At 62.0% G+C, this 57416-nt stretch carries 51 protein-coding genes and 1 tRNA gene (2 of these 52 cut by a window edge); 18 read left to right on the top strand and 34 right to left on the bottom strand.

Annotated features, from left to right (window positions below; genetic code table 11):
- On the top strand, positions 1 to 785 hold the 3' portion of the coding sequence (locus tag AC07OJ_RS00505) for a zinc-binding dehydrogenase (RefSeq protein WP_495094252.1). The gene continues 202 nt to the left of window position 1, outside the view; only the last 785 of its 987 coding nucleotides appear in the window; its start codon lies beyond the left edge, outside the window; it ends in the stop codon at positions 783 to 785.
- Here the strand turns inward: AC07OJ_RS00505 and AC07OJ_RS00500 are convergent.
- The 8 genes from AC07OJ_RS00500 to AC07OJ_RS00465 form a co-directional block, all read right to left on the bottom strand.
- The gene (locus tag AC07OJ_RS00500) at positions 782 to 1456 is read right to left on the bottom strand and encodes a GntR family transcriptional regulator (protein ID WP_226940005.1); all 675 of its coding nucleotides are present in this window, start codon (positions 1454 to 1456) and stop codon (positions 782 to 784) included. The two genes, AC07OJ_RS00505 and AC07OJ_RS00500, sit on opposite strands and share 4 nt — an antisense overlap.
- A gap of 126 nt (positions 1457 to 1582) precedes the next feature.
- Complete coding sequence (locus AC07OJ_RS00495; RefSeq protein ID WP_120448139.1) at positions 1583 to 2638, bottom strand: ABC transporter permease; 1056 nt, start codon at positions 2636 to 2638, stop codon at positions 1583 to 1585.
- Complete coding sequence (locus tag AC07OJ_RS00490) at positions 2631 to 4142, bottom strand: sugar ABC transporter ATP-binding protein (protein ID WP_495093657.1); 1512 nt, start codon at positions 4140 to 4142, stop codon at positions 2631 to 2633. Before AC07OJ_RS00490 ends, AC07OJ_RS00495 begins: the two co-directional genes overlap by 8 nt.
- 67 nt (positions 4143 to 4209) lie before the next feature.
- The gene (locus tag AC07OJ_RS00485; protein ID WP_107339022.1) at positions 4210 to 5445 is read right to left on the bottom strand and encodes a sugar ABC transporter substrate-binding protein; all 1236 of its coding nucleotides are present in this window, start codon (positions 5443 to 5445) and stop codon (positions 4210 to 4212) included.
- Positions 5446 to 5514: 69 nt separating this feature from the next.
- A complete protein-coding gene (locus AC07OJ_RS00480) occupies positions 5515 to 7020 on the bottom strand; it encodes an aldehyde dehydrogenase (RefSeq protein WP_213552296.1) in 1506 nt (501 codons plus the stop codon).
- A 30-nt stretch (positions 7021 to 7050) separates the two neighbouring features.
- Positions 7051 to 8328, bottom strand: a complete 1278-nt coding sequence (locus AC07OJ_RS00475; protein WP_495093656.1) for a carbohydrate porin — start codon at positions 8326 to 8328, stop codon at positions 7051 to 7053.
- Between the two features lie 124 nt (positions 8329 to 8452).
- The gene (locus AC07OJ_RS00470) at positions 8453 to 9625 is read right to left on the bottom strand and encodes an iron-containing alcohol dehydrogenase (protein ID WP_495093655.1); all 1173 of its coding nucleotides are present in this window, start codon (positions 9623 to 9625) and stop codon (positions 8453 to 8455) included.
- A gap of 43 nt (positions 9626 to 9668) precedes the next feature.
- Positions 9669 to 10814: a glycerol dehydrogenase gene (locus AC07OJ_RS00465; RefSeq protein ID WP_065906092.1), complete on the bottom strand. Its 1146-nt coding sequence runs from the start codon at positions 10812 to 10814 to the stop codon at positions 9669 to 9671.
- 222 nt (positions 10815 to 11036) lie between these two features.
- On the opposite strand from AC07OJ_RS00465, the gene AC07OJ_RS00460 reads away from it, so the two are divergent.
- The 7 genes from AC07OJ_RS00460 (at position 11037) to AC07OJ_RS00430 (ending at position 18736) form a co-directional block, all read left to right on the top strand.
- Positions 11037 to 12635 carry a GMC family oxidoreductase gene (locus AC07OJ_RS00460; RefSeq protein WP_495093654.1) on the top strand — a complete coding sequence of 533 codons (1599 nt, stop codon included), beginning with the start codon at positions 11037 to 11039 and terminating at the stop codon, positions 12633 to 12635.
- Positions 12636 to 12652: 17 nt separating this feature from the next.
- Entirely contained in the window at positions 12653 to 13453 is an 801-nt protein-coding gene (locus AC07OJ_RS00455) for a shikimate dehydrogenase family protein (RefSeq protein WP_120448132.1), read from the top strand.
- 30 nt (positions 13454 to 13483) lie between these two features.
- Positions 13484 to 14176: an SDR family NAD(P)-dependent oxidoreductase gene (locus AC07OJ_RS00450; RefSeq protein ID WP_201143963.1), complete on the top strand. Its 693-nt coding sequence runs from the start codon at positions 13484 to 13486 to the stop codon at positions 14174 to 14176.
- A 130-nt stretch (positions 14177 to 14306) separates the two neighbouring features.
- Positions 14307 to 15398: a glycerol dehydrogenase gene (locus AC07OJ_RS00445; protein ID WP_495093653.1), complete on the top strand. Its 1092-nt coding sequence runs from the start codon at positions 14307 to 14309 to the stop codon at positions 15396 to 15398.
- 97 nt (positions 15399 to 15495) lie between these two features.
- Entirely contained in the window at positions 15496 to 16383 is an 888-nt protein-coding gene (locus AC07OJ_RS00440; RefSeq protein ID WP_065905619.1) for a transketolase, read from the top strand.
- Positions 16384 to 16385: 2 nt separating this feature from the next.
- Positions 16386 to 17366 carry a transketolase family protein gene (locus AC07OJ_RS00435; RefSeq protein ID WP_495093652.1) on the top strand — a complete coding sequence of 327 codons (981 nt, stop codon included), beginning with the start codon at positions 16386 to 16388 and terminating at the stop codon, positions 17364 to 17366.
- Positions 17367 to 17428: 62 nt separating this feature from the next.
- A complete protein-coding gene (locus AC07OJ_RS00430; RefSeq protein ID WP_065905617.1) occupies positions 17429 to 18736 on the top strand; it encodes an MFS transporter in 1308 nt (435 codons plus the stop codon).
- Positions 18737 to 18775: 39 nt separating this feature from the next.
- Here AC07OJ_RS00430 and AC07OJ_RS00425 read toward each other — a convergent pair whose 3' ends face one another.
- The 4 genes from AC07OJ_RS00425 to AC07OJ_RS00410 all read right to left on the bottom strand — a co-directional run bounded on the left by AC07OJ_RS00425 (position 18776) and on the right by AC07OJ_RS00410 (position 25829).
- Positions 18776 to 20158 (bottom strand): efflux transporter outer membrane subunit, encoded by a 1383-nt coding sequence (locus tag AC07OJ_RS00425; RefSeq protein WP_495093651.1) that lies wholly within the window; start codon positions 20156 to 20158, stop codon positions 18776 to 18778.
- Positions 20151 to 23306, bottom strand: coding sequence for an efflux RND transporter permease subunit (locus tag AC07OJ_RS00420; RefSeq protein ID WP_201143958.1), 3156 nt, complete (start codon positions 23304 to 23306; stop codon positions 20151 to 20153). Before AC07OJ_RS00420 ends, AC07OJ_RS00425 begins: the two co-directional genes overlap by 8 nt.
- The gene (locus AC07OJ_RS00415; RefSeq protein ID WP_065905614.1) at positions 23303 to 24448 is read right to left on the bottom strand and encodes an efflux RND transporter periplasmic adaptor subunit; all 1146 of its coding nucleotides are present in this window, start codon (positions 24446 to 24448) and stop codon (positions 23303 to 23305) included. The genes AC07OJ_RS00420 and AC07OJ_RS00415 overlap by 4 nt, the downstream gene beginning before the upstream one ends.
- Before the next feature lie 256 nt (positions 24449 to 24704).
- Positions 24705 to 25829, bottom strand: coding sequence for a zinc-dependent alcohol dehydrogenase family protein (locus AC07OJ_RS00410; RefSeq protein ID WP_495093650.1), 1125 nt, complete (start codon positions 25827 to 25829; stop codon positions 24705 to 24707).
- A gap of 247 nt (positions 25830 to 26076) precedes the next feature.
- Between AC07OJ_RS00410 and AC07OJ_RS00405 the strand changes: the two genes are divergently transcribed.
- The 3 genes from AC07OJ_RS00405 to AC07OJ_RS00395 are packed head-to-tail and all read left to right on the top strand — an operon-like array spanning position 26077 to position 27991.
- A complete protein-coding gene (locus AC07OJ_RS00405) occupies positions 26077 to 26520 on the top strand; it encodes a cupin domain-containing protein (protein WP_226940006.1) in 444 nt (147 codons plus the stop codon).
- A complete protein-coding gene (locus AC07OJ_RS00400; RefSeq protein WP_495093649.1) occupies positions 26517 to 27575 on the top strand; it encodes an L-dopachrome tautomerase-related protein in 1059 nt (352 codons plus the stop codon). The genes AC07OJ_RS00405 and AC07OJ_RS00400 overlap by 4 nt, the downstream gene beginning before the upstream one ends.
- Positions 27572 to 27991 (top strand): SRPBCC family protein, encoded by a 420-nt coding sequence (locus AC07OJ_RS00395; RefSeq protein WP_213552285.1) that lies wholly within the window; start codon positions 27572 to 27574, stop codon positions 27989 to 27991. The genes AC07OJ_RS00400 and AC07OJ_RS00395 overlap by 4 nt, the downstream gene beginning before the upstream one ends.
- On the opposite strand, the gene AC07OJ_RS00390 is transcribed toward AC07OJ_RS00395, so the two are convergent.
- Positions 27988 to 28890, bottom strand: a complete 903-nt coding sequence (locus AC07OJ_RS00390) for a LysR family transcriptional regulator (protein WP_495093648.1) — start codon at positions 28888 to 28890, stop codon at positions 27988 to 27990. The two genes, AC07OJ_RS00395 and AC07OJ_RS00390, sit on opposite strands and share 4 nt — an antisense overlap.
- Positions 28891 to 28965: 75 nt before the next feature.
- Positions 28966 to 29889, bottom strand: a complete 924-nt coding sequence (locus AC07OJ_RS00385) for a LysR family transcriptional regulator (protein WP_495093647.1) — start codon at positions 29887 to 29889, stop codon at positions 28966 to 28968.
- Positions 29890 to 29999: 110 nt separating this feature from the next.
- Here AC07OJ_RS00385 and AC07OJ_RS00380 point away from each other — a divergent pair, with 110 nt between their 5' ends.
- Both AC07OJ_RS00380 and AC07OJ_RS00375 read left to right on the top strand, forming a co-directional pair.
- Complete coding sequence (locus AC07OJ_RS00380; RefSeq protein WP_495093646.1) at positions 30000 to 30848, top strand: type 1 glutamine amidotransferase domain-containing protein; 849 nt, start codon at positions 30000 to 30002, stop codon at positions 30846 to 30848.
- Between the two features lie 129 nt (positions 30849 to 30977).
- Positions 30978 to 31910, top strand: coding sequence for a TIGR03571 family LLM class oxidoreductase (locus AC07OJ_RS00375; protein ID WP_495093645.1), 933 nt, complete (start codon positions 30978 to 30980; stop codon positions 31908 to 31910).
- A 33-nt stretch (positions 31911 to 31943) separates the two neighbouring features.
- Here AC07OJ_RS00375 and AC07OJ_RS00370 read toward each other — a convergent pair whose 3' ends face one another.
- A complete protein-coding gene (locus AC07OJ_RS00370) occupies positions 31944 to 32726 on the bottom strand; it encodes an SDR family NAD(P)-dependent oxidoreductase (RefSeq protein WP_262134953.1) in 783 nt (260 codons plus the stop codon).
- A 105-nt stretch (positions 32727 to 32831) separates the two neighbouring features.
- Positions 32832 to 33761, bottom strand: a complete 930-nt coding sequence (locus tag AC07OJ_RS00365) for a LysR family transcriptional regulator (protein WP_065905605.1) — start codon at positions 33759 to 33761, stop codon at positions 32832 to 32834.
- Between the two features lie 143 nt (positions 33762 to 33904).
- Between AC07OJ_RS00365 and AC07OJ_RS00360 the strand changes: the two genes are divergently transcribed.
- On the top strand, positions 33905 to 34810 hold the full coding sequence (locus tag AC07OJ_RS00360) for an NAD-dependent epimerase/dehydratase family protein (RefSeq protein WP_065905604.1): 906 nt from the start codon (positions 33905 to 33907) through the stop codon (positions 34808 to 34810).
- Between the two features lie 176 nt (positions 34811 to 34986).
- Here AC07OJ_RS00360 and AC07OJ_RS00355 read toward each other — a convergent pair whose 3' ends face one another.
- From AC07OJ_RS00355 to AC07OJ_RS00320, 8 genes are all read right to left on the bottom strand, one after another.
- Complete coding sequence (locus tag AC07OJ_RS00355; protein WP_065905603.1) at positions 34987 to 35967, bottom strand: transketolase family protein; 981 nt, start codon at positions 35965 to 35967, stop codon at positions 34987 to 34989.
- Positions 35968 to 35970: 3 nt separating this feature from the next.
- Positions 35971 to 36846: a transketolase gene (locus AC07OJ_RS00350; protein WP_495093644.1), complete on the bottom strand. Its 876-nt coding sequence runs from the start codon at positions 36844 to 36846 to the stop codon at positions 35971 to 35973.
- A complete protein-coding gene (locus tag AC07OJ_RS00345; RefSeq protein WP_065905601.1) occupies positions 36839 to 37957 on the bottom strand; it encodes an LLM class flavin-dependent oxidoreductase in 1119 nt (372 codons plus the stop codon). Before AC07OJ_RS00345 ends, AC07OJ_RS00350 begins: the two co-directional genes overlap by 8 nt.
- 166 nt (positions 37958 to 38123) lie before the next feature.
- Complete coding sequence (locus AC07OJ_RS00340) at positions 38124 to 38921, bottom strand: SDR family NAD(P)-dependent oxidoreductase (RefSeq protein WP_495093643.1); 798 nt, start codon at positions 38919 to 38921, stop codon at positions 38124 to 38126.
- A gap of 29 nt (positions 38922 to 38950) precedes the next feature.
- Positions 38951 to 40450: a sugar ABC transporter ATP-binding protein gene (locus AC07OJ_RS00335; RefSeq protein ID WP_495093642.1), complete on the bottom strand. Its 1500-nt coding sequence runs from the start codon at positions 40448 to 40450 to the stop codon at positions 38951 to 38953.
- Positions 40451 to 40472: 22 nt separating this feature from the next.
- Positions 40473 to 41420 carry a sugar ABC transporter substrate-binding protein gene (locus AC07OJ_RS00330; RefSeq protein WP_201143949.1) on the bottom strand — a complete coding sequence of 316 codons (948 nt, stop codon included), beginning with the start codon at positions 41418 to 41420 and terminating at the stop codon, positions 40473 to 40475.
- Positions 41421 to 41450: 30 nt separating this feature from the next.
- Positions 41451 to 42437 (bottom strand): ABC transporter permease, encoded by a 987-nt coding sequence (locus AC07OJ_RS00325; protein WP_065905598.1) that lies wholly within the window; start codon positions 42435 to 42437, stop codon positions 41451 to 41453.
- A gap of 57 nt (positions 42438 to 42494) precedes the next feature.
- Positions 42495 to 43010, bottom strand: a complete 516-nt coding sequence (locus AC07OJ_RS00320; RefSeq protein ID WP_201143948.1) for a flavin reductase family protein — start codon at positions 43008 to 43010, stop codon at positions 42495 to 42497.
- Positions 43011 to 43296: 286 nt separating this feature from the next.
- Between AC07OJ_RS00320 and AC07OJ_RS00315 the strand changes: the two genes are divergently transcribed.
- Entirely contained in the window at positions 43297 to 44259 is a 963-nt protein-coding gene (locus AC07OJ_RS00315) for a LysR family transcriptional regulator (RefSeq protein WP_177343950.1), read from the top strand.
- Here the strand turns inward: AC07OJ_RS00315 and AC07OJ_RS00310 are convergent.
- Both AC07OJ_RS00310 and AC07OJ_RS00305 read right to left on the bottom strand, forming a co-directional pair.
- The gene (locus AC07OJ_RS00310) at positions 44216 to 45727 is read right to left on the bottom strand and encodes a xylulokinase (protein WP_495093641.1); all 1512 of its coding nucleotides are present in this window, start codon (positions 45725 to 45727) and stop codon (positions 44216 to 44218) included. The genes AC07OJ_RS00315 and AC07OJ_RS00310 overlap by 44 nt on opposite strands.
- Positions 45728 to 45836: 109 nt before the next feature.
- Positions 45837 to 47786, bottom strand: coding sequence for a hybrid sensor histidine kinase/response regulator (locus tag AC07OJ_RS00305; RefSeq protein WP_495093640.1), 1950 nt, complete (start codon positions 47784 to 47786; stop codon positions 45837 to 45839).
- Positions 47787 to 48005: 219 nt separating this feature from the next.
- Here AC07OJ_RS00305 and AC07OJ_RS00300 point away from each other — a divergent pair, with 219 nt between their 5' ends.
- Positions 48006 to 49775: a sensor domain-containing phosphodiesterase gene (locus AC07OJ_RS00300; protein ID WP_201143945.1), complete on the top strand. Its 1770-nt coding sequence runs from the start codon at positions 48006 to 48008 to the stop codon at positions 49773 to 49775.
- Positions 49776 to 49897: 122 nt separating this feature from the next.
- On the opposite strand, the gene AC07OJ_RS00295 is transcribed toward AC07OJ_RS00300, so the two are convergent.
- The 5 genes from AC07OJ_RS00295 to AC07OJ_RS00275 all read right to left on the bottom strand — a co-directional run bounded on the left by AC07OJ_RS00295 (position 49898) and on the right by AC07OJ_RS00275 (position 53613).
- Positions 49898 to 49973, bottom strand: a tRNA-Gly gene (locus AC07OJ_RS00295).
- A gap of 63 nt (positions 49974 to 50036) precedes the next feature.
- Positions 50037 to 50597 carry a CDP-diacylglycerol--glycerol-3-phosphate 3-phosphatidyltransferase gene (gene pgsA, locus AC07OJ_RS00290; RefSeq protein WP_016968866.1) on the bottom strand — a complete coding sequence of 187 codons (561 nt, stop codon included), beginning with the start codon at positions 50595 to 50597 and terminating at the stop codon, positions 50037 to 50039.
- Between the two features lie 32 nt (positions 50598 to 50629).
- Positions 50630 to 52453: an excinuclease ABC subunit UvrC gene (gene uvrC, locus AC07OJ_RS00285; protein ID WP_495093639.1), complete on the bottom strand. Its 1824-nt coding sequence runs from the start codon at positions 52451 to 52453 to the stop codon at positions 50630 to 50632.
- A gap of 1 nt (position 52454) precedes the next feature.
- Positions 52455 to 53096: a response regulator transcription factor GacA gene (gene gacA, locus AC07OJ_RS00280; RefSeq protein WP_003190387.1), complete on the bottom strand. Its 642-nt coding sequence runs from the start codon at positions 53094 to 53096 to the stop codon at positions 52455 to 52457.
- 151 nt (positions 53097 to 53247) lie between these two features.
- Positions 53248 to 53613 carry a helix-turn-helix domain-containing protein gene (locus AC07OJ_RS00275; protein ID WP_065905592.1) on the bottom strand — a complete coding sequence of 122 codons (366 nt, stop codon included), beginning with the start codon at positions 53611 to 53613 and terminating at the stop codon, positions 53248 to 53250.
- Between the two features lie 83 nt (positions 53614 to 53696).
- Here AC07OJ_RS00275 and AC07OJ_RS00270 point away from each other — a divergent pair, with 83 nt between their 5' ends.
- Positions 53697 to 53936 (top strand): DNA-binding protein, encoded by a 240-nt coding sequence (locus AC07OJ_RS00270; RefSeq protein ID WP_120448115.1) that lies wholly within the window; start codon positions 53697 to 53699, stop codon positions 53934 to 53936.
- Between the two features lie 51 nt (positions 53937 to 53987).
- On the opposite strand, the gene AC07OJ_RS00265 is transcribed toward AC07OJ_RS00270, so the two are convergent.
- Together AC07OJ_RS00265 and AC07OJ_RS00260 are read right to left on the bottom strand one after the other, a co-directional pair.
- On the bottom strand, positions 53988 to 54437 hold the full coding sequence (locus tag AC07OJ_RS00265) for a GNAT family N-acetyltransferase (protein ID WP_106804467.1): 450 nt from the start codon (positions 54435 to 54437) through the stop codon (positions 53988 to 53990).
- The gene (locus tag AC07OJ_RS00260; RefSeq protein ID WP_495093638.1) at positions 54438 to 55187 is read right to left on the bottom strand and encodes a carbon-nitrogen hydrolase family protein; all 750 of its coding nucleotides are present in this window, start codon (positions 55185 to 55187) and stop codon (positions 54438 to 54440) included.
- A gap of 620 nt (positions 55188 to 55807) precedes the next feature.
- On the opposite strand from AC07OJ_RS00260, the gene AC07OJ_RS00255 reads away from it, so the two are divergent.
- On the top strand, positions 55808 to 56890 hold the full coding sequence (locus tag AC07OJ_RS00255) for a 3-deoxy-7-phosphoheptulonate synthase (RefSeq protein ID WP_495005559.1): 1083 nt from the start codon (positions 55808 to 55810) through the stop codon (positions 56888 to 56890).
- 118 nt (positions 56891 to 57008) lie between these two features.
- Here the strand turns inward: AC07OJ_RS00255 and AC07OJ_RS00250 are convergent, their stop codons facing one another.
- Positions 57009 to 57416 carry the 3' portion of an NAD(P)H-dependent oxidoreductase gene (locus tag AC07OJ_RS00250; RefSeq protein ID WP_065905587.1) on the bottom strand. 294 nt of this gene lie beyond the right edge of the window, so the window shows 408 of its 702 coding nt (coding positions 295–702); its start codon lies beyond the right edge, outside the window — the gene reads right to left on this strand; its stop codon occupies positions 57009 to 57011.

The following is a 57416-nucleotide window of genomic DNA, read 5'->3' as shown; positions in this document are numbered from 1 at the left end:
GCATGGGCGTGGTGGTTGCGAGCGGTGCCGGAGTGCCGATCAAACCCGGTACGCGCGTGGCCTACCATCAGTCGCTGGATCGCGACGGCAGTTTTGCCGAGTTCTGCATACTCGATGCGGCGACGGTGATGACCGTGCCGGCGGCCCTCGATGATGCCTGGGCGGCCTCACTGCCCTGCCCCGGCTTGACGGCCTGGCAGGCGCTGGAAAAGATTCCGGGCAGTGCTGGCGATGTGTTGGTGGTCGGCGCGGGCGGTGCGGTGGGCCTGCTGTTGGCGCAGTTGGCGGTACAGCGTGGGTTGCGTGTGTGGGCCACGGCGAGCACGGCTCATCATGCCCACCTGAAGGCATTGGGCGTGGTCGGTGTATTCGATTACCGCGACGCCGGCTGGCAGCAGGCACTTCAGTCAGCCCTGGGCGAACGGCGCCTTGACGCCGTGTTCGACACCGTGAGCGGTGCGCATGCAGCCACACTCGCGCCCCTGCTCGGCTACAACGGGCACCTGGTGTGCATCCAGGACCGCCAGGAAAGCGCGCCATTGCCGGCTTTCAGCACTGCGATTTCACTGCACGAGGTGGCGCTCAACAGCTTTCACGCCTACGCCAGCCTGAGTGATCGGCAGACCTTGCGCCAACACGGCGAACGGCTCCTCGACGCGGTCCTGAACGGCAAACTGCGGGTACCTGGACAGCAGGTCTTCGACTTCCATGAGCTGCCGCAAGCGCTTCGTGCCCTCAAGCAAGGTTCCAGCAGTGGCAAATGGGTAGCGCGCCTCGCCGACTAAACCTCGGCCAGGCTTTCCTTCTTCTCCAACCACTCGATCATCAACTCTCCCCAGGCGATATCCGCCTGCAGCGCGGCCTTGGCCTTGCCCGAGTCGCGCGTGCGCAGGCCTTCTAGCACTTCAAAGTGCTTATGCTGGGCGCTCGCCAGTTCCAACTTCGGCACTTCCGCGTGGAAGCGGCTGAGCAGCGGCCCCATGATGACCCACATGTTCTCCAGGGTCTTGGACACCACGGGCATGCGCGCCGCGCTGATCAGGCCGAAGTGGAACTCGCGGTTGAGCAATGCCGCCTGCCGATGGTCGACCGAAACCGCCTTCTGAAACGCATCCTGGATACCTTCAAGCTTGATCAGTTCCGGCACGGTAATGCGCTGCGCGGCGGCACCGGCGGCCTCACCCTCAAGCAGATGACGGATCAACTGGATTTCCCTGAGCTGGCTGACCGACAACTCCGGCACGTAGATGGACGTCGCGGCCTTCATGTCCAGCGCATGGTCGCTGACCAGCCGGAAAATCGCCTCGCGCACCGGCGTGATCGAGACCCCGAACTCTTCGGCCAGGGTGCTGATGCGCAGGCGATCGCCGGGCTGGTATTGGCCGTCCATCAACGCCGTGCGAATAATGGAATACACCCGCTCACTCAAGTTGCCTTTATCAATGGGCTTATGCACGGTCACTGTTACTCGATCTCCATGGTCGATGACGTGCGCCCGGCAGGCCTCGACGCCTGCGGCAGGGGCGCAGATCACGCATCATACATCATCATTTTACCCCTGCCACTCCGGCAGGCGCGTCCTTCAAATCCGTGCGTCGCGCCGTCCTACGCCCTGCAACAGCACGGCAATCACGATAATCGCCCCCTTGATAATCTGCTGTGGGTAGGCCGGCACACTCAGCAGATTCATGATATTGCCGATCAGCCCCAGCACCAGCACGCCGACCACGGTGTAGAAAATCGTGCCTTTGCCGCCGCTCAGCAGCGCGCCGCCGATGACGCACGCCGCAATTGCATCGAGCTCCAGCGCCATGCCCGCGCTGGGCGCCGCAACACCCGAGCGCGACGCAATCACCACCCCGGCCAATGCCGCCAGCCCACCACAGATGCCATAGGCCGCCAACTTGTAGCGTTCCACCGCAATCCCGGCCAGGCGCACCGCGGTTTCGTTGCTGCCGCTGGCAATCGTCAGTCGTCCGTAGGTGTTGTAACGCAGGATCAGCGCAAAAACGACCGTCACCAGGATCGCCAGCCACACGGGCCAGGGAATGCCCAGCACGCCATCGGCCAGGCGCCCGAAATCGCGCAACCACTGGGCACTGGTCAGCTTGTCATCCAGCCGTTGCGGCTGTCCGTTCGACAAAATAAAGGCCAGGCCGCGCCCTACCGTCATCATCGCCAGCGTGGCGATAAAGGGTGCCATGCGGAAGTAGGCGATAAACGTGCCTGTCACCAAGCCCATCAAGACGCCGGATGCGACCGCGACCGTCACCGCCAGCAGCAGCCCAAGTCCCCCTTCGACCGGCATCACGTTCAGGGTCATGGCCACCACGATCCCGCCCACGGCAGCCACCGACGCCACGGACAAATCGATCCCCGCCGTCAGAATCACGATCAACATGCCGATGCTCACCAGCAACAGCGGCGTCAATTGGCGCAACAGGTTGCCGAGGTTCTGATAGGTGAAAAAATCCGCGGACAAGACGCTGGCGACAATCGCCAGCAGTACCAGCATCACCAGCGCGTTGTGCTCAAGAAACAGGCGTTGCAGTGAGCGCCGGTGCGCACGCCCGGCATCGGCGTGGCTGTCGTGTTGCAGCGGTTCGGCCGCAGCCAGTTTGTAATCAGGGTTATTCATGGTGCTCGACTCCCATCGCCAGGCAAATCATCTGTTGTTCTTTGATGCGCTCGCCCACCAGCTCACCGGCGATCGCACCTTCGCGCATGACCACGACGCGGTCACACATACCGATCACTTCGATCATTTCCGAAGACACCATGATGATTGCCACCCCTTGCTCGGCAAGGGCATTGATCACCCGGTAGATTTCGGTTTTCGCACCCACATCCACGCCGCGTGTCGGCTCGTCGAGAATCAACACGCGGCAGCCCGCATCGACCCACTTCATCAGCGCGACTTTCTGCTGGTTGCCACCCGACAGGTCACCGACCCGTTGCTCGATGGAACGCGTCTTCACCGACAGTTGCTTGCGCAGGGCCTCGATGCCCTGGGTCTCCCTGCCGCTGGCGATCCAGCCCATGCGTCCGGTGTAGGGGCTGGCGGGGCGCAGCGCGCCATTGACGCGGATCGACATTTCCAGCAGCACGCCCTGCTGCTTGCGGTCCTCGGGCAGCAGGCCAATGCCATTGGCGATGGCTTCGCGCGGCGTGCGATTGTGCAGTTCGCGCCCATTCAAGCGCAGGGTCCCGGAGGTCTTGCGGTCGGCGCCGAAGATCGCGCGCATCGTCTCCGTGCGCCCTGCCCCCACCAGGCCACAGAAGCCCAGTACTTCACCGGCACGCACGTTGAAGCTCACGTTGCGCACCAGCCGCCCGGCACACAGCTGATCCACCTCCAGCAGCACCTCGCCGATCCGCGCGTTGCGCGGCGGGAACAGGTCGCTGAGTTCACGGCCGATCATCATCTCGATCAGCCCGCGTTCGGTGACATCCGCCAGGGCCAGGGTGCCGACGGTCTTGCCATCCTTGAGCACTGTCGCGCGGTCACAGATGCGGAAAATCTCATCCATGCGGTGCGACACGTACACAATGCACACGCCCTTGCGGCGCAGCTCGTCGAGGATCTTGAAGAGCTTTTCCGCTTCATGCGAGGTCAGCACGGCGGTGGGCTCATCGAACACCAGCACCGAGGAATTACGCGACAACGCCTTGCAGATTTCCACGGCCTGCTGGTACGCCACCGGCAAGCTGCCGACCGCTTGGCGCACGTCGATATCGCTGAAACCCAGCTCATCCAGAATCGTCCGGGCCTTTTTGCGCATCGCAGCCCACTGCACAACACCACGGCTCTTGCCCAGGTCGTCGATGCAGATGTTTTCCGCCACCGACAGGTGCGGGGCCAGGGCAAACTCCTGGTAGATGATCGAGATACCCAGCTTGAGTGCATCGCCCGGCTTGCGGATATCCACCGGTTCACCATTCAGGCTGACCGTGCCGGTATCCCGTACGTAGGCCCCGGCAAGGATTTTCATCAGGGTCGACTTGCCCGCGCCGTTCTCGCCCATCAACGCATGGATTTCCCCGGCATGCGCCGAAAACCCAGCGTTGCTCAGTGCACTGATGCCACCGAATTTCTTCGAGATATCGCGCATCTCTACGGCTGGTGTGTGCATCGCATTCATGTTCTTCACCCTCTATTGACTGTCGCCGGACAGCCCGCCCCCGTTGGCGCGGGCTGTTTGGCGGGCGTTACTTGAGGGCCGCCTTGATCTGCTCGATGGAGCGGAACGGCGGCACGTTGTCGGTGGAGGGCGGCAGGCTGTCAGCCTTGATATAGGTGTCGACGTTGTCCGGGGTAATCAGCGTGACCGGGAAATACGACGCCAGCGGCAGGTTGTTGGCATCCAGGCCTTTGTCGAGGATCTGGTGAATCAGCTCAATCGCGGCCACGCCGGTTTCAGATCCGCTGTTGGTGGCACTCACCAGCAACTTGCCCTGCTTGATCAAGTCCAGCGCCACACGGAAGTTGCCCGCGCCGGAGGCGACCGTCACCTGGGCCTTCTTGCCGGCGTTTTCCAGGGCGTTGATTGCACCGATGGCAATGAAGTCGTTTTCCGCCAGCACCAGGTTCAGCTTGTCACCCTGCGACGCCAGGATGTCTTCGGTGGCCGCAAGCCCGCCCTCTTCGGTCCAGTCACCCCGGCCCCAGGCCAACACGTTGAAGCCACCTTCCGGCCAACTGAAACTGCCTTTGGCTTTGATCTGCTGGAACAACTTGAAGCCCTTGAGCATCGCGTCCTCCTTGGACAGGCCCAGCTTTCGCTCCTCGGAACGCGCGTAGACAATCCCGGAGATCATGCCGTTGAGCCGGCTTTCGGAGGTGGAGTTGCCCATCACGCCGATGACCATGGCGGCGTTGATCACCTTGGCCGGGTCGGTCTTGGCGATCACATAGCGGCCCGCCTCGAAACCACTGCCGTAGGGGTTGCCGGTGCTGGTGGTGATCACCGGAGCCCGGGCATCTGGCGCAGTGCCCACGGTAATCACCGGAATCCCGGCTGCCACGGCGCGTTCCACATCCGACACCGAGCCGAGCACGTCGGTGGGATCGATCACGATCAGGTCGACGCCCAGGGTAATGAAGTTGTCGACCTGGGCGCTTTGTTTGGCGACGTCACTGTCCGCCACTTGCAGCTCGATATCGTAGTTGTACTTTTTCGCGATGGTTTTCGCGTCGTCGAGCATCGACACGAACCAGGGATTGCCCAGGGTGATCTCGGTCCAGCCGATACGCAGGCGCTCGCCTTTCTTTTTCAACGGCAATGCCTTGTTGATCGCCGTGCGATCCGGCATGTCGGGGTCAATCACGCCCGACAGCGCGGTATTGGGCATCAAGCTGTAGATTTCATGCTTGCCGGCGGCCCAGGCCTGGCTGCCGATAAGGGCCGCCAGGGCGAAGGTGGTGATCAAACGCTTCTTCATCATTATTGTTCTCCAGTGCGCTGATGGGATCGGTGATGCCGGCGCCGTCCTCGACAGCGCCGTGGTGTGGGCTCAGGCCTGTAAATCGATCCAGGCCGACTTGAGTTCGGAGTACTTGTCCAAGGCATGCAGCGAACGGTCGCGACCGTTGCCCGACTGCTTGTAGCCGCCAAACGGCATGGTGATGTCGCCGCCGTCGAAGCAGTTGACCCACACACTGCCGGCGCGCAGGGCGCGGATCATCGAGTGGGCGCGACTGAGGTTGCTGGTCCACAGGCTGGCAGCCAGGCCATAGGGCGAGTCATTGGCGATGCGCACCGCGTGCAGGTGATCCGTGGCGGTGATCACCGACAGGACCGGCCCGAAGATCTCTTCGCGGGCAATGGTCATGTCGTTGGTGACGTTGTCGAAGATCGTCGGCGGGATGAAGAACCCGTCGGCCAGGGCGCCACCGGCACGTTCACCGCCGAGGATGATCTGCGCGCCCTCCTCTGCACCGGTGCGGATGTAGCCGAGCACGCGGTCCATTTGCGCCTTGTCGACCATGGCGCCCAGTTGCGTGGCCGGATCGAGAGGGTCACCAACGCTGATACCGCGCGCGACCTTCAGGACCTCAGCGACGAATTCGGAACGGATACCCGCCTCGACGATCAGCCGCGAAGGCGCTACGCAGACTTCACCCTGGTTGAAAAACATCGATTTCGCGGCGGTGGCCGCCGCTTTTTCCAGGTCGTGGCAGTCATTGAGGATGATGTTCGGTGTCTTGCCGCCGCACTCCAACCAGACCCGCTTCATGTTCGATTGCCCCGCGTACTGCAGGAACAATTTGCCGACTTCGCCGGAGCCGGTGAACACCAGCGTGTCCACATCCATATGCAGGCCCAGCGCGCGGCCAGCGGTAGGGCCGAAACCCGGCAGCACGTTGAACACGCCTGGCGGAATGCCCGCTTCGGCCGCAAGCGCGGCGATGCGCAGCGCGGTCAAGGGCGATTGCTCGGCCGGCTTGAGGATCACCGAATTACCCATCGCCAGGGCCGGGGCTACCTTCCACATGGCCATCAGCATCGGGAAGTTCCAGGGCGTGACCGCCGCCACCACACCGATGGCTTCGCGGGTGATCATGCCCAGCGCACCCGGCCCGGAGGGCGCGATTTCGTCGTAGACCTTGTCACAGCATTCGGCGTACCACTGCAGGCATTCGAGTACCGCGTGCACGTCAAAACCACTGCTTTCCGCGACCGGCTTGCCCATGTCCAGGGTTTCGAGCAGGGCCAGTTCAGTCATGTGCTGCTCGAATAGCGCGGCGAAGCGCAGCATGACTTTCTTGCGCTCCTTGGGCGGACGCTGCGACCACACGCCACTGTCGAACGCCTGGCGCGCCACCTGGACGGCAACGTCGACGTCTTCGGCCTGGCAGGACGCGACGTGATTGAGCACCTGGCCGTTGCGCGGAGAGATATTGGCGAAGGTCTCGCCGCTCAGTGCATCGACAAAGCGGCCATTGATGAAGGCCTGGCCTGGCAGGTCCAGGGCGGCGACACGCTGCTGGACCGCAGCGATATCCACGAGTGTATTCATGCTGTTGTATCTCCTGTCTGGTTCAAGGGGTTAGAAGCTGACTTCGGTTTTCAGGCCGAACACCACCACGCTCTTGTCCCCGCTCAATCCGCCGGGGTTGACCACGTATTGCACGTTGGGCCGCAGTGTCAGGGCCGGGGTCACGCTGACGCCGTAGTACAGCTCCATCGGGTATTCGGTGTGCGGTGCCGCCACGGTGTAGCCACTGGTCTGGCGGATGCGCCTGGCGGATTTTTCATTCACTTCCAGGCGGCCCAGCGCCAGGCCGATTTCATCCTGCGGACGTGCGGCAAACGGACCGCTAATAAAGGCACCGGCATGCCAGACGTTTTCCACGTAGGACACGTCGCGGTCCGACTGAATGAAGTTGGCAAACAGATTGAGGCCGCGGGCACTGTTGTCCGGGTCCTGGTACACGCGTTGGTCGACCATGGCGTAGAAGCCGCGGGCTGAATCGTGCTGGTCGGGGGCGTTGCCGGTCAGGCCGATCGGCTGGCCATCGAGATCGCGGTACACGTCGTTGAAATCCCCGGTGTTGCGCCAGACGCCCACGCGGTAGGTGCCAGGCAGGCCGTTGAGCCTCGGCGTCCAGGCCAGTTCGCCCACGGCGAGGTAGCCGGTAGTGCCCGAGGGACTGCCGAAATTCAGGCCCTGGCCGTTCTCGGTAAAGCGCGGGTTGACCTGATACAGCGAGGCGTTGACGGTCAGCTCATCGGTCAACTTGCCCGCCACCGCCGCGCCCCACTGGCTGACCGGCCAGGTAAACCAGTTGGGGGTGATGTAGCCCGGTACCGTGCCGCAGAACGTCAGGTTCTGGAACTTGCAGGAAAACGGGAACACATCGCCGCTCATGGGCAAGCGGCCGAGCTTGACCACCAGTCGGTCGTCGAGCAGTTGCTGCTGGTAATAGAACTGCACCAGCCGCGTGACGCTGCCGTAGCCGTAGATTTCCTGGGCGGCCAGCAAGGTGTGAGTGCCCGCCTCGGCCGTCAGGCTTTCGCCGTTGCGGTTGCTGAAGATCATGCGAAAACTCGCGCCCTGCCAACCGAGCAGCTTTTGCAGGTCGAAGTTGCTGTCGATCATCAACTGATCGCTGTAGGTGCCTTTGTGCGTGTCGCCGCCCTGGGTGTTGTAGGCCAGCTCGTTGACGTACGTCAGCTGGAAGTCCACTCCCTGCTCATGCAGGCGCGTGCGTTCACCGTTCCAGTCGCCAAGCAGAAAGTTGTCCGGCGAATAACTGGCGGCAAACACGCCAGGGCCTACACACGCACTTAGAAGTCCTGCGGCAACGATGGTTTTATTGGTCATTGTCAGTGTTCCCGAAACTGTTTTTATTGTTGGTTTTAGTGTTTTTCGAGCATGCAGAATCCCGCCAACCCAACTGACGGGTCGGTGAAGCAACAGCGTTAACGCGGTGTGACTGAAACGTCGGTTAGAAGCACATCCTCACGATGGCGGCGACCTCCTCCTGGTTGTTGATCGGCTTAGGGTGGCAGGCCAGGTCCTGGTTGAAACTGGTCCAGACGGTGTGGGCAAATTCATCGACTTGCTCAGGGCGCAAACCGTAGCTGCAAAACGTGTCGGTGACCCCCAGGGTGGTGAAGAGCTGTTCGAGGATTACGGGCAGGCGCTCGGCGCGCTCGTTGACCGACAAGCCCAGGGTTTCCGGGCACAGGATCCCGGCCACGGTGGCAAACTTTTCGGCGGCGACCGGCAAGGTCCAGCGGATGACATGCGGGGTGCTCGCCGCCACCGTGCCGCCATGGGGCGCGTCGGTCATTGCGCCCAAGGGCTGGCCCAAGGCATGGGACACGGTCACCCCGGCACCGGCGATAGCCATGCCGCCAAGGGTCGAGGCAAATGCCATGTTGGCGCGTGCCTCCAGGTCAGTGCCGTGCTCCACGCAGCGCTGGGCATTCGCCGCAAACAGGCGGATGGCTTGCAAGGCCACCATTTCCACCCAGGGTGTGCAATGGATGCTGATATAGGCTTCGAGCGCATGGCAGAAAGTATCGACCGCCGTCAGTGCGGTGAGTTTGGGCGGTTTCGACACCAGGATCTGCGGGTCGATCAACGCGACGTCAGGGTAGATGAACGGGTTGACGATGGCGCACTTGAGGCCCAGCTCGGGGTTGTTGATCACCGCAAAAGGCGTGGCTTCGGTGCCAGTACCGGAGGTGGTCGGCACCACCAGCAGCGGCAGGCCACGGCGTTGCGGGCGGCGTACCTCTTCGCCGAGGCGCTCGGTGTAATCCCAGCAATTGCCACCGTGCACGGCGACGAACGCCACGGCCTTGGCCGAATCGATCGCACTGCCGCCACCCATGGCCACGACCACGTCGCAGCCTGCGCGAAGCACTTGATCGACCGCGCGATCAATCGTGGTGTGACGGGGGTTGGGCACGATGTCGTAGAACTCGAGATATTCGATATCGCGCTCGATAAAGCTGGCAGTAACCTGCGCGACCCACTCGCTGCCTTCGAGAAACGGGTCGACCATCAGGAACACCTTGGTGCCGAACGGCGCGACTTTGTCGCCCATGCGCCGGATCGCGCCGACCTCGAAGTCCAGGGTGAGAGGCAGACTTGCCTGAAATGCGTTCATCAGTTCACCTTTGTTCTTATTGGAATGTGTGACCGGCCCGGCCTTATCGCAGCGCGCCGCCATATTTGTACAACTCGCCCAGATCGCTGGCGGCAATCAGCGCAGCTCTCATCTCATCGACAGTCACGGCGAAGGGCTCGACGTTGCTGGTCTGGTTCGGGTCGGCCGCGGTGCGGGCCACAGCATCGAGTTCCTGCGCGGTGATATCGGCCAGGCCGAGATCGCCGAAGGTCACCGGCAAACCAATGCTCAGGCAAAAGCGCAACACGGCATCCAGTTCACCGCTGGTTTTGCCTTCCAGTACCAGCATCACCAGCGTGCCGAACGCCACGTACTCACCGTGGTACATCGTGGCGCGGAGGCCCAACTCACTGAAACCGCAATACACCGCGTGGGCGGTGGCGACGCCATTGCTTTCAAAGCCGATGCCGCTCATCAAGGCGTTGGCTTCCACCACGCGGTTGAATGCCTTGGTCACGCAGCGCTGCTCGGCGGCGCGCTTGGCTTGCACGCCGTCTTCAAGCAGGACGCGGTAGCACAGCTCGGCAATCGCCATCGAGGTCAGCGTGGCCTTGGCCCCGCCGCCGCCCTCCTTCATGCCGCCGCCGGCATTGCCGAGAAAGTTGTCGCGGTAGCCTTCAACACAGGTGCGGGCTTCGAAATACGTCGACAGCGCATCGCCCATGCCGGCTACCAGCAGGCGCACCGGGGCCTGGGCGATGATCCAGGTGTCGACCACCACCACATCCGGGCTGCGCTGGAAAAACAGCACGTCGTCAAACGCGCCGGCTTCGGTGTACAGCACCGACAGCGAACTGGTAGGCGCGTCGTTGGAAACCACCGTCGGCACGATGCACAACGGCACCCGCGCCTGATTGGCGAGCGCCTTGGCAGCATCGAGCACTTTGCCACCGCCGATACCGATCACACCGTCGCACTCAAGCCCCTGCATCAACACCGCCAAGCGCTGGATTTCCTGGCGGGTCACTTCGCCGGAAAAAATCCCGTAGTGAAGCGCGGTGCGGGTGCTGGCGAAGCTGCTTTCCAGGGTTGGCTTCAGGCTGTCCAGGCGGCCCTGGGTGGTGATCACCATCAGGCGGCGACCGAACCAGGCGACGTGCAGTGCCAGGCGGTCGAGTTCTTTGTAGCCCTGGATATAACGACCAGGTGCGGCAAATATCTGGGTCATCTCAGTGTTCATCCTGGCCCCATCAAGGAGGCTTTTTGTTATTGCTTTGAGGACGTGGTCGAGGAGCAATACCGTCGACGGATCGATGATATATCATATTTAATTTTTTACTGCCAACCGCTTTTTCGAATGAAAAACCGCCGTGAAAGACAGGGATTGACGCTTGGGGGGATCGAAGATATATGATGCATGAAAACAAGAACAACGTTATTCGGAGACGACATGCACGATTACATTGTCATTGGCGGCGGGTCTGCGGGTTGTGCGCTGACGGGTCGTTTGATCGAGGCCGGGGCCTCGGTCCTGCTGATTGAAGCGGGCCCCCGGGACACCCATCCGCTGATTCATATTCCTGCCGGTTTTACCCGATTGCTCTCCAGCCCCCTGCTGTCTCGCCATGAGACACAGGCGCAGACGTCCATGGACGGACGCAAACGCATTCTTCCCCAAGGCCGCGTACTGGGCGGCGGCAGTTCGGTGAATGCGTTGATCTACATTCGCGGCCAGCACGAGGACTACGACGACTGGGCTGCCACTGGCTGCAATGGCTGGTCGTTTCGCGAAGTGCTGCCCTACTTCAAGCGCGCTGAAGACAATGAGCGCTTCGATAACGGCTTTCATGCCACAGGCGGTCCGCTGGGGGTTTCGGACCTCAAGCAGGTGTGTGAATTGTCACGCGGCTTCGTGCGTGCCGCGCAGCAGGCGGGCATCCCGTTTACCGCCGACTTCAACGGTGAACGCCAGAATGGCGTCGGCTTCAACCAGATCACCGCACGTAACAATCGCCGTTGCAGTGCCGCCGTGGCGTACCTGCGCACCGCCGAAAAATCCGAGCGCCTGACAGTCATCACCGACGCCACCGTGCAGCGTGTGGTGCTCGAAGGCAATCAAGCGGTCGGTGTCGAGTACCGTCACAAGGGCCAGATTGTGCAGGCTCGCTGCAGCAAGGAAGTGGTGCTCAGCGCGGGCGCGATCCAGTCGCCCAAGCTGCTGATGCTGTCCGGTATCGGCCCGGCCGCCGAGCTTGAGCGTCATGGTATTGCCGTGCAGCACACGTTGCCCGGCGTCGGCCAGAACCTGCAGGACCATGCCGAAGTCGGCAGCATCGCCTATTGCCACGGCAAATACGGCTACTACGGCCAGGACAACGCATTCAACACCGTGAAAAACGGCCTGCAATACTTGATGTTCGGCAGTGGGCCGGTGAGTTCGAACGTGACTGAAGCCTGTGCCTTCATCAACACCGACCACCCGCAGGAACGGCCGAACGCGCAGATGCATTTCGTGCCCATCGTGTTTTTCGACCTCGACCAGGAGGCGATCAAGAAACCCGGCGCGACCATCAATACCTGCGTCTTGCGACCGATGAGCCGAGGCGAAATCCGCCTCGCCGACAAGCACGCCGACACCCCACCACAGATCGACCCCCGCTACTTTGCACACCCGGAGGACCGCCGTGTCGCCATCAAAGGGCTGAACCTGTCGCGGGAAATCCTCGCGCAACCGGCGATGCGCGCCTACACCGACGAAGAGGTATTCCCCGGCTTGAGTGTGCGCAGCGATGAGGACCTGCTGAGCTACATCAACCAGCGCGCGAAAACCGTCTACCACCCGGTCGGCACCTGCAAGATGGGCACTGACGCCATGGCCGTGGTCGACCCGGAATTGCGCGTACACGGCCTGCGCAACCTGCGGGTAGTGGACGCCTCGATCATGCCCAACCTGATCTCCGGCAATACCAATGCACCGTCCATCATGATCGGCGAAAAAGCCGCCGACCTGATCCTCGGGCGCAGCGCATTGCCTGCGGCCCACGTCTAGAACACAGGAATCCAGCCATGCCTATCAGCGGTAAAACGCGCGTCGTCGTGCACTTGACCTACCCCGCCAAACACCTGCGGACACCCGAATTCTTCAACCCGTTGCTGGAACGCCTTGGCTACGACGGCGTACTGGTGCCATGGGAAGTCTCGCCGGCGAACCTGGCCACGGCCTGGCAAGGTTTGCGCGGCATTGAAAACCTCGCGGGGGTGATCGTCACCGTGCCGCACAAGCTGGAGGTGGCAACCTTGTGCGATGAACTCAAAGGCACTGCCCTGCTGCTGAAAGTGTGCAACGTCGCCAAGCGCCTGGCGGACGGACGCTTCACCGGGCGTATGTTCGATGGCGACGGCTTCGTCGCCGGCCTGAAAAAACAGGGCCATGACCTGGGCCGCAAACGCGTGCTGCTGTTGGGCGCCGGCGGCGCGGCCACCGGCATCGCCCACGCGTTGCTGGCCGAAGATATCCAGGAACTGGTGATCAGCAATCGCACACCGGCCAAAGCCGAGGCGCTGGCACTGGAATTGCGCCTGATGTTCCCCGGCAAAAGGGTCAATGCCGGCCCTGCGGACGCCAGCGGCTTTGACGTGGTGATCAATGGCACCGCCTTGGGCCTCAACGCTCGAGATCCGCTGCCGCTGCCCGTCGAGACCCTCGCCGCCGGCACGATTGTCGGTGAGGTGGTGATGAACCCAGACATCACGCCCCTGCTCAGCGCAGCGGCCGAGCGTGGCTGCATCATCCATAAAGGTGCGCACATGATCACCGGCCAGGTGGACCTGCTCGCCGAGTTTCTGTTTTCCCAAGCGGGCGTTTGAGCGCCCGTTTTTACTCCCCAAGGAAAGACCATGAAAAAGACAGCAATCGTCACCGGCGGTGGTTCGGGTATCGGCCTGGCTACCGCGCAACGCCTGCACGCGGATGGCTATGAAGTGTTCACCGTCGGGCTGGGCGAGCCCGAGCAACACATTTCCGGCATCCACTATCAGGAACTGGACGTGACCGACGACGACGCGGTGAACCGCTTCTTCGCCCCGTTCGAACGCGTGGATGCCATCGTCAATGCCGCCGGGATCATCGACCACAACCGCGAGTGGGAGCTGGAAGGCTTCGGTCGGGTCATGGACGTCAACCTCAACGCCGTCCTGCGCATCACCAATGCCGCCCTGCCCGGTTTGAAAGCCGCACGCGGTGCGGTGGTGAATTTCGCCTCGATGTGGGGGATTTTCGGTTCGGCGAAAACCCCCGCCTATGCCTCGAGCAAAGCCGCGATCTCCGAGCTGACCCGCTGCATGGCGGTGGCCTGGGCGACTGACGGCGTGCGCGCGAATGCGGTGGCGCCCGGCTGGATCCTTACCAATCTGTCACGACGAGCGTTCGAAGACCCGGCCCGTTCGGCCGGAATCATGGCCCGCATCCCGATGAAAAGCTGGGGGGCACCTGAGGACGTGGCGAATGTGATTGCGTTCCTGGTCTCCGACAACGCGCGCTACGTCACCGGGACTACGCTGCCGGTCGATGGCGGGTATTCCGTCGCCTGAGTAGACGCTGGCTATTTGAGTGCTTGACCGTCTAAAAACATGATATATCATGCATCACTATAAGATCGAGACTGCGGCGACTGGCCGTCGAGACTCAAATAACAACGAGCAATACAGTGAGAGGTGCTGAATGAATCTGGTTTTCGGCTCGCCCGGACGGTACGTCCAGGGCACTGAAGTACTTGCCCAGGCGGGTACCTACCTGGCGCACTGCGGGCGCACTGCCGTGGTGGTCATCGACAGCTACGTGCTGGGCCTGATTCGCGAGCGGCTCGATGCCACTTGCGCTGAAGCCGACGTGGCATTGCACTACCTCACCTTCGACGGCGAAATCATCGCCGACGGGATCGCCGGTTTGCGCGCTGCCGCTGCAGGCATTGCGTTTGACCTGATCCTGGCGGTCGGCGGCGGCAAGTGCATCGACGCCGGCAAGGCCCTCGCCCATAGCTCGGGCTGTGCACTGGTGACCATGCCCACCGTGGCCTCCAACGATGCGCCCACGTCGAAAAACTATGTGGTCTATGACGCCCATCACCAACTCAGCGAAGTCGGCCATTTGTTGGTCAGCCCGCGCTACGTGCTGGTGGACACCGGGCTGATCGCCCAGGCACCGCGCGCATTCCTGCTGGCGGGGATCGCCGATGCGCTGACCAAGAAATTCGAAGCCGAGCAGTGCTTCAACGCTGGCGGCGTCAACATGTTCGGTGCACGCCCGGCGCTGTCCGGGTTGGTACTGGCGCAGGAGTGCTACCGAGTTATCCGTCAATACGCCGAACCGGCGCTGGCCCAGGCTGGCAGCGGTGAAGTGACGGTGGCCTTCGATCATCTGATCGAGGCCGTGCTGCTCATGAGCGGCCTGGGCTTTGAGAGCGGCGGCCTGTCCATCGCCCATGCGATGACCCGCGGCCTGTCGAAAATCCCCGGCGCACAACAGCAGGTGCACGGCTGGCAAGTCGCGTATGGCTTGCTGGTCCAGCTGATACTCGAAGACCGTGACGCTGAACTGCTGGGCGACATGCTGGGTTTCTATCAACGTATCGGCCTGCCCCGCAACTTGTCCGAACTGGGCGTGCCTGTTATCGACCGCGCGGTGCTGATGCAGGTCGCCGAGCCCACCTTGAAAGCGCCTCACGCCCGCAACTTTGCCACGGCCTCGGGCAACCCGCTGACGTGTGAAGACCTGATCGCGGCCATGCTCGCGCTCGAAGGATTGACCCACTGAGCCATCCACAACTGAACCCACACCCCACCCGTTGAAGTTCAAGCCCCGCGCCTGAAAGTCGACTTCAACACATTCATGCCTGTGATTGGAGGTAGAGATGTCTGCACCCCGAAAAACGCTCGAACAGTGGCGCGCCAGCGATTTTGTCCCCGATGCCGTGACCGTTGCACGGCTAAAGGACCGGGCGAAATTCGTTCGCCTGGAAACCATCCGCCTGATCGAAATCGCCAAGACCGGCCACTACACCTCGGTGTTCTCCGCCGCCGAGTTGTTTGCCGCGCTGTACTACGACGTGATGACGATTCGCCCCGAAGAACCGAAGTGGCCCGGCCGCGACCGCTTCCTGATGGGCAAGGGCCACGCTGCCGTGGGCCAGTTCCCGATCCTGGCGGACCTGGGCGTATTCCCCAAGGAGTGGCTCGATGAATACACCCGCCTGGGCAGCCCTCTGGGCGATCACCCTGACATGCGCAAAGTACCCGGTATCGACTTCTCTTCCGGCTCCATCGGCCACGCCCTTTCCGGCGGCCTGGGCATGTGCCTGGCCCAACGTTTCACCGGCGAAACCTATGACGTGTTCGTCATGCTCGGCGACGGCGAAATGCAGGAAGGCCAGGTCTGGGAAGCCGCCATGGGCGCCGCCCATCACAAGGCCAAGCACCTGATCGCGATTGTCGACCGCAACGGCTTCCAGCTCGACGGTTCGGTCGACGACGTCATCGGCATCGAACCGCTGGATGAAAAATGGCGCGCGTTCGGCTGGGAAGTGCACGTGATCGACGGGCACAACATCGCCGAAGTCACCGAGACCCTGCGCCGCGTAAAAGCCGATGAGAGCCGCGACAAACCCGTCTGCATCATCGCCAAGACCGTCAAGGGCAAAGGCGTCTCCTACATGGAGACCGAGCCCGGCTGGCACCTCGGTTACCTCGACCCGGAAGACGCCAAACGCGCTATCGCTGAAATTGAAGCCATGGAGATCTGAACATGAACGCCCCTCTTTCCCCCAATTCCTGGCAGTACCGTGGCCTCAACGCGATGAACCCGGGCCTGTCGTTCCTGTCCGACGCGCTGATCGACCTGGCCCGCGAAGGCTACCCGGTGATGGCTGGCTCCGCTGACCTGCAGTACTCCAACGGGCTCAACAAGTTCGCCAGCGAGTACCCCGAGCGCTACATCCAGTTCGGTATTTCCGAACAGAACATGGTCACCGCCGCCGCCGGCCTGGCCACCTGCGGAGTCATGCCGTTCGTGGCAACCTTCGCCTCGTTCCTCGGCCTGCTGTGCTGCGAGCAAATCCGCATGGACGTGGCCTACTCGGCACAGCCGGTGCGCCTGATCGGCCACCACACCGGGATTTCCCTGGGCTTCTACGGCACCTCGCACCATGCCACCGAAGACATCGCCACCATGCGCTCGATTGCCGACCTCGCGGTGGTCTCGCCGGCCGATGGTGCGCAACTGGCGGCGGCGATCAAGGCGTCTGCCACCTATGACAAGCCGGTGTATTTCCGTATCGGCCGAGGTCGCGATCCGGTGGTCTACGACGCCGATGTGGTCTTCGAGTTCGGCAAGGCCCATGAGCACATCGAAGGCGAAGAACTCACAATCATCGCCTGCGGCATCACTGTGCACGCCGCCCTGGAAGCAGCCCGCAAGATGAATGCCGAAGGTCGTTCGGTGGGTGTGATCGACATGGCCTCGATCAAGCCGATCGACCGTGACGCGATCCTGCGCGCCGCCGCTCGCAGCAAACGCATGATGACCGTCGAGGAACACAACGTGCTCGGTGGCCTGGGCGCCGCCGTGGCGGAAGTGCTGGCCGACGAAGGTGTCGGCGTGAAGCTCAAGCGCCACGGCATCTACGACGAATACAGCATGATCGCCCCGCCGACGCACCTGTACCAGCACTACAAACTCGATGCCGCCGGAATCGAGGAAGTCGCCCTGGCCCACCTCAACGCCTGACGCCTGCCCACGGGAGCGAGCGTGCTCGCTCCCACGCGGTACCCCATTTCTCGGAGCCAATAATGAATAACATCACCGAGACCCTGTCCGATCACGCGATCGGGCACGGCAAGACACGCACGTCCCTGCGCAAAAAATCATTGGTTGCCACTGGCGTTGGCAACTTGCTGGAGTGGTTCGACTGGACCATCTATACCGTGGCCTCGGTGTATATCGCCGCCGCCCTCTTCGACAAAAGCAATCCCACTTCCGCCCTGCTCAGTACCCTGGCAGTGTTCGCCGCAGGTTTTGTACTGCGCCCGATTGGCGGGATCTTCTTCGGCATCCTCGCCGACCGGTTGGGCCGACGCATGGTGCTGCTCAGCACGATGCTGCTGATGGCCGGCGCCAGCCTGTTGATCGCGTTTATTCCCTCCTATGAGTCAATTGGCAGTTGGGCCTCCGGACTGCTGTTGCTGGCCCGCTTGATCCAGGGCTTCGCCCACGGCGGCGAGACCACCACGTCGTATGCCTATATCGCCGAAATCGCCCCGCCGAAACGGCGTGGGCTGTGGTCCAGCACGGTGTTCCTCGCCGTAGGGTCCGGCTCGTTGCTCGCGACGTTCTACATGGCACTGCTTACCGGCTTGCTGTCCACCAGCGAAATGCAGGAATGGGGCTGGCGCCTGCCCTTCGCCACCGGTGGCCTGCTGGCGGTGTTTGCCTTGTGGTTGCGGCGCAACATGATGGAAAGCGAGCACTCGCCAAGCGTCGGTGCCGAGTCGTCGGCAGCGGCGTGGAGCCGTGGCAAGATCCTCCAGCACGGTGTGCGCCTGTTCCTGTATGAAGCCGGCGCGACATTGACCTACTACACCTGGGTCACCTCGGCGTCGATCTACGCCATCAGCGTCAAGGGCATGGACCCGCGCAGCGCCTTCACCATGAGCTGCATTGCACAGGTGATCTACCTGGTGTTCCTGCCCATTTCCGGGTGGCTGTCGGACCAGTGGGGCCGCAAGATTTCCGCGTTGATTTCGCTGCTGGGGATTGCCGCCACGCTATTCCCGCTGTGGGGCTTGATCTCCAGCGAGCCGTGGACCTTGATGGTGGCGCAAACCGCCGGCCTGTTGTTGGTCGGGTTTATCACCGGCTGCAAGCCGGCATCGATTTCCGAACAGATTCCCACCCGTTATCGCACACGCATGTTCGGGGTATGCATCTCCCTGGGCGTGGCGGTGTTCGGCGGCACGGCGTCGTACCTGACCACCTGGCTGTACTCGGAGAATATCGGCTGGATGTTCAATATCTATTTGATCGTGGTCGCGGTCATCGCCAGCGCCGTGGTGTTGATGTGGAAGAACAACCACGGCGTGCCGATCGACAAAATCTGAAGGCGTCGGGAGCAGGCAAGCCCTGCTCCCCCGCTGCCGTCAGCCGCCCAGTGCGCTGACCAGCGCAGCCTGGTTCTGCCATTGCGCGGTCTTGACCTGGGCCAGCGCGTTCTGCGCCGCCAACTGCACCCGCTGCGCCTGCAGCACATCCAGAAACGGCGTTTCCCCGGCCTGCCAGGCGCGCTGAATCTGCGCGGCCGCCGAACTGGCCTGGCTCGCCGCACTGGCCAGGAACTGCTGGCGCTCAGCATTGCGCTGCGCCGCCGCCAGGGCCGACTCCACCTCCGACACCGCCGTGAGCACCGTACGCCGGTACGCCAGCAACGCCTGCCGCGCCTCGGCATCGCGCAAGTCGACGACGTTGCGTCGCCGTCCGCCGTCGAGTACCGGCACGCTGGCATTCACGCCGGCCAGCCAGAATGTCGAGTTGGCCAGGCTCGCCGCACTCACGCCGTCGATCAACGAGCCAAGTGCCGCCGACAGGCTCAGGCGCGGCATCAGGTCCGCCTTGGCCACGCCGACGCGCGCATAAGCGCCAATCAGGCGCGCTTCAGCGGCACGTACATCCGGGCGACGACGCAACACGTCGGCCGGTGTACCCGCGTCAAGCAACGAGACCGTGGCCACCGTTGCCGGGGTCGCCGTGAACTGCTGGTACAGCGTCTCGGCAGGCTCGGCGAGCAACACCGACAGCCGATGCAGCGAGCGCTGCCAGCTGAGTTGCAGCGCCGGCACTTGCGCGGCGGTGGAACCAGACTGCGAACGGGCGCGCAGCAAGTCGGCTTCCGGGCTGCCCCCGGCGCCGTACAACTGCTCGGTCAGTTGCAGCGTCTCGGCCTGGCTCGCCGCACTCTGCTTGACGATAGCCAGCCGTTCCTCCAGGCCACGCGCCTCGGCGTAGGCCTGCACCACGTCGGTGATCAGTGCAATGCGCACCCCTTGGGCCTGCTCCTCGGTGGCGTGGAAATCGGCGTCGGCCGCCCTCACCCCTTCACGAATACGGCCAAACAGATCGATCTCCCAGGCTGCGCCCAGGCCGATCGACCTCGGCTCGGTGATCAGCGGGTCGCTGAACCCCGCCTGGTCGGCCGAGATCCGCTGGCGCGCGGCGCTGGCGTCCAGGTCCAGCTGTGGGCTGCCGGATGCCTCAGCGATGTTGCGCAGGGCGCGCCCGGCATCGATGCGGGCCAGGGCCATCTGCAGGTCAAGGTTTTCGGCCAGGGCACGCGCCACCAGGCGGTTGAGCAAGGGGTCCTGATACAGCGTCCACCATTGTGCCGGCACACCCAGTGGCTGCGGGGTTTGTGCGTTGACGAATTGCGCGACCGGCGCCTCAATGCTCGGAGGCTGCACCGGTGAGGCGCAGGCGCTCAGCAGTGCGGCGCCGAGCAGCAAGGCCGGCGTACGTAGAAGATCATTCATGGGACAGCCCCTGTTGAAGTTGGATCGAGCGTTCGCCACCGGCCAGGCGGCGGATCAAGACATAAAACACCGGCGTGAACAGCAGCCCGAACAACGTCACGCCGATCATGCCAAAGAACACCGCCGCGCCTACGGCCTGGCGCATTTCCGAACCTGCGCCCTCGGACATCACCAACGGCAGCACACCGAGGACAAACGCCAGCGACGTCATCAGGATCGGCCGCAAACGCAGCCGACACGCTTCGACCACGGCGTCGACGATGCCCTGCCCTTCCTTCTCTTGTTGCCGCGCCACTTCGACGATCAGGATCGCGTTCTTCGCCGCCAGCCCGACCAGCACGATAAAACCGATCTGGGTGAGGATATTGATATCCAGGCCCATCAGGCGCACACCCCCGGCCGCGGCCAGCAGGCACATCGGCACAATCAACAGGATCGCCAGCGGCAGGCTCCAGCTGCCGTACTGCGCGGCGAGCACCAGGTACACGAAGATCACGCACAGCGGGAACACCAGCAGCCCCATGTTGCCGGCAGTGGTCTGCTGGTAGCTCAGGTCAGTCCACTGGTAGCTGATACCGGCCGGCAGCGTTTCCCGGGCCAGGCGCTCCATGGTCTGGATGCCAAATTCAGAACCCAGTCCCGGCAACGTATCGCCATTGATTTCTGCGGTCGGGAACAGGTTGTAGCGCGGGAAGCGCTCCACCCCGAGAGCCTCATGCAGGCGGGTCACACTGGCAATCGGCACCATCTGGCCGGCGTCGTTGCGCACCTTGACCCGCGCCAGGTCTTCGGGCGTTACGCGGTACGGCAAGTCAGCCTGCGCCGTGACGCGATAGGTACGGCCTACCAGGTTGAAGTCGTTGATGTAGGACGAACCAAAGTAGGTCTCGATTGCCTGGTTGATCTGGCTGCTCGGTACGCCGAGCATTTCCGCGCGTTCACGGTCCAGTTCGACGAACACCTGCGGGGTGCGGGCGGAGAACGGTGAATACACGCCGGTCATGCCCTGGGTAGCGTTGGCAGCCGCGATCAGTGCGTCGGTGGCCTTGGCCAAGGCTTCGGTGCCCAGGCCAGCAGTGTCCTGCAAGCGCATCGAGAAACCACCGGTACTGCCCAACCCCTGTACCGGCGGAGGCGTGGCGACAATCACCGTGGCGCCGCTGACAACTTTGAGGCGCTCACGCAGGTCTGCGGCGATCTTGTCCGAGGTCAGCCCGTGCTTCTTGCGCTCGGACCAGGGCTGGAACACCGGGGCCAGGCCGGCGGAGTTGGATGAACTGGTGCCGGTCACCATCGAGAACCCGGAGAACGTCGGCACTCGATCCACCCCAGGCACCTGCAGCGCAATGGCTTCGATCTGCTGGGATATCGCGTTGGTACGTTCCAGCGACGCGCCGTCAGGCAATTGCACGATCACCACCAGGTAACCGCGATCCTGAATCGGGATGAACCCTTTGGGCGTCGACACCAGCAAGTACGCGGTGGCGGCGATCAGCACCGCATAGATCGCCAGCATCAATGGCGTCCGCCCCACCAGCCCGCGCACGCTGCCGGCATAGCTCGCCGAGAGTTTCAGGAAGCCACGGTTGAACCCATTCGCCGCACGCTTGAGCAGGCCGATGTTTGCCTGCTCTGCTTCAGGTGCATGCCGGCGCAGAATCATCGCCGCCAACGCCGGCGACAAGGTCACCGAATTGAACAGCGAGATCGCGGTGGCCACGGCAATGGTGATACCGAACTGGCGGAAGAACTCACCGGAGATGCCGGGAATGAACGCCGTCGGAATAAACACCGCACACAGCACCAGCGTGATGGCGATCAGTGCGCCACCGATTTCCTGCATGGTCACCAGCGTGGCGTCCAGCGGGCTCTTGCCATCGGCCAGGTGCCGCTCGACGTTCTCCACCACCACGATCGCGTTATCCACCACGATGCCGACCGCCAGCACCAGGCCGAACAGGGTCAGGTTGTTGATCGAATAACCGAGCATCGCCATCACGGCGAACGTGCCGACCAGCGACACTGGAATCGCCAGGATCGGAATGATCGATGGCCGCCAGCCCTGCAGAAACACCATGATCACCAGCACCACCAGAATCACGGCTTCGTAGATGGTTTTGCCCAGCTCGCCGATACTGTCGGCGATGAAGGCGGTGGGGTTGTAGCCGATGCTGTATTCGATGCCCTCGGGGAAGTCCTTGCCGATCTTCTGCATGGTCTCCTCGACCACTTTCATCGTCGCCAGGGCATTCGCCCCGGGACGCTGCAGTACTTGCAGACCAATCGCCGGATTGCGCAGGTAGTAGGTGTTGTTGACGTAGGCCAGCCCGGCGATCTCCGTGCGCGCCACGTCCTTGAGCCGCACCAGGCGCCCGCTGGCCCCCGACTTGAGCACGATGTTGTCAAAGTCGGCTGGCTCCTTCAGGCGCCCTTCGAAGATCAGGTTCGGCTGGAACGCCTGGGAGGCCACCGGCGGCTGGGCGATCACGCCGCCGGCCACCTGGGTGTTCTGCGCGCGCACTGCAGCGATGATGTCGGCCGGGGTCAGGTTGAAGGCTGCCACACGCTCCGGGTCGAGCCAGATGCGCATCGAATATTCGCGTGCCCCCAACGGGTTGATGTCACCCACGCCATCGATGCGCTTGAGCACGTCGGCGACATTGCGGATCGCGAAGTTCGAGACATACAACTGGTCGTAGGTGCCCTTGGGCGACGAGATGAAAATCGTCGACAGTTGCGTCGGCGACGACTTGCGCACCGTCACCCCACTGCGCTGCACCGGCTCCGGCAAGCGCGGGGTGGCCAGCGCCACTCGGTTCTGCACCAGCACCTGGGCCTTGTCCACGTCGGTGCCGCCCTTGAACGTGATGGTCAGGTTCAGGCTGCCGTCGGACGTCGCCTGGCTGTACATGTAGAGCATGTCTTCAACGCCGTTGACCTCCTGCTCGATGGGGATTGCCAGGGTTTCGGCCACGGTCTGCGCCGACGCCCCGGGGTAGGTCGCGGTGACTACTACTGTAGGCGGGGCGATGTCCGGGTATTCGGAGGTCGGCAACACCAGGTAGGCCAGGCCGCCGACAATCAGCAAAACAATCGACAGCACAATGGCCAGTACCGGCTGTTCGATAGAGGTACGTCCCAGGTTCATCGCTGTGCCTCCAGCGGCGCACTGGCGGTTGCGGTATCACCGGCGCGCACGCGCTGCAGGCCGTCGACAATCACGCGGTCCTGTTCCTGCAGGCCGGCGGCGATTTCGCGCAGGCCGTCATGCAATTTGCCCAGGGTCACCGGACGAATCTCGACCTTGTCCTGCGGGTTGAGCACGTACACCACTTTGCGCGTCGCATCGACACTGATCGCAGTGTCCGGCAGCAGCAACGCCGGGTAGGCCGCCTGGCTGGAGAATTGCACCCGCCCAAATTGCCCCGGGCTCAGCTGCAGGTCCTTGTTGCTCACGCGAGCACGCTGGCGCAGGGTGCCGGTGGAGGGGTCGAGCCGGTTATCGATAAAGTCCATGCGCCCGCTCATGCTCGGCTCGCTTTCGCCGGGCAAGGCGATCCGCACCTGGCTCTGGTTGCCGCCGGTATGCGCCTGGCGCCGGTACTTGAGGTAGCTCTGCTCATCGATATCGAAGTAGATATCGATCGGGTCAATCGACACGATGGTGGTCAACAACGTCGCGCTGCTGTTGCCGCCGTTGACCAGGTTGCCCTCGCTGATCAGCTTGCGGCTGATGCGCCCACTCATGGGCGCAGTAATGCGGGTGAACTCCAGGTCCAGCCTGGCATTGCTCAACGCCCCCTCGGCACTCAACACTTCGGCCTGCGCCGCCTGACGCGCCTGCAAGCGCTGGTCGTACAGGCTGCGCGCGATCGTCCTGGACTCGATCAGCACCTTGGCGCGGGCAAACTCCTGCTCGGCCAAGGCCAGTTGCGAACGCACCTGCGCCAACTTGCCCTGGGCCTGGACCACCGCCGCCTGGAACGAACGGGAGTCGATCACGAACAGCAGATCACCTTTCTTGACGATGGCACCGTCCTGGAACGCGACCTTTTCCAGATAGCCACTGACCCGCGAGCGCACTTCCACCGAGTCGGTGGCTTCGAAGCGCCCGGTGAAACTGTCCCAGTCGGTGATCACCGATTTCACCGGTTTGCTCACCGTTACCGTGGGGGCCACCGATGCCGGTTTCGCGTGGTCTGCGCCACAGCCGCTCAACGTCGCGAACACGGCCAGGCTGATGCCTGAAAGTGCCGCACTTTTAACCCAGTTGGGCTTTTTCAGGGACAAACAGCTCCCCTTCCCCTGTCTAGAAGAATGCACGTCAGTTGCTCCGTAATGGAATGTTTTAAGAGAGGATCAAGAACAACAAGTTAACCCGTGACCCACTTTCATTTATTTGAATAGAAAGGAATTTTCCGTGACTCAAGGACTTAGATAAACCACGTTAAAACGAAAACAATATTGACCCCCAGGCAAATAACCGAGGTAAAAAAAGATGGCCTCTCAGCCACCTTTTTAAATAACCGGGGTTAAAGCCCGCGCGTCAAAACTCAATCACCTGGCGTACCGCACTGCCGTCGTGCAAACGGTCGAAACCTTCATTGATATCGTCCAGTTTCAGCCGCCCACTTAGCAGCCGATCCACCGGTAGCCGACCATCGCGGTACAGCGCAATGAAGCGTGGAATATCACGCAGCGGTACGCAGGTGCCGATATAGCTGCCCTTGAGCGTGCGTTCCTCACCCACCAACTGCACCACGTTGACCGGCAGCGCCGAGCCCGGTGGCGGCAGGCCGGCGGTCACGGTCATGCCGCCGCGCCGAGTCATTTGCATGGCATTGTCCAGCGCACGGATGGAGCCAGCCATTTCAAACACATAGTCGGCCCCGCCGGCGGTCAGCTGGCGGACTTGCTCGACGGCATCCGCGTCGCCGCCATTGATCACGGCGGTCGCACCGACGTCCCTGGCCAGCGCGAGTTTTGCCGGCGACAGGTCGACCGCAATGATCTGGCTCGCCCCCGCCGCTCGCGCCCCCAGCACCGCCGCCAGGCCCACCCCGCCCAGGCCGATCACCACGGCCGTGGCGCCCACGCGCAGCTGCGCGGTATTCACCGCCGCGCCGACGCCCGTCAGCACCGCACAGCCGAACAGCGCGGCCTCGACGAAAGGCAAGTCGCGGTCGATCTTGACCACCGAGTTGCGTGACACCACCGCGTATTCGGCAAACGCCGACACCCCCAGGTGATGATGCACCTGCCCGGCCGCACTGCTCAGGCGCACCGCGCCATTGATCAAGGTACCTGCCGCATTCGCCTTGGCGCCTGGCTCGCACAGCGCTGGGCGGCCTTCGGCGCAGGGCAGGCAGTGGCCGCAACTGGGCATGAAGACCATGACCACATGATCACCCGGCTCGAGGTCGCTGACCCCGTCGCCCAAGGCTTCAACCACCCCGGCCGCCTCATGGCCGAGCGCCATGGGCATCGGTCGCGGGCGATCGCCATTGATCACCGACAGGTCGGAATGGCACAGGCCGGCAGCCCGGATGCGCACCAGCACCTCACCCGGCCCCGGCGGCGCCAGCTCGATGGTCTCGATGCTGATCGGCTTGCTCTGGGCGTAGGGCGGGGCAACCTTCATGTGTCTGAGGACAGCAGTTCTGACTTGCATAGGGTGTCTCCAACGCAGCGGGATCGATAATCAATGGACCCCACTATGCCCCATGCGATCCCTGGCAAAAATGCATCGCCGGGCGCAGCAGTTTGGAATTGAATTCGCAACGCGCCAGGGACGCCAGCTGTGCGTTGAGTTCTCAAATCTTGTGCCGGCGCGCAGCGTTCTCCGGCCACGGCTCACTGCTTATGCTGATCCCACACGATGACAGCACTGAACACAGTGCGCCTGACATGAGGGTTTCATGATGTCCGCAGCAATCCCCCGCAAAAAACTGGTCGAGGCCGCCCCCCATGCCTCGTTCGACCTGAATGCAATCGTCAAGACCTTCCCCGAGAACGCCGACACCCTGTTGGTGGACACCCGCCTGACCGACGAAGATGAAGCCAGTGGCCGTGTGTTCCGGGTGTACCACCCGACGCCGGCGCACTATCACGCCACCTGTGACGAGTACCTGATCATCCTGTCCGGCCGCGCGCGCTTTTTCATGGGTGACCGCGAACCGTTCGAAGTGGGTCCGGGCGAGATGCTGTTCTTCAAGAAGTTCACCATCCACGGCATGCCGGAAATCCTCGAGCATCCGCTGTTCATGGTCTCGGTCGACACGCCGCGACGCGACCCCAGCGATATCATCTTCGTCGACCCGGCCGCCGGCACCGCCGCCTCCTTCGTGCAGGCATTGACATGAGCACCCAGGCCCTGGAGATCGTGGCGACGTTCCCGGTCGAGCGGCCGGGCAACCCTACCGTCATGCCGGATGGGCGCGTGTTGGTGTCCGTCTCGGCGATCATCGCGCCGCCGTTCTCGGTGCGTGCCGTGACCACCGACGGCGAGCACCCGCCTTACCCGAATGCGCGCTGGGCGGGCAAGCCCGACGCGCAGGGCCACGGTATGTCGGCGGTGATCGGCATCCGCACCGACCCACAGGGTATCGTGTGGATTCTGGACATGGGCGGCCCGCAGCAACAGCCACGCCTGATTGCCTGGAACGACCAGGAAAACCGCCTGCAACGCCTGATCGTGTTACCGCAGAATGTGCTGCGCCCCAGCTCCTTCACCCAGGATTTCGTGATCGACTGGCGCCAGCAACGCATCTACATCGCCGACATGACGCTGAACCCGGCGGGCACCAGCGACTACCCGGCGATTATCGTGGTCGACCTGCAAACCGGGTTGTCATGGCGTGCACTGGAGTGCCATCCAGCCTTGATGCCGGGCGATGAACCGCTGCAAATCGCGGGAAAAACCCTGGCCCTGCGTACCCCGGAAGGCGAAGTGATCCCTTACCGCTACGGCCTGAACCCCATCGCCATCGACCCGCTGGGCCGCTGGGTGTACGTCGGCTCGATGTCGGCGCGCCAGGTCTATCGGATCGCCGCAACAGTACTCGCGCAGCCGGCCGATGCTGCACGACTGGACGCCGCCGTGGAGTACTGGTGCGAAAAACCCTGTTGCGACGGCTTTGACGTGGATGCCGAAGGCAACGTCTACGTGACCGACATCGCCAACAGCGCCATCGGCCTGGCCTCCCCCGCGGGCTATCGCATCCTCGCCCAGGACGACCGGTTGCTCGGCTGGCCGGATGGCGTCGAACTGGATGCCCAGGGCCGCTGGCTCTACATCACCGCCAATCAACTGCACCGGCACCCCTTGCTCAATGCGGGCGAGGACGACAGTCGGCCCCCCTTCCATGTATTGCGTCTGCGAGTGGACGCGCCCATGAACCCAGAGGTAAAACCATGAGTGAAGTACGTGTCTCGATTGCCATTGCACGCCCGGTCGACGAAGTCTGGTCGGTGCTCGGCGGCTACAATTGGCTGCCGCGCTGGCTGGACGTCATTGCCAGCAGCAACCTGAGTGACGGTGGGCGTCTGCGCCAACTGAAAACCGCCGACGGCGCACTGATTGTCGAGCGTTTGCTGACGTTTGACGAAGACGCCCGGCAGTACAGCTACGCCTTGCTCGAAGGCCCGTCGCCGGTAATCGATTATGTCGGCACGATGGCGGCCAAGGACGATGGCCAAGGCGGCACACTGGCGAGCTGGTCCAGCACCTTTATCGTCCAGGGCGCGGAAGAGGCTGAGGTTGTCGCGCATTTCGAGGCGCTGTATGCCGCCGGGCTGCAAGGCCTCAAGCGCGTGGTCGAAGCCCAGGCTTAACCACGCGTCATAAACGCCTGCAGACGCGGCACCATGAAGTCGAGGAAGGTGCGGATACGCTGGGGCACGTGCTGGCCGCCCTGGTACAACGCGTGCACTTCCTCGCAATCATGCCCGCTGTGCGCCAGCAGCTCGACGAGTCGGCCCGCGGCGATATCCTCGTCGATATGAAAATCGGCCAGGCGCGCAATGCCCGCACCGGCGATAGCCATGCGCCGGACCGTCTCGCCGTTGTTGGCTTGCAGGTTGCCCTGCACGATGCGATCGACGATGCGGCCACTCTGGTTCATCGGCCAGACCGGGGTGGCACGACGAAAGTTGAAGCTCAGGCAGTTGTGCTCGCTGAGGGCTTCGAGGGTTTCAGGCACGCCGTGCTTTTCCAGGTACAGCGGTGAAGCGACGATCTTGCGCCGCGCCACGCCGATGGTCCTGGCACGCAGGGTCGAGTCACTCAAGACGCCAACCCGAAAGGCGACGTCCGTGCGGTCCAGGTACATATCGACGATGTCATCGCACAGCGACAGGTTAATCTGGATATTCGGGTGAGCGTCCCAGAACGCCGGCAGGTTGGGCTCGATGGCCAAGGTGCCGAACGCCACCGAGGCATTGATGCGCACGGTCCCACGGGCTTTTTGCGCACCCTGGGCCAACACCCGCTCCACATCATCGAGGTCAGCCAGCAAGGCAATGCTGCGCTCGTAGTAGATGCGTCCTTCGTCGGTCAGCGACAGCTTGCGAGTGGAGCGCTCCAGCAGGCGCACGCCGAGGCGCAGCTCAAGGCGAACGATCAGTTTGCTCACGGTCGAGGGCGTCATCAGCATCTGGCGCGCGGCCTGGGAAAAACTGCCAGCGTCCACCACGCGCACAAACACCGACATTTCACCCGCTCTGTTATCCACGTTCGTTGCTCCACTGGCTGATTAGTGAAAAATTATCACAAACGCCAGGGGTGCAGAGGCCGATAAACCGCTGCCTTATTCACTTGTCTTGTGAAACGGATTCACCTCACGGGTCAGGAAATCGATCAATGCCCGCGCCGCCGCCGACAGTTGGCGATGCGGTGCGAAGATCACCGAGAACGGCCGCGAACGCCCTGCCGCCTGCTCCAGCAAGGGCACCAGCCGCCCGCTCCGGATGCGCTCGTGCACAATAAACTCGTAGGTCTGGCAGATCCCCATGCCGTGCTCGGCCAGCGATACCGTACCCAGGACATCATCGGCTACCAGCACAGTCGCCTGGGGCAGCCACTCTCGGTCAACTCCCTGTTCGCGAAACAGCCAGGGGCCGACGCGGCCGCTGCTGGGCATCACGAACGGCAGGCAGGCATGCGCAGACAGGTCATCCACGCTCAATGGAGCGGCCACGCGGCGCAGGTAGTCGGGCGCGGCGACCACGCACAACGACGCATCTTCCAGCTTGCGCCCGATCAGGCCGCTGTCGGGCAAGGCCCCAAGGCGGATGGCCAGGTCATAGCCTTCGGCGACGAGGTCGACATTGCGATTGCTGATGCTCAATTCGATGCTGACCTGGGGGTACTGCCGGTGGAATTGACACAGCAGGGGCGGCAACCGGAAGTGGCCGTAAGTGGTCGGCACGCTGAGGCGCACACGGCCGGTCAATGCGCCTTCCTGGCCCTGGATCGAGCGTTCGGCATTGTCGATCAACGAGAACGCCGCGCGGGACTGCTCGAGGTAGAGCACACCGGCCTGGGTCAGGCTCAAGCGTCGAGTCGTGCGCCGCAACAGCTGCACGCCCAGACGCGTCTCCAGGCGAGAAATCGCACGGCTGACCACCGACGGCGTCGTCGCCAAACATACTGCACCCGCGCTCAGGGAGCCTTTTTCCACCACGGTGACGAAGACTTCCACATCCGCAAGATAATCGAATCGACGGCTCACTTTTGCCTCCAACGAACAGGTGCTGTTCTCGCCAGCGAGTTTATCGCCACCGCAGGCATGAATATAGTGCGCCGAGCCTTCCGGCCCTCTCTTCTCAATCAGGAACGCCCATGCGCACACTCAGCCGAATCGCCCTTGCAATGACGGTATTCACCACGGCACTTCACGCCCAGGCCAGCAACGTGCTGGTGGTGCTGTCCGATGCCGACCACCTCGACCTCAAGGACAACAAAGTCTTCTCCACCGGGTTTTATTTGAACGAACTCATGCAGCCGGTGAAATTGCTGCTCGACGCCGGCCACACGGTGACCTTTGCCACGCCCACCGGCAAGGCTCCGACGCTGGATAAATCCTCCACCGACGCGGCTTATTTCAACAACGATGCGGCGGCCCTGCAGGTGCACAAGGTGCTGCTCGAACGCCTGAAAATCACCTCGCCGGGTGAGTCGCCGGTGATCAGCCTGTCGCGCGTCGAACAGATCGGCTACGAGCAGTTCGATGCCGTGTACGTGCCCGGTGGCCATGCGCCGATGCAAGACCTGCTGCACAGTGCCGAGCTGGGCAAACTGCTGAAGCACTTCCATGCCAACCAGAAAACCACCGCGCTGGTCTGCCATGGTCCGATTGCCCTGCTCTCGACCTTGTCCGACCCGACGTCCTTCACCCAGCAGCTGGAAAACGGCAACCCCGCCACCGCGACCGGCTGGACCTATGCCGGCTATCAATTCACGGTCATCAGCAACCAGGAGGAAGAACTCGCCAAAGGCCTGCTGAACGGCGGCGCCATGAAGTTCTATCCCCAGACGGCACTGCAACACGCCGGTGGCACCTACAGCAGCAACACCTCGCCGTGGACCAGCCATGTGGTCATCGACCGTGAGCTGGTGACGGGGCAGAATCCGGCGTCGGCACTGGATGTGGGCAAGGCGATCCTCAAGCGTCTGCCGGCTAGGCCCTGACTGCCCAGCTGTGCATTGCAGTCAAGAGTATTGTGCGCGCCAGCGCATTTTTCTCCCGACCTGCGGCAGGGATACTACGGCGCATCAATCGTAGTAATGCCCTGCCTTGCACAGGGCGCAGGAGACTGGATGAACACGCACTTTCAACGTTTGCTCGGCCCGACACAATTCTCGATCGGCCTGGAACTGCCACTGGACAATGACTGGTCCACCGCTGGCCAGCGCCTGCGCGTCACCGAGCAACGTCCCTTTGGCGTGCCCGACATCAAACAGCATGCCCAACTGGCGAAGCTCGCGGACAGCGTGGGTTTCCGCGCGCTGTGGGTGCGCGACGTACCGGTCTACGACCCGCACTTCGGCGATGCCGCACAGGTGTTCGAGACCTTCTCTTACCTGGGCTACCTTGCCGGCATCACCGACAACATCATGTTGGGCACCGCCGCAGTGGTGTTGCCCTTGCGTCAACCGTGGCTGACCCTCAAGGCCGCCAACAGCATCGATGAACTGAGTGACGGACGCCTGCTGCTCGGCGTTGCCAGTGGTGACCGGCCGATGGAATACCCCTTGTTCGGCGTCGACTACGAGCAACGCGGCGCGCTTTTTCGCAGTGCCGTCGAACTGCTGCAGACCCAAGGAGCCGGACGCCTGCCCCAGGGTGCCGAGTTGCTGCCGCAACGCAAGGAAGCTTTCCCGCTGCTGGTGGCCGGGCTTGGCCAGCAATCGCCGAACTGGATCGGCGAGCATATGGGGGGCTGGCTCGCCTACCCCGGAACCGCCCAGGAACACCGGCGCCGCGTGCGCCTGTGGCGCGAAGTGGGGGGCGACAAACCCTACATCACTTTCCTGCACCTGGACCTTGAAGCCGACCCGCATGCACCGATGAAAACCTTGCGCTTCGGCGGGCGTGGCGGGCGAAACGCATTGATCGAAGAGCTGCAGGCGCTGCGCGAAGCCGGCGTGCAACATGTGGGCTTGCACTTGCGTCACAGTGCCAGGCCCATCGTCGAGGTCATGGAAGAGCTCGCCGAATATGTGTTGCCCCGGTTCCACGGCGCCGCCTGACAGCCGCTCAAGCCCCACGGCGTGGGGCTTGTTTCACACGATGGCGCGAATCGTGCCGCCCTCCACGCGCATTGCCATACCGTTGAGCGCCGGTGAGGCCGCCAGGTGCAGCACGCTGCTGGCCACTTCCTGCGGCTCGATCATGCGGCGGATCAACGAAGTCGGTTCGGTTTCATCGAAGTAGGCTTGCACCACCTGCTCGGCAGTGATGCCCTTCTGCGCAGCGATTTCCCGGTGATAACACTTGACCGCCTCGGTGCTGGTCGGCCCCGGCAGTATTGAGTTGACCCGCACCGCGGTGCCTTTGGTCAACTCGGCCAACGCCCTGGAAATACCCAGCAGACAGGTTTTCATCGCGCCGTAGTGCACCATCCACGGTTGTGGCTTGATCGCGGACTCACTGCTGATAAACACAATCGAGCCATGCCCGCGATCCAGCATGGCCTTCATCACCAGGCGCGTCATGCGCACCCCGCTCATCACATTCACATTGAAGTAATGAAGCCACTGGGCATCGTCGGTTTCGAAAAAATCGCGGACCTCGAAGATACCCACGTTATTGATCAGAAAATCGATCGGCCCCGCCTCAAGCGCCAGGGAGACCAGGCGCTCCGGATCACCTTGCGCCGTCAGGTCCGCGACCATCCCCCGACTGTGTTCACCCAGCTCCTGGAGCGCTGAGTCGAGCTCCTCCTGATGCAGGCCGCTGACGACCACGCGGGCGCCTTCAAGGATGAAACGTTGAGCAATGGCCAAGCCAATGCCGGTTGCGCCACCGGTGATCAGCGCGGTTTTTCCGCTCAGTTGGTAATCCATGTGTGCCGCCTTCTTTTGTTGTTTTGCGCACCATCATGCCCCAAGCCAGGAGCGAGGATTTTCAACCATTGGCGAAGACTCAATCCGCAAAGACTGAAGAAACGATCAGCGCCGTTGAGGCGACAACTGCGGCGCGAGCCTATCCAGCAGAAAGTCGATAAAGACGCGGACGCGGTGAGGCAGTTGCTGGCCGGGACCGATAAACACCGCATGAATCGCTTCGGTTTCACCGCTGTCGTAAGCCTGCAGAATCGGCACCAGGCGCCCGGCATCCAGGTCGTCCTGGATATGAAAGCTTGCCAGCCGGGCGATCCCCAGCCCTGCCAGGGCACAACGACGCAGGCTCTCGCCATCACTGACCAGCGTATTGCCCTTGGGCTCGATCTCGACGCGCTGGCCATCGGCGCCTCGGAACACCCAGGCCTGGGAGTGCCGATGGAAGCCGAAGCTGAGCCGGTTGTGCCGTTGCAGCTCGTCCAGGTTGTCCGGCTGGCCGCAGCGCGCAATGTACTCAGGCGACGCCACGGTGAGCAGGCGGCTCTCCCCAAGACGCCGCTGCACCAGGCTGGACTCCTTCATCGGGCCGGTACGGATGGCAATGTCGGCACGCCGCTCCAGCAGGTCGACGACGGTGTCGGTGAGTTCGATATTCAGGGTGATGTCCGGGTACGCGGCGAAAAAACCGGGCAGCAAGGGCAACAAGCAATGCTGCCCAAACGGCAGGTTGGCGTTGACCTGAATCAGCCCGCTGGGTTTGGCGACATTGGCGATGTCGCGCTCCGCCGAGTCGATCAGCTCCAGGATGCGCAGGCACTCGCTGTTGAATCGCTCACCTTCGGCGGTGAGTTCCAGGCGCCGCGTGGAGCGGTGCAACAGGCGTGCCCCCAACCGCGTTTCCAGGCGTGCGATCAATTTGCTCACCGCCGACGGCGACATGTCCAATTGCCGCGCTGCCTCAGAGAACGTCCCGGCATTCACGACCCGTGTGAACACTTCCATCTCGCCGGAACGATTGACGTCTTTGATATTTAGCATGAAGTGAATTCACAGATATTTGTCATTCAAGCAGTCTAGCTCATATACAAGACCGACCGTATGGTTAAGCGTTCCAGTATCTGGAGCGCCTGTCCTTTGCGCCCGCGAAGGCCAGTCATCAAACAAGAAATGAGGAGAAGACAGTGAAGATTTTCGTGACCGGCGCGACCGGCTACATCGGCGGCTCCGTCGCCAAATACCTGGTGGATGCAGGCCATGAGGTCAGTGGCCTGCTGCGCAATCCACAGCAGCGCGAGGCCCTGCAGGCGCTGGGTATCACCCCGGTGCTCGGGACCCTGGATGACGCCTGCATTCTCAGCGAACAGGCACGCCTGGCCGATGTGGTGGTCAACGCCGCAAACTCCGACCACCTCGCCTCCGTAGAAACCTTCATCAAGGCGTTGAGCGGCAGCGGCAAAGTGCTGCTGCACACCTCCGGCTCCAGTGTGGTCGGTGACGACGCACGAGGTGCTTACGAACGGGCGGATATTTTTACCGACGAGACGCCCTTTACCCCTATGGACATTCGCAAGGACCGGGTCGAGATCAATCAAATCGTGCGCCGCGCCGGCGTCGAACAGGGCATTCGCAGCATCGTGTTCTGCCCCACGATGATCTACGGCGAATCCCTGGGCGTCGCGTCGAAAAGCGATCAATTGCCCAAGCTGTTCGCCCAGTCACGCAAATATGGCGCCGGTGCGTACATGGGCGCCGGCGTGCATCGCTGGTCCAATGTGCACATCGACGACCTTGCAGAACTCTATCGACTGGCCATTGAGAAAGCGCCGTCGGCCTCGCTGTTTTTTGCCGAAAACGGCGAAGCCTCATTCCTTGAAATTGCCACGTCCATCAGCAAGGCCCTTGGTTTCAACGGCAATATTCAAAGTTGGCCTGCCACTGAAGCGATCGCCGAGCTGGGCGATTGGGCACGCTTCGCGATCGGTTCCAACAGCCGCGTGCGCGCGGTGAACGCGCGTGTCCTGCTGGGCTGGAATCCTCAGCGCGAGTCGATCCTGCAGTGGATCGAAAACAGTGGTGTGCAGTGGTGACAGCTGCACGCTCACTCGGTTGATCAAGAGCTCACTTCGGTGAGCTTTTTTACGCGCGTATAAACCCCGGCAGAAAAATTCCAGGCAAAAAAAAGCGTGCGACCAGCACGCTTGATTCAAGCGCCTTGTCGCACGCCAGGCCCAGCCGGGCCTGAAAAGAACACAGCCCGTGTGCCTTAGCCCAGTACTTCCAGGGCTACGCTTTCGATACCGGCTGCATCCAGGCGGTAATGCCGATACAAATGGGTCGGCGGTGCGATCAGGCTGTACTCATCGTACAGGCCATGGCGCCGCACCTTGACGCCGATCCCCTCCTCGGCAATGACTTCGCACACCGCCCCGCCCAGCCCGCCGATGATGTTGTGCTCTTCGACAGTGAGGATCGCGCGGCTATTGCGCGCCGCCGTCAACACCGCTTCACGGTCCAGTGGCTTGATGGTGGTCATGTCGATCACACCGACCGAACGCCCGGCGGCATTCAATGCCCGTGCAGCCTCGATAGCCGGGTGCACGGTCGAGCCGGTAGCGATGATGGTCAGCTCATCGCCGGTCAGGTGCACGGTGGCCTTGCCGAAAACGAAGTCCGGTACGGTGTCGTATACCACCGGATCTCGCCCGCGCTGAATGCGGAAGTAGATCGGCTGCGGGTAGTTGGCCGATGCCAGGATCGCCGCCTTCAGCTGGTTGCCGTCGGCCGGTGCGACGACCGTGATATCGGCGATCGAACGCATGATCGCGAGGTCCTCGGTGGCATGGTGAGAGGTGCCATAGAAGCCCAGTGAGATACCCGCATGGTGACCGATGAGGCGCACCGGCAGCGCCGAGTAGGCCACGTCCATGCGGATCTGCTCGCAGCACAGCAACGGCAGGAACGACGCAAAGGTCGCCACGAACGGCTTCATGCCCACCGCCGCCATACCGGCTGCGGCAGATACCATGTTCTGTTCGGAAATGCCGAACTGCACAAAGCGTTCGGGGTGCAGCGCGGCAAATTTCGACAAGCCGTTGGAGTACTGCAGGTCAGCGGTGCCGGCAACCACCGGCTCACCGCGCTCGACCAGTTCAATCAGGGCATCCGACAGGGCACTCAAACTGGGTGTCTGCTGGTTCAGTTGCCGGTACTGCCAGGAGTTGTTCGACAGCGGAGCGGAATTCATGGCTCAGATCACCTTGCTTTTGATTTCGTCGATAGCACGTTGCGCATCTTCAGGATCCAGATACCCCAAGTGCCAGCCTGGCTCGGTTTCCATGTACGAAACCCCTTTGCCCTTGACGGTATTGGCGATGACGCACACCGGTTGTGTGCGTGCAGTGTCGGCCTTCAGGCGACGCAGCAAGCCGGTGACTGCCGCGAGGTCATGGCCATCCACCACATGGGTCTCCCAGCCGAACGCAATCCACTTGTCAGCCAGCGGCTCGATGCCGATGACGTCATCGACATTGCCGTCGAGCTGGTACCCATTGCGGTCGATGATCGCCACCAGGTTGTGGACCTTGTGGTGAGCTGCACCGAGCGCGGCTTCCCACACCTGCCCTTCCTGCATCTCGCCGTCGCCGAGCATCACGTAGGTGGTGAAGGACTGGCCCAGCATCCGCCCGGCCAGGGCCATGCCCAAGCCGCCGGACAACGCATGGCCGATGGAGCCGGATGAAAAATCCACCCCCGGCACCTTGCGCATGTCCGGATGGTCCCCCAATGGGTTGCCCAGGCGCGTGTAGTTGTCGAGGATCTCTTTTTCGAAAAAGCCCCATTCAACCAACACCGGGAACAGCCCGACTGCTGCATGCCCCTTGCCCATCATGAAACGGTCACGGTCGGGCCACTTCGGCTCGCCGAACCGCAGGTCCATCACGTCGTAGTACAGCGCGGCGAACAACTCGGCGGCGGAGAACACCGAGGTGTAGTGACCGACCTTGGCGATCTCGATCAGGCGAATGGTTTCCAGGCGAATGAACTGGGCCTTCTCGCGCAGTCGCGCCAGTTCCTGTTCGGTCGGCGTGAAGTCGCGCCCGGCAGTGGCGTGCAAATCAGTCATGTGCGCGCTCCTGAGCCTTGAGACGTGGCGTCATGTAGTCATTGAGGCGCGGCATCACCTGTTGCGCAGTGAGTGCCATCGAACGGCGCCACAGCGCTTCATCGTCCCACTCGTGGAAGGTGGTCATCAGGGTGCCGAACGGGCCGGTCTGCTCACTGAAGGCCACCAGTTGCTCGGTGACCGAATTCACATCACCGTAAATCACCATCTCGTTGATGCAATGATCGACGGTGACTTCCTCGTCGGTCATGTCCGGGCGCGTCTTGAAGATCTTGGTGTAGTGGTTGGTCGCGAGGTTATCGATCATGTAATCGAAGTAGCGTCGCAAGGTGCAGGTTTCCTGGGCCAGGTAGTCCTCGGCCTGGGCCTGGGAATCGGCCACGAATACCGAGCGGGCGACGCGCCAGTTGTTGGCATCGGGCTTGATCCCAGCGCCTTTAGCACCCTCGCAGTACGCCTGCCAATGCGATGCCACGGTGGCAGTGGGGTTGAAGTTGGCAGACATCAAGTCCCAATCCTTGGCCCCCGCCAGTTTTGCGGTGCCGGAGAACGGACTCATCGCCGTGGTTGCCACCCGTGGGAAAGGTTTCTGGAACGGCTTGGGCATGTAACCGATTTCCAGCGCGTGGTGCACCGCGTCCTTGAGAATGACCTGATAGTGCTCGGAGGTGAACGCGTAGGGGGCATCCGCGCCCCAGATCGCGCGGATCATCTCGTAGCAGTCGACCATCATCTGCCCGCGATCCTTGCCGTTGCTGCCATACACTTCGAAGTCGGAAGCCAGCCCGCCCGGGCCGATCCCCATGATGAACCGCCCCTTGGACATGTGATCGAACATCGCGGCATCGGCGGCAATCCGCGCCGGGAAATGATGGGGCAGGTTCAGCACCCCGGTGCACAGCTTCATGCGCTGGGTCAGCGGGATCAGCGTGGATAGGAATTGCAGCGCGTTGGTGATGGGCTCGGTACGCTGCGACGTGTGCTCACCGACCCAAAGCTCATCGAAACCGACGCTATCGGCGTGGACGGCGCAGGCAATATCCTGGTCGTACATCTCGTGATAGTCCCAGCCCTTGTGATGAAGTGGCTGCATAAACATAGCGAGTTTCATGACGTTCTCCTGCTGTTTTCAGTGGCCGGAGTGCTGCAGACACCATGGACGCAACACACCGTTTTCGTAACGTGCACTCGTTTCGCAGGCGTGCCAGTGCCGGCGCTGCAAGTGGCAACGTTCAAACGTGGGTTCAAATCGGCGCGATGCTCGACGCGCCAGTCGTTCAACTTCCGTGCAAGAGCCAGCCTCCGTCCACGAGCAGGTCGATACCGGTCACGTAGGACGACAGTGGCGAAACCAGGAACAGGGCGGCATCGGCGATTTCCCAGGGCTCGGCGGCGCGGGCCAACGGGATGTTGCCCAGCACATTGTTCTGTCGGTGTTGTTCAAGCAGCTGTGGTGCCAGGTTGCCCGGCGTCGCCGTCAACCCCGGCGAGATCGAGTTGACCCGGATCTTGAACGCGCTCAAGTCCTTGGCCAGGCTTCGCGTCATGGCCAGCACGGCGCCCTTGGACGCGTCATAGGTGCAGTGATTGGCCATTGGCCGGTGGCCGCACACCGATGACAGATTGACGATCGCGCCGCCGTCGCCCTGCCGGCGCATGTAGTGCTGCGCCGCCTGGGCACCGAGGAACACCGCACGCGTATTGATTGCATGCAGCCCATCCCAGAACCCTGCATCGATGGCATCAATCGCCTTCAGCGGGTAGACGCCGGCATTGTTGATCCAGATATCCAGCCGGCCAAAACGCTCGACTGCGACATCCGCCAGTTGACGGATCGCCTGCGGGCAACTGACATCGGTCGAGTGAAACGCCACGCTGAAACCGGCCTCGACCAACTCAGCGCTGCGCTCCGGCGCCAGGCTGCCGATCAGCACATTGGCCCCGGCTTCGGCCAGGCGCCGGCTGATGGCAAAGCCAATGCCACTGCTGCCGCCCGTCACCACCGCGGTTTTCCCGGACAGATCCAGCAGCCCGGCGAAGGGCTGGTAAGGCAAGGCTTGATAGGGTCCGGACATGTTCTCACCTGCTCTTTGTTTATCGTTGATCATGCGGTAGCCAGGGCCATGATGCGGTCCGGCGCAACCTGCGACCGCTCGAGGATGCCTTGGCAGCAACCGCGAGCCATGACCATGACGCGATGGGATAGGCCGATGACTTCCTCCAGGTCGGAACTCACGACGATCACCGACATGCCGGCCTTCGACAGCTCAATGATCAATTCGTAAATTGCCGCACGCGCGCCCATGTCGATACCGCGGGTCGGCTCATCGAGAATGATCACCTTGGGATTGCGCGCGATCCATTTGGCAATCACGACCTTCTGCTGGTTACCGCCCGAGAGCTTGTCGAGCCGTTGCCTCGCCACGCCCTTGATCCCCAGCGCGGCAATACGCTCGTGGGCGAAGGCCGTCACGCGATGGTTGGCCACGATGCCGCAGGCGCTGAGGCGGTCGAGGTTGCAGTACGCCAGGTTCTCGGCAATGGTCTGCGTCAGCACCACACCTTCGGATTTGCGGTCTTCGGGAATCAGCACCACACCGGCGCCGATCGCGGCCAGCACGTTATTGGCCGGCAGCGGTCGACCGTTCAACAGCACGTCGCCGTGGCTGACGGCGCTCAGCCCGGCAATCGCCTGCACCAGCTCGGTACGGCCAGCCCCGACGATGCCGGCGATGCCGAACACCTCCCCGGCCTTGACCTCGAACGAGATGTCGCGAAAGCGCCCGGCCTTGTCCGACAGCTGCTCCACGCGCAGGACCACGGCGTCCTGCGGCGCCGGCAACTCGGGGAACAACCGTTCGATGGGCCGTCCGACCATCTGCGACACCAGCACACTGACCTCGGCCGCCCCGCTCTCGTGGCGAGCGATCAGGTGCCCGTCCCGCAGGACCACGACCTTGTCGGCGATCCGCGCAATCTCGTCCATGCGATGGCTGATGTAGATAAACGACACGCCCTGCTGCTTCAGGGTTTCGATCTGCTGGAACAACCGCTCGGTTTCTTCCTTGCCGAGGGCCGCCGTGGGTTCATCGAGAATCAACAAGCGTGAATTGAGTGTCAGCGCACGCGCGATTTCGACCAGTTGCTGGGCGGCAATCTTCAATTCCCGTACCGGCGTCTGCGGCGAGATATCCAGCCCCAGGCGCTGCAATTGCTTGGCGGTCTCGCGGTGCAGGGTCTTGCGGTCGATGATTGCGCCACGCGTCGGCAGATGGCCGAGAAACACGTTCTCCGCCACGCTCAAGTCCGCCAGCAAATGAATTTCCTGATGGATCATATTGACCCCCAGCGCCATGGCGGCCGCCGGACCGTTCGGCGCGTAGGGCTCGCCCGCCAGGAACATGCCGCCTTTGGACGGCGCCAGGGCGCCGGCAATAATCGAGGAAAAGGTCGACTTGCCCGCGCCATTTTCCCCAAGCAAAGCCACCACTTCGCCGTAGCCGATATCGAGGCTGATGTCCTCCAGCACGCGCACCGAGTTGAATGATTTGCCGATCTGCGTAGCCCTGAACAGAGGTACCGGGACCGTTGGGTGAGTACTCATGACGTGCCCTCCTGGATCCGGTTCACGGGTGCTGCTCAAGGAACGTCGCCACGTTGTCGCGGGTGGTGACAAAGGCCGGTAGCAACTGCGTCTTGGCCACCGGCTTGCCCTGTTGCAGGTCGAGCGCGGTACGCAGCGCCGTGCGGCCCATTTCCACCGCCTGCTGGGTGATGGTCATGTCCATCTTGCCGTCGCGAATCGCCTCCAGGGCCGAGGGCAAACCGTCGTACCCGAACACCCAGACCTTGTGATCGATATTGGCGACCTTGACGGCTTGTGCCGCCCCCAGCGCCGGTGCATCCGAACGGCCGATGAACACATTGATCCCGGGATTTTTCTGCAACATGTCCTGGGCGACTTTGAAGCCGTTGTCCTGCAGCCAGTCGGTGGGCTTGCGGTCGACGATCTTCATCCCCGGCGCGTCTTTCAACACCGCGTCCAGGCCCTGGGCCCGGGCCACTTCAGTGGAGTCGCCCAAGGTGCCCTGCAGCAGGCCGATTTCAGCCGTCCCACCGGTCAGCTTGATCATTTGCCGAGCCAACTCCCCCGCCGCCGCGAGGTTATCGGTAGCGATGTACGCGTCGCATTCGACATTTTTCGGGAAGTTGTCGATGCAGATCACGGGCACACCCTGCTGCCGCGCCAGGCGTACCGGCACCGCCGAGGCCGCACTGCCGGTGGCGGTATAGAGCAGCACATCGATGCCTTTGCTGAGCATGTCCTGGATCTGGCTGACCTGCCGCGCCGGATCAGCCTGAGCGTCTGCAACCAGCACATTTTTGATCCCGAGTGCGTTGGCTTGCTGTGTCACGCCGTCACGTACCATCAGGTAGAACACCCATTGCAGGCTCGGGATCGACATGCCGACGGTGATTTCACCCACGGGCTTGGACTGGGCGTGCGCACTGATCGACATCAGGCAGCCAAGCAGAAGCGCGAGAGCACGCACTGGAAACGCTGAAAGCTTCATGGTTTTTATCCTTATTATTTGGGCTTGGGATCAGTCAGGGTTGCGCTTGAGCAGGTCAAGCATCACGGCAAACGCGATAACGGCGCCGATGACCACTTGCTGGACGAAGGGTGAAATGCCGGCCAGGTTCAAGCCGTTGCGTAAAACGCCGATGATCAGTACCCCGATGAGAGTGCCGACCACGCTGCCGGCACCGCCCTTGAGGCTGCCGCCACCGATGACGACGGCAGCGATCACGTCCAGCTCATAGCCCACGCCCGCGCCGGCCCCGGCGGTGTCCAGCCGGGAAGTCATGATGATGCCGCCCAGGGCTGCACAGACTCCGGAGATGATGTACACCGCGCTGGTGTAGGCCTTGACCCGGATTCCGGCGAGCTTGGCGACTTTGCTGCTGCCGCCGATGGCGTACAGGCTGCGCCCCGCAACGGTGAACCTGAGGACAAACCAGAACAGCAGTGCGAGTACCACGAAGCACCCGACCGTCAGTGACAGCACGCCAGCGTAGCGAATCACCGAAAGGTTGCTGAACCACTCCGGGAAGCCGCTGATTTGCGCGCCATCGGTGACCATGTAAGCGAGGCCTCGCGCCACCGACATCATTGCCAGCGTGGCAATGAACGACGGCAAGCCGGCCTTGACCACCAGCAACGCGGTGGTCGAACCACACGCCGCCCCGACGAGAATGGCACCGAGCATGGCGACCCACATGGGCAGCCCGACTACCTGACCGAGCCAACTCATGGCCATGATTGCCACGGCCAGTACGGCGCCTACCGACAGGTCGATACCGCCAATCAGGATGACCAGGGTCATGCCCAACGCCATGATGCCGAGGACCGTGACCTGATCGAGTACATTGAGCAAGTTGCTCACGGTCAGGAAACTATGCGTCGATACCGTCAATACAACACACAACAGCAATAGACCGATCAACGGGCCGGCGACACTGGTGTCCAGGCCGACCCACTTTGGAAGCGATCCGGCCAGTCTGAACTTGCCCAACAACTGATTGTTCATACCCATATCCACTTATTATTTAATTGTTATAAGAACGAGCACTGCGCAACTAACGAATCAGTCTTGCAACTGACGGTACCGCCCACCCATGTACAACAGTGGGTCGTCGAGTGGCTGGGTGATAACCTCCAGGACATTGCCGATAAACACGGTGTGCGTCCCGTGCTCCAGGGTTTGCACCACTTCGCAGAAAATCGCCGCCTGGGCGTCGGCCAGGTACCGGATACCCTGTGCTCCCGTGCGCCATTGACCCTCTATAAAACGCCGTTCGCGCAGGTCGGGCTGGCTGAAGATCCTGCAGATCGGCTCATGCTGGCTTTGCAGCATGTTCACGCAGAACAGCCCGGATCGCTTGATCACCGGTGAAGCGCTGGCAGTGCGGTTGATGCAGATCAGGGCCGAAGCCGGGTCCATCGACACCGAGGAAAACGCGGTGGCGGCCAGGCCGTGGGGCCGGCCCTCATCGTCGAGTGTGGTGATCAGGGTCAAGGACGAGGCAAAGCGTCCCATCGCGGTTTTGAATGGGCCGGCCAGGTCGATCGAAGGGGCAGCCTCCTGATAATTAACACGCATCTTGAAACCCTCTTATTGTGTAGTGACTCACACGCTCGGTATTCATTATTCGCAATCTTCCCTACTTTTCTATTCACTTTTAAAAAATTGACTTTTCACCGACCGCGTAAGATGAAGCCAACAACAAAGACATTTGAATCACGTTCACATATCCCCTGAAACGCCCATGGCAAAGCCTTCGCGCCGGCGCAACTGCGCTCACGACTTACTTAACTAATGGAATTAACTGAAGAATCGTTTAATACTTTGCGAACAATTAGAAAACAGCCTCGTGAGATGAATCATCATGGTGGATCGACTACAGGACATGCGATTGTTTCGGCTGGTCGTGCAGACAGGCTCACTGTCTACCGCCGGGCGGCAGATGGGCCTGTCGCCCGCGGCCATGAGCGGACGGCTGAAGGCAATGGAAGAGTTTTATGGCCTGCGCCTGCTCAAGCGCAATACACGCAGCTTGAGCCCGACCGCTGAGGGTCAGTTGCTTTTTGAGAACGCGCTGAAGATTCTCGAAGACGTCGATGCCCTGGACAACATCATCAAGAACGGTCACAGCGACCTGCTGGGTACCATCGGCCTGACCTGCCCCACGGACCTGGGTCGCCAATGGGTCAGCCAACTGGTGGATGCCTTCCTGCGCGACAATCCGCATGTCAGCGTTCGCCTGTTTTTCACCGACCGGATCCTGGACTTTGTCGAGTCCGGTTCAGACATTGCGATCCGCTTCGGCGACCTCCCGGACAGCTCATTGATCGCGCGTTCACTGGGTGTCGATCGGCCGATGATTTGCTGCGCGCCCGAGTACCTCCACCGCTACGGCGCCCCGCTGACGCCGGAAGACTTGCACCAGCACAATTGCCTGGTGCAACTGCGCGCGGACTTTGCACTGGATCGCTGGAAATTCATCAAGGACGGGGTCTCGACCACCATCCAGGTCAAGGGCAACCGCCTCGCCAACGACGGTTTTACCCTGCGCCAGTGGGCGATCCAGGGCCTGGGGATTATCTGGAAGTCAGTCTGGGAAGTCGCCGACGATATCCAGGCGAAACGCCTGATCCCGTTGCTGGAAGACTATCAATGCCCAACAGCCGGCTTTCACCTGCTCACCGAAGGCGGGAAGAAATTGCCGCAGCGGGTCAAGTCGTTCGTGGAGTTCGCCGTGCAGTACTTCAAGCATCTCGACATGCCGGCCCGGCACGTCCTGGCACTCAACCAAGCGGCACAGCCTGCAGGTCGTCCAGAACCGGCTTGAGCGCTCCCGCCAGTCGTTCGTAGGCGCGGTGCATGCCCTCATAAAAGGCGCTGCGCGACGGGTCGGGCAGCGCGACGCTTTGCACCGGCGCACGCCAATCCGTGGCGGTCTGCTGCAAGTCGGCAAAGACCCCGGCACCATGACCCGCGAGCATCGCCGCGCCCAACACGCCGTATTCGGCGCTGGGTAGCTTGTGATAAGGCAAACCCAATACGTCGGCCTTGATCTGGCGGAACACCGGGCTGTTGGCACCACCTCCCAGGCTGATCACCCCACCCAACCCTGCGACGTTGTCGATGTCCCGCATGCAGCGCAGAAACTGCGCATATTCATAAGCGATCGACTCGAGCATCGCCCGGTATTGGTCGGTGCGGTCATGCGACCAGTCAAGGCCGACAAACGCCCCCGACAGCGACGCATCGAAGGGGGCATGCCGCCCGCCACAATGAGGCAGGTACAACAGCTTGTTGCGGGCACACAGTGCCGCCGCCCTGGCCTCCAGTTGCAGGCATTCGTCCGGCGTGAGGCCAAACCCCTTGAGCGTCAGGCCAGCGCCACCCACATACGCCATCGAGTAGTACATGCCGGGAACGCAATGCCGGAACGTCGACAGGGTCTTGTGTTGCGCGTCCACGGCAAAGGTGTCGAGCAAGGTCGCGAGCACGGCTCCCGTACCGGCTATATCGAAGAGTTGCCCACTGGCGAACGCGCCGGTCCCGAGCAGGGAGGCCGCGATGTCGGCGCACCCGGCGAAAATCGGCGTGCCGACCGGCAATCCGCAGTCACGCGCCGCGCGTGCGCACACCGCGCCAATCCGGTCCCAGGGCCTCACCAGTTGGGGCAACCGTTCGGCGTCAAGGTGAAACTCATCAATCAACGAGGTATTCCATTGCAGCGTGCGGCTGTCGGCAAAGCTGTTGAAACCCAGGTAAGTGTCATCCATGAAGGCAGCCTCGGCCTCCAGCGCGGCCATGCGTCCAGCCACATAGGCCGCGGGCATGATGAGCTTGCTGACCCGTCGATACACCTGGGGCTGCTCATCGCGCCAATACAGCCACTTCGCCGCATGAGTGGCACTCACCGGGCCGCCCGAGCGCTCGATGATCTGTTGCTCGTAGGGCTTGAGTCGCTGCACCTGGCTGGCACACCGCATGTCCAGCCATGAGTCATACGGCGTGGTCGCTTCCCAGTGACGGCCGATCGTCGAGATGCCAGCCATTTGTCCGCATATCGCAATACCACACACATCACGCGCATTGATGGAGGGCTGGGCCAGTACGTCGGCGATGGCGAGCATGACCGAGGCGTACATTTCGTCCGGGCACTGCCCGTAGACCCGAGGCGCGGGGTTGGACAAACGCGCCGGACGGCTGGCAGCGCCCCGTCTTCGACCGCTTTCGTCAATGACGCCGACACGAGTGCTGGAGGTGCCCATGTCCACCCCGATAAACAAGGCTTTACGCTTCAAGAGTCACTGCTCGCAGAATCAAACGCCGAGGGTTGAGCACACAGAATACTGCGATCACGGCCGCTGCGGCAGAGGCCCCTCAGGGTCCCCCGGGACGCGGCGGTGAGGCTCAACAAGGCGGCTCATTCCGGGCCCGCAGCATGTCAGCGATGACCCCGGCCAATGCGGACTGATCAAACGGCTTGGGCAAACGCGTCAACGCGCTTTTGAGGTCCACTGCCACCTCTGCGAAGCCGGACGAAAGGATGATCGGCAGCGCCGGAAACAGCTGCTCGAGGGTGTTGGCGAGCTCGACCCCGTTCATCTCCGGCATCGCCATGTCGGTGATGACCAGGTCGAAGCGCTCTCCCTGCGTCAGGCACGCCAACGCAGCCTGCCCTCCCGCCGCCGGCGTGACGCGATGCCCGAGGTCTTCAAGCATCGCGCCGGTGCTGATCAGCACCAGCGGGTCGTCATCCACCAGCAGGATATCGAGGGGTTGCACGTGGAATGTGTCAGGCGGGCTTTGGGTTGATACCGGTTCAGTGGCCTGCGGCGAGCTGTGCACCTCGGCAACCGGCAACCAAAGTTCGGCACGCGTGCCCTCGCCCACCACACTCTTGAGCACAAAGTGGCCCTTGGATTGCGCCGCCAGGCCATGCACCATCGACAGCCCCAGCCCTGTGCCTTTGCCCGCGCCTTTGGTGGTGAAGAATGGCTCCATCGCACGCTGCAGGGTCGCCTCACTCATCCCCGGCCCGGTGTCGATGACAGCGATGCAAATCAGCCGGTCGGAACCGGGCGGGCTGCCGGGAAACGAATCCTCACTTGCCGAGATCAGAATCCGCCCCTCGCCGCCCATGGCATCCCGGGCGTTGATGACCAGGTTCATCACGGCCATTTCCAGTTGGCTCATGTCGACCAGCACAGGGCGCAGGACCAGCGGGAACTGAGTGTCGACGCGAATGCCGGCGCCGAGCATGCGGCACAGGAGATCGGACATGTTTCTGATCAGTCCACCCACATCCACAGGCTGCGGATCAAGCTCCTGACGACGGGCAAAGGCGAGCATTCGCTGGGTAAGCGTCGCGCCGCGTTGAGCGCCCGCGATGGCGTTATTGAGCAATGACTGGACTTTTGAATCCTGTGGCACGCGCTTCCTGGCCAGCTCCAGGCTGCCGAGGATGACCATCAGCAGATTATTGAAGTCATGCGCGATCCCGCCGGTCAGTTGACCCAGGGACTCCATTTTCTGCGCCTGGAACAACGCTTCCCTGGTCTCCTTGATCTCCTGTTGCGCCTGCACGCTTTCGGTCACGTCGCGGGTGATTTTCGCGTAGCCGATCAGCTCCCCCTGCTCGTTTCTGATCGGGTCGATCACCACATGGACCAGGAACCGCGTACCGTCCTTGCGCACGCGCCAGCCCTGCCCTTCGTATCGCCCCTCACTGACGACCGTGGCCAGGGCACGCTGAGGCACATGATTGGCGACGTCATCCGCCTGGAAAAACATTGAATAATGCCTGCCGATCACTTCGGCAGGCTCATACCCTTTGATGCGCTGGGCGCCAGCGTTCCAGGTGGTGATAATGCCGTTGGGGTCCAGCATATAGAGGGCGTAGTCGGTGACGCCTTGCACGAGCAGACTGAACTGCTGCTCGCTCTGGCGCAGTGCCTGCTCTGCCGCCCGGCGTTCAGTCAGGTCGCGCGTGACTTTTGCGAAGCCGATCAGCGAGCCATCCTCTGCGCGTATCGGGTCGATGATCACCAGGGCCCACAGGCGCGTGCCGTCTTTCCTGACTCGCCACCCTTCGCCTTCAAAGCGGCCTGACTCATCCGCGCTCTTCAGCGCCCGGCCGGGCAGGTCGGATGCCAGGTCCTCCGGCGTGTAGAACAACGAGAAGTGCTTACCCAGCACTTCGCTCTGGTCGTACTGCTTGATCCGCTTGGCGCCCGAGTTCCAGCTACGAATCAGCCCATTCGTATCAAGCATGTAGATGGCGTAGTCCACCACGGCTTCCACGAGCAACCGATAACGGTCTTCCGGGTGGTTGGGCTGATTGGCAGGCGCGGATGGCATCAGGGTAGCCTCGAAGAAAAATGAGGGTTTCGACCTGATCAGTATGTCGAATAATCGGCTGCGCGAACCAGCTTAATCTGGGTCCTGCAGAAAAACCTCGAGGGTTGTGCCCACCGCATTGGCGCAACGGGCTGAGCACGCCGATGGTCAACTCGAGTCGAAACCCACCGTCCGAATTTGATATCGTCCCTGAAGATGATGGTTAAACGGAGCTTTATCATGGACGACGGCGCCCCCCTTCCCCAGACAGAATCAAAGCGCTTGGAACGCGTGGCGCAGCTGTGCGCCCGGGACACTCAAGAAGATCCCGTTTTCAATAAAATCGTGGCAATGACCAGTGAGTACTTCAACGCGCCGATCGCGCTGATCTCCATCGTCGATAAGCACGAACAATGGTTCAAGGCGCGCATCGGTATCGAGGAGTGTTCCACACCGAGAAGTGCCTCGTTCTGTGCCTACTCGCTGCTGGACAATCAGCCCCTGGAAATCCTGGATGCACGCAGCGACCCGCGCTTCAAAGCCAATATCCTGGTGACGGGCGCACCGTTTATCCGCTATTACGCCAGCGCCCCGCTGTTGACCGACGATGGCTTATCGCTGGGCAGCCTGTGCTTTATCGATACCGTTGCGCGTGCGCCGATGAGTGCGCAAGACGCGGCGATGCTCAACCACCTGGCCGAACTCGTGATGATGCGGATCATGGGCGTACGCTCCAGGAACTACATTGACCAGCCGACCGGCCTGTTCAACCGCTTGCGGTTCGAAGAGGATATCCGTGAGACGCTCACCCGCGAGGGCGCGATCAGGATTTACGCGGTGGATGTCACCTCCCCCAAGTTTCTCAACGATGTGGTCAAGGCTTTGGGCTACAGCTTTGCGCAGGACCTGATCCTTGCGATAAAACAGCGCTTGCACGCCCTCCTGCCGCCGGAGTGCCTGCTGTATAAAATCAGCCCGACGCGTTTTGGCTTCCTGATCGCGGGCAGGGTTGATCGAGAGGTCATCAGCCCGCGGATTATCGAGAGCTTCAAAACGGCCGTCGATTGCCACGGTATTCCTATCTTGATGCACGTCGGCATTGGCATCCTGCCGATTAACGGCAACGACGAGCAGGACTGGCTGCGCTTGGTCATCAGCGCTGCAGATGCCGCGAGAGACCGTGGCCTGGGCTATTTACTCTATGACCCCACGTTCGATGCCACGCAACAACGGGCCTTCACCCTCTTGAGTTCGCTGTCGCAGGCCATCCGCGCCGAGGATCAGCTCAGGCTGGTATTTCAACCGAAAATCAACTTGCCCAGCGGCAGATGCGAGGCGGTAGAAGCCCTTATCCGCTGGGATCACCCACTGCTGGGGACCATCAGCCCCGCAGAATTCATACCGCTGGCTGAAAAGACCGCATTGATGCCGTCCTTGACCTCATGGGTCCTGAACGCGGTGATCGATCAAGCCACTCTCTGGCGCAAACGGGGACTGGTGCTGAAAATCGCGATGAACGTCACGGTAGGCGACCTGGAAAGCCCGGCCTTTGTTGACACACTCATCGGTCGTCTTGAGGCTGAGCAACTCCCCGCAGACCGGCTGGAGTTGGAATTCACCGAAAGCACCCTCATGACCAACCCGACTGAAGTGGTTCAGCAACTCACACGCCTGCGCAATCTGGGTGTCGAAGTTGCCATCGACGACTTCGGTACCGGCTACAGCAACTGGATCTACCTGAGTACCTTGCCGACCAGCACGGTCAAGCTGGATCAGTCCCTGATCAGCAACCTGACAACCAATGAAAAAGATAAACGCCTGGTGAAAAACCTGATTGAACTGGCCAGCGGCCTGGGCTATCGCGTGGTGGCCGAGGGCGTAGAAAACCAGGACATTTTCGACCTCGTGAAAGCGTGGGGCTGCCACGAGGCGCAGGGGTATTTGATAGGCAAGCCAATGGCTGCAAAGGATTTGGAGGCGTGGGTGAACAGTCACGCGTTTACCGCGTAAACACCGGTGGCAGGACTGGAACCCCAGGGAACCGGGAGGAAATGAAAAGAGAGACCGAGGTCTCTCTTCATAAATCGCAGGCAAAAAAAAGCCACTCTATTGAGTGGCTTTTTCTTTGTGTTTGGAGCGGGAAACGAGACTCGAACTCGCGACCCCGACCTTGGCAAGGTCGTGCTCTACCAACTGAGCTATTCCCGCGTCTTGGTGGTGTGCATTCTATAGAATCCAGAACCCCCGTCAACCCCTTGATTCAAAAAAGTTTTATTTCTTTTCAACGGTGGTGCGCAGGTGAGGCCAGGCGGCGCGCAAATACTGGAGCATCGACCACAGCGTCAGGCCGGCGGCGATCAGCAGCAAGGCGTAGCCGAGCAGGACCCAGAACGAGAAGTCCGACGGGTTGGCCAGCAGGATCACCAGCGCGAGCATCTGCGCGGCGGTTTTCCATTTGCCCATGTTGGACACGGCCACGTGGGCGCGGGCGCCGATTTCGGCCATCCATTCGCGCAGGGCCGAGACGACGATCTCACGGCCGATGATCACGGCAGCCGGCAGGGTCAGCCACAGGTTGCCGTGTTCTTGTACCAACAGCACCAGAGCGACAGCCACCATCAGTTTGTCGGCCACCGGGTCGAGGAACGCGCCAAACGGCGTGCTCTGTTCCAGGCGGCGCGCCAGGTAGCCGTCAAGCCAGTCGGTGGCAGCCGCAAAGGCGAATACCGAACTTGAGGCCGCGTAGCTCCATTCGTAGGGCAAATAGAACAACAGAATAAAAATCGGAATGAGCAGGACGCGTAGAACGGTGATCAGATTAGGGATATTCATCGGCACAACTGGCTACAAGGTGGAAAGGCATTCTATTCGCTGTGCAGGTTTGCATAAATCAACTCAGCGAGCTTTTTACTGATACCGGGTGCTTTGGCTATTTCGTCAATGCTGGCACGGGATAGCTCCTGCAAGCCACCAAAATGTTTGAGCAAGTCGCGGCGTCGTGTCGGGCCTACCCCTGCAACCCCTTCCAGGGTTGAGGTTCGCCGGGTTTTGCCACGGCGGGCGCGGTGCCCGGTAATGGCGAAACGGTGCGCTTCGTCGCGAATCTGCTGGATCAGGTGCAGCGCAGGTGAGTCCCCCTTCAAAGTGAACTCATGGGCGGCATCATTCAAGTACAACGTCTCGAAACCGGCCTTGCGCGTGGCGCCCTTGGCCACGCCGAGCAGAATCAGGTCGGGCACCGCCAGCTCGTTGAGCACGTCACGGGCCATGGACAGCTGGCCCTTGCCGCCGTCCACCAGCAGGATATCGGGCAGCTTGCCCTCGCCGTCCTTGAGCTTGCTGAAACGCCGCGTAAGGGCCTGGTGCATGGCGGCATAGTCATCGCCGGCGGTCACGCCTTCGATGTTGTAGCGCCGGTAGTCGGACTTGATCGGCCCTTCCGGCCCGAATACCACGCAGGAGGCCACCGTCGCCTCGCCGCTGGAGTGGCTGATGTCGTAGCACTCCAGGCGTTGGGGCGGCTCGTCCAGGTTGAGGACTTCGGCCAATGCGTCGAAACGCGCGGCGACGTGCTGTCGATTGGCCAGGCGTGCGCCCAGCGCCTGTTCGGCGTTGGTCACGGCCAATTGCTGCCAGCGTGCGCGGGTACCGCGTACACGATGGCTGATGTCCAGCTCGCGGCCGCGCAGCTCGTGGATCGCCTCGATCAAGGTCGGGAAGTCTTCATGCACCACGTTGACGATCAGCTCGGACGGCAAATCGCGCTCGGGGCTGCTGACGTAGTACTGGCCCAGGAAGGCGGCCATGACTTCGGCGACCTCCTCGTCGATACCGGTCTGCGGGAAAAAGTTCTTGCTGCCCAGCACCCGCCCGCCCCGCACGCTGATCAGGTGAACACAGGCGCCGCCCGGGTTGACGAAGGCTGCGATCACATCGACATCGCCGGTGCCGCCTTCCATGCTTTGCTGGTCCTGGACGCGGCGCAGCAGGGAAATCTGGTCACGCAGCTCGGCAGCGCGCTCGAAATCCAGGGTACTGGCGGCCTGCTCCATGGCGCCGGAGAGTTCATCGGTCAGTGCATTGCTGCGCCCTTCGAGGAACATCACCGAATGGCGCACATCCTCGGCGTACTCTGCAGGCTCGACCAGCCCCACACACGGGGCCTTGCAGCGCTTGATCTGGTACTGCAGGCAAGGCCGGGTGCGGTTCTTGTAGAAGCTGTCTTCGCACTGGCGCACAAAGAAGGTCTTTTGCAGCAGGCTCAAACTCTCGCGGATCGCACCCGCGCTGGGGTACGGACCGAAATACTTGCCCTTCTGCTTCTTCGCGCCCCGGTGAATGCTCAGGCGCGGAAAGTTGCCGTCGGATAAAAACACGTACGGGTAGGATTTATCGTCGCGCAGCAGGATGTTGTAGGGCGGCCGCCACTCCTTGATCAGCGTCTGCTCAAGCAGCAGCGCCTCGGTCTCGTTGGCGGTGATGGTGGTTTCGATCTGGGCGATACGCGCCACCAGCGCGGCGGTCTTGGGCGCCAGGCCGGTCTTGCGAAAGTAGCTCGCCAGGCGGTTTTTCAGGTTCTTGGCTTTGCCGACATACAGCAGCCGTGCCTCGCTGTCGAACATGCGGTACACGCCAGGGCGGCCACTGCAGGTTGAGAGAAAGGCACTTGGATCAAACGGTGTGCTCATGTCAGGCGCTGGCGTCCACCATGCCGTGGCGCACCGCGAGCAGGGTCAATTCAACATCACTGCTGATGGCGAGCTTCTCGAAAATGCGATAGCGGTAGGTGTTGACGGTCTTGGGTGACAGGCACAGCTTGTCGGAGATGGTCTGAACCTTCTGGCACCCCACAATCATCAAGGCAATCTGGATTTCCCGCTCCGACAGTGCGTCGAAGGGCGAGTCGCTGGTGGGCTGGAAGGATTTGATGGCCAATTGCTGGGCAATCTGCGGGCTGATGTACCGCTGGCCGGCAAATACCAGGCGAATGGCCTGGACCATCTCGGCCAGGCCCGCGCCCTTGGTCAGGTAGCCCGCCGCCCCTGCCTGCAACAGGCGGGTGGGAAACGGGTCTTCCTCGCACACCGTGACCACCACGACCTTGATGTCGGGGTGGCTGCGCAACAACTTGGTCGTGGCGCCAAGACCGCCGATCCCGGGCATCTTGACGTCCATCAACACCACATCGGGTTTCAACTCCCGGGCCTTGATCAGGGACTCCTCACCCGATTCGGCCTGGCCGACTACTTGCAGGCCATCGATGTCAGCCAGCATTCGTGTAATGCCTGTACGAACGAGATCATGGTCATCGACTACTAGCACCCTAATCAAGCAGACACCTCGCGATATGGTCTTATAGGTTGCTGAACACCTTAGCAAAAAACCAAGGCGCAGACCTAGTTGCAAGTGTCATATATATAGAGTTTCAACGCGCTGCGCCTGCCCGTCGAAGCACGAACCGCGCTGTTTATCGGCTTAAAGGTCAGGAATCCTGGGGTTGCGGCTTGGGTTTTCCGTTGCGTATGGATGAATGCTCGGCCAGCGTGGTGGTCAAGCGGCGGATTGCATCCTGGTCTTCCTTGAACATCGCTCGATAATTGCCCAGCACTTTTTCTTCGATCTGGCTCAGGTTATCCAGTTGGATCGGCGTAGGGCTGCCCGTCAACACGTACAGGATATCCACACCTCTTTGCGCCACGCGGGAAAGGTAGTCAGCCTTGGGCGCCCGACCGCCGTTTTCATATTTGCCTTGCGCGTTGGCTTCAACGCCTCCTATTTCACCAAACACTTTTTGCGACAGCCCTAGCCGCTCTCTTTCTTGCCTTAAACGCGAACCGATTCCACTCATTTGGATGTATGATCCTAAATTGGCACACCCCAAGAGGTGACACACTCATCTCTTCGTTAAACAAACTTGAACGGTTTTGAACTATGCCCGCAATCCGCACTGCTGCACAAGCCAAGGCTTGGCTTGAACACCAAGGAAAGTCAGTTCAAGCGTTCGCCCGGGAACACGGCGTGGACCCGGCAACCACTTATCAAGTGCTCGCTGGGCGCAAAAAGGGGCGGCGTGGAGAGGCCCATAAGGTAGCGGTCCTTCTGGGCATGAAAGAGGGCGTCATCCTGGCCGAGAATGAGCCCCTGAGACAGGAGCTGGACGTACTGTCCTGACCCAGTATGCGCTTATTGAAACGTTGTGCCTGTTTTGCCCGAATGAGTGTGCTATTCGCCCGCCAGCGTTGACCGACAGTCGAGTTCCATACGCCAGAAGCAGTCCTCTTCCCCCACGATGCTCAGGCCTCGGCGCTGATACAACCTTCTCGCCGGATTGGTCTTGAACACCGTCAAGCGTAGTAGCCCCAGGCCGTGCGTGCGCGCTTTCAGCGCCATCTGCTCCAGCACCCAACTGCCCGCGCCCTGCTTGCGACAACACTCGAGCATGTGCAACTCGCGGATATACAGGGCCTTGCTGTCCCGACTGAGGCTGACAAACCCCATCACCGCGTCATCGCGGCAGATCAGCCAGTTCTCACGCCCGGCCCAGGCGACGTCGAAGCCATCGTTGGACCACAGCAAGCCGTACTGCAGGTAGTAGCGGCTCATGGCTTCGTGGGTCAGGGTGCGGGCAAAGGGCAAGTCGTTGGCCGTCGCGGCCCGTAGATGAAAGCTCATTTACACTGCTACCACTCGGCCAGCCCAACGCCCACCTTCGCCCTGAACGATCACCAATGCGTCGCCTACCCCTGGGGCGGCGGCAATCAAGCCGCCATCCGGCGCCCAGATCGCGCTGCGACCCGCGCAGGCCCAGCCACCCGATGGGCCACCATGGTTGGCCATCAGTACCAGCAGGCCATGCTCGGCGGCATAGCCTTGGAGCAAAGCGCTGTCCGCCGCATAGCCGCCTTCGCTGATCAACACACCCGCCGCATACACGGTGGCACCCGCTTCAGCCGCGCGACGAGGATGGCTGGCGTGGGAAAAGTCCGCACACACCGCCAACGCAATGCGCTCATCTCCCCGCTCGAGGGCCGCGCCCCCCTGCCCGGCGACAAACGCCAACGCTTCGCCGGGGTGCAAATGCTGCTTGGTGTAGACGCCGAGGGAACCGTCCGCGCCCAGCACCAGCGCACCGATCAATACGCCCTCTTGCGACGCCAGCCGGACCGGCATGCCTACCACCGCGGTCAAGCGCAGCTCGCGTGCCATCTCGCGCAGTGGCGCCAACACGGCAGCCTCGGGCTCTATGGCCAACTCAGCCGCCAGAAACGGCTCGTACCCGGTCAGCGACAGCTCCGGAAAGACCAGCACTTGCACGCCGTTGGCCGCCGCCGCGCGCATGAACGCCAGGTGCCGGTGGATGTTGGCCGGCACGTCGCCCGCGATGGAAACAGTTTGAGCAGCAGCAAGGGTCAAGGCGGTCATGGTCGCGTCCAAGCAATCATTAACAAGGTGTGTCCAGCATATCGGCAGTCCCTCATAGCCGTAAGTACCCCGCGGCAATAGAAATTACTGATTGAATCCACCGGTGTGCCTCTAGTAAGCTCGCTCCATCATTTGGAGACATACCATGTTGCAACTCACCCACCCTCAGGTTTGCCCTGCTGCCAGCGCCCAGCGCTCGGTATCGGCTACCCGTGTGAACGGTTCGAGCGCACTGGTCAGCTTTTATTTTGGGTATTGGTTTAGCCACTGGCGCGCCTGATACCTGAAATCGGCGCCCACTACTCAAGGGGTCGCCTACCAGAGAAATCTAACCCCCGGTCGGCTCCCCGACCGGGGGTTTTGTTTTTTCAGGCCCTGAAAATTTTGTTGCACACCGGACATTTAAAAGGAATCAAGACATGAACTACGCCACCTATTACCGCTACGACACCTCCACCGCCTGGCGATTTAGCAAGCTCCGCTCGGGACAGCCTGCCGCCTCCGATCGGTCACCTATCGGTGGCAAGCCAACACACGTAGCCGATACGGCCAATTGTCGAACACCCCAGTAGGGCCAAGCGCGCGGGAACAGCCCGCCGCTTGCCCAGGAAGCCTTGAATATGAACTCTGCCACCGCCGCTCTGCCCGTTTCGAACCTGACCAGCGCCAACGAAGCCCTGACCCAGCGCCTGCCCAGCTCGCTTGAGCTCAAGCACCAGTTGCCCCTCAGCCCGTTCCTCAATGAACAGATCCACGCCCATCGCCAAGCCGTGCGCGCCATCCTCGATGGCCAGGACTCGCGCTTGCTGGTGATTGTCGGCCCGTGCTCGATCCACGACCCGGAATCGGCCATGGAGTACGCACGCAATCTGAAGAAGCTGGCCCTTGAAGTCAGCGACCAGATGCTGCTGGTGATCCGCGCCTACGTCGAAAAGCCGCGCACCACCATCGGCTGGAAAGGCCTGGCCTACGACCCGCACCTGGATGGCAGCGATGACATGGCGGCCGGCCTCACGCTGTCGCGCGAGCTGATGCGCGAAATGCTGCGCCTGGGCCTGCCGGTCGCCACCGAGCTGCTGCAACCGATGGCCGCCGGCTACTTCGATGACCTGCTCAGTTGGGTCGCGATTGGTGCACGTACCACCGAATCGCAGATCCACCGCGAAATGGCCAGCGGCCTGGGCATGCCCGTGGGCTTCAAGAACGGCACCGACGGCGGCGTTGCGATTGCCTGCGACGCGATGCGCTCGGCCGCCCACCCGCACCGCCACTTCGGCGTCGACAGCCAGGGCCATCCGGCGATCATCCAGACCCCAGGCAACCCCGACACCCACCTGGTGCTGCGCGGCGGCCACCGCGGGCCGAACTACGATGCGCAGAGCGTGGCGCAGGTCAAGCTCGACCTGGCCAAGTCCAAGGTGGCGGCGCGGATCATGGTTGATTGCAGCCATGCCAACAGCGGCAAGGATCCGTTGCGCCAACCGGCGGTGTTCAACGACGTGCTGGAGCAGCGCTTGCAGGGCGACACGTCGCTGGTCGGCATGATGATCGAAAGCCACTTGTTCGAGGGCTGCCAGCCGCTGAGTGCATCGATGAAATACGGCGTGTCGGTGACCGATGGCTGCCTGGGCTGGGACGGTACCGAACAACTGCTGCGCAGCGCGGCGCAGCGTCTGCGCGAACAACGCAATAGCACTGACTGATGAAGCTCAAAACGTAGGAGCGGGCTTGCCTGCGATAGCGGTGTGTCAGGCTACAGATCTGTAGCTGGTGTACCGCAACCGCAGGCAAGCCCGCTGCCACATTCGGTCGGTGACAAGTTCAAGACAGGGGATACAGCGCCTCATCGAACTGCGCCATTTTCGGGAATACCAACGGCTGCTCATCCGCCAGCCCTTGCAGCCGCTGCTCGTACGCGATCAGAAATGCCTGCCGCGCCTCATCGCTGATATACGGCACATGCCACGCCACGAACGGCGCCAGCACTTCATACCCGACATACGCCAAGGTCCCGCGCAGGATCGGCCGCAACATGTCCTCCAACGGCCCGTGAATCGCGCCCTCGCCGAACATGTGTTCACGCCCGCCCAAGGTCACCGTGACCAACGCCCGCTTGCCCGCCAGCCCGCCCTGATCGTAAAACCGCTTGCCGCCGTAACACACGCCCGACACCAGTACCCGGTCGATCCAGCCCTTGAGCATCGCCGGCACCGAGAACCAGAAGATCGG

The organism is Pseudomonas sp. GW821-FHT09C08, assembly GCF_059418125.1.
The sequence above is the reverse complement of the archived record's forward strand: the minus strand, read 5'-3'. Positions and strand labels throughout refer to the sequence as shown.

Coding starts and splice junctions, on each gene's coding strand:
- AC07OJ_RS00270 (WP_120448115.1), top strand. CDS start 53,697: ATGCCCGCAATCCGCACTGCTGCACAAGCCAAGGCTTGGCTTGAACAC.
- AC07OJ_RS00410 (WP_495093650.1), bottom strand. CDS start 25,829: ATGCAAGTCAGAACTGCTGTCCTCAGACACATGAAGGTTGCCCCGCCC.
- AC07OJ_RS00495 (WP_120448139.1), bottom strand. CDS start 2,638: ATGAATAACCCTGATTACAAACTGGCTGCGGCCGAACCGCTGCAACAC.
- AC07OJ_RS00430 (WP_065905617.1), top strand. CDS start 17,429: ATGAATAACATCACCGAGACCCTGTCCGATCACGCGATCGGGCACGGC.
- AC07OJ_RS00300 (WP_201143945.1), top strand. CDS start 48,006: ATGGACGACGGCGCCCCCCTTCCCCAGACAGAATCAAAGCGCTTGGAA.
- AC07OJ_RS00405 (WP_226940006.1), top strand. CDS start 26,077: ATGATGTCCGCAGCAATCCCCCGCAAAAAACTGGTCGAGGCCGCCCCC.
- AC07OJ_RS00460 (WP_495093654.1), top strand. CDS start 11,037: ATGCACGATTACATTGTCATTGGCGGCGGGTCTGCGGGTTGTGCGCTG.
- AC07OJ_RS00365 (WP_065905605.1), bottom strand. CDS start 33,761: ATGCTAAATATCAAAGACGTCAATCGTTCCGGCGAGATGGAAGTGTTC.
- AC07OJ_RS00380 (WP_495093646.1), top strand. CDS start 30,000: ATGCGCACACTCAGCCGAATCGCCCTTGCAATGACGGTATTCACCACG.
- AC07OJ_RS00340 (WP_495093643.1), bottom strand. CDS start 38,921: ATGTCCGGACCCTATCAAGCCTTGCCTTACCAGCCCTTCGCCGGGCTG.
- AC07OJ_RS00440 (WP_065905619.1), top strand. CDS start 15,496: ATGTCTGCACCCCGAAAAACGCTCGAACAGTGGCGCGCCAGCGATTTT.
- AC07OJ_RS00420 (WP_201143958.1), bottom strand. CDS start 23,306: ATGAACCTGGGACGTACCTCTATCGAACAGCCGGTACTGGCCATTGTG.
- uvrC (WP_495093639.1), bottom strand. CDS start 52,453: ATGAGCACACCGTTTGATCCAAGTGCCTTTCTCTCAACCTGCAGTGGC.
- AC07OJ_RS00325 (WP_065905598.1), bottom strand. CDS start 42,437: ATGAACAATCAGTTGTTGGGCAAGTTCAGACTGGCCGGATCGCTTCCA.
- AC07OJ_RS00320 (WP_201143948.1), bottom strand. CDS start 43,010: ATGCGTGTTAATTATCAGGAGGCTGCCCCTTCGATCGACCTGGCCGGC.
- AC07OJ_RS00330 (WP_201143949.1), bottom strand. CDS start 41,420: ATGAAGCTTTCAGCGTTTCCAGTGCGTGCTCTCGCGCTTCTGCTTGGC.
- AC07OJ_RS00400 (WP_495093649.1), top strand. CDS start 26,517: ATGAGCACCCAGGCCCTGGAGATCGTGGCGACGTTCCCGGTCGAGCGG.
- AC07OJ_RS00475 (WP_495093656.1), bottom strand. CDS start 8,328: ATGACCAATAAAACCATCGTTGCCGCAGGACTTCTAAGTGCGTGTGTA.
- AC07OJ_RS00275 (WP_065905592.1), bottom strand. CDS start 53,613: ATGAGTGGAATCGGTTCGCGTTTAAGGCAAGAAAGAGAGCGGCTAGGG.
- AC07OJ_RS00455 (WP_120448132.1), top strand. CDS start 12,653: ATGCCTATCAGCGGTAAAACGCGCGTCGTCGTGCACTTGACCTACCCC.
- AC07OJ_RS00315 (WP_177343950.1), top strand. CDS start 43,297: ATGGTGGATCGACTACAGGACATGCGATTGTTTCGGCTGGTCGTGCAG.
- AC07OJ_RS00445 (WP_495093653.1), top strand. CDS start 14,307: ATGAATCTGGTTTTCGGCTCGCCCGGACGGTACGTCCAGGGCACTGAA.
- AC07OJ_RS00395 (WP_213552285.1), top strand. CDS start 27,572: ATGAGTGAAGTACGTGTCTCGATTGCCATTGCACGCCCGGTCGACGAA.
- AC07OJ_RS00355 (WP_065905603.1), bottom strand. CDS start 35,967: ATGAATTCCGCTCCGCTGTCGAACAACTCCTGGCAGTACCGGCAACTG.
- AC07OJ_RS00345 (WP_065905601.1), bottom strand. CDS start 37,957: ATGAAACTCGCTATGTTTATGCAGCCACTTCATCACAAGGGCTGGGAC.
- AC07OJ_RS00350 (WP_495093644.1), bottom strand. CDS start 36,846: ATGACTGATTTGCACGCCACTGCCGGGCGCGACTTCACGCCGACCGAA.
- AC07OJ_RS00480 (WP_213552296.1), bottom strand. CDS start 7,020: ATGAATACACTCGTGGATATCGCTGCGGTCCAGCAGCGTGTCGCCGCC.
- AC07OJ_RS00425 (WP_495093651.1), bottom strand. CDS start 20,158: ATGAATGATCTTCTACGTACGCCGGCCTTGCTGCTCGGCGCCGCACTG.
- AC07OJ_RS00370 (WP_262134953.1), bottom strand. CDS start 32,726: ATGGATTACCAACTGAGCGGAAAAACCGCGCTGATCACCGGTGGCGCA.
- AC07OJ_RS00450 (WP_201143963.1), top strand. CDS start 13,484: ATGAAAAAGACAGCAATCGTCACCGGCGGTGGTTCGGGTATCGGCCTG.
- AC07OJ_RS00375 (WP_495093645.1), top strand. CDS start 30,978: ATGAACACGCACTTTCAACGTTTGCTCGGCCCGACACAATTCTCGATC.
- AC07OJ_RS00435 (WP_495093652.1), top strand. CDS start 16,386: ATGAACGCCCCTCTTTCCCCCAATTCCTGGCAGTACCGTGGCCTCAAC.
- AC07OJ_RS00335 (WP_495093642.1), bottom strand. CDS start 40,450: ATGAGTACTCACCCAACGGTCCCGGTACCTCTGTTCAGGGCTACGCAG.
- AC07OJ_RS00260 (WP_495093638.1), bottom strand. CDS start 55,187: ATGACCGCCTTGACCCTTGCTGCTGCTCAAACTGTTTCCATCGCGGGC.
- AC07OJ_RS00465 (WP_065906092.1), bottom strand. CDS start 10,814: ATGACCCAGATATTTGCCGCACCTGGTCGTTATATCCAGGGCTACAAA.
- AC07OJ_RS00305 (WP_495093640.1), bottom strand. CDS start 47,786: ATGCCATCCGCGCCTGCCAATCAGCCCAACCACCCGGAAGACCGTTAT.
- AC07OJ_RS00485 (WP_107339022.1), bottom strand. CDS start 5,445: ATGATGAAGAAGCGTTTGATCACCACCTTCGCCCTGGCGGCCCTTATC.
- AC07OJ_RS00490 (WP_495093657.1), bottom strand. CDS start 4,142: ATGAATGCGATGCACACACCAGCCGTAGAGATGCGCGATATCTCGAAG.
- AC07OJ_RS00470 (WP_495093655.1), bottom strand. CDS start 9,625: ATGAACGCATTTCAGGCAAGTCTGCCTCTCACCCTGGACTTCGAGGTC.
- pgsA (WP_016968866.1), bottom strand. CDS start 50,597: ATGAATATCCCTAATCTGATCACCGTTCTACGCGTCCTGCTCATTCCG.
- AC07OJ_RS00255 (WP_495005559.1), top strand. CDS start 55,808: ATGAACTCTGCCACCGCCGCTCTGCCCGTTTCGAACCTGACCAGCGCC.
- AC07OJ_RS00265 (WP_106804467.1), bottom strand. CDS start 54,437: ATGAGCTTTCATCTACGGGCCGCGACGGCCAACGACTTGCCCTTTGCC.